This is a genomic window from Candidatus Pantoea persica (assembly GCF_013753875.1).
Lineage (GTDB): Bacteria > Pseudomonadota > Gammaproteobacteria > Enterobacterales > Enterobacteriaceae > Pantoea > Pantoea persica.
This window is the reverse complement of sequence record NZ_SMDS01000021.1, coordinates 115344-173014: the sequence shown is the minus strand read 5'-3', so window position 1 is coordinate 173014 and position 57671 is coordinate 115344. Positions and strand designations below refer to the sequence as shown.

General features: G+C 59.7%; 43 protein-coding genes and 21 pseudogenes (2 of these 64 cut by a window edge). 20 read left to right on the top strand and 44 right to left on the bottom strand.

Annotated elements, in window-relative coordinates:
* The 4 genes and pseudogenes from EIO60_RS14485 to ppiA all read right to left on the bottom strand — a co-directional run.
* Nucleotides 1-98, bottom strand: partial view of an aminodeoxychorismate synthase component II gene (locus EIO60_RS14485; protein WP_258577201.1) — the start only. Its footprint begins 478 nt before the window's first position; the window shows 98 of its 576 coding nt (coding positions 1-98); its start codon is at nt 96-98; its stop codon lies beyond the left edge, outside the window.
* 39 nt (nt 99-137) lie between these two features.
* Nucleotides 138-311, bottom strand: a pseudogene (locus EIO60_RS14480) (putative adenosine monophosphate-protein transferase Fic); the annotation flags it as partial.
* Nucleotides 312-386: 75 nt separating this feature from the next.
* The gene (locus EIO60_RS14475; protein ID WP_258577200.1) at nt 387-560 is read right to left on the bottom strand and encodes a YhfG family protein; all 174 of its coding nucleotides are present in this window, start codon (nt 558-560) and stop codon (nt 387-389) included.
* A gap of 111 nt (nt 561-671) precedes the next feature.
* Entirely contained in the window at nt 672-1244 is a 573-nt protein-coding gene (gene ppiA / locus EIO60_RS14470; protein ID WP_258577199.1) for a peptidylprolyl isomerase A, read from the bottom strand.
* Between the two features lie 263 nt (nt 1245-1507).
* Here ppiA and tsgA point away from each other — a divergent pair, with 263 nt between their 5' ends.
* The 4 genes and pseudogenes from tsgA (at nt 1508) to cysG (ending at nt 6908) form a co-directional block, all read left to right on the top strand.
* Nucleotides 1508-2686, top strand: a complete 1179-nt coding sequence (gene tsgA, locus EIO60_RS14465) for an MFS transporter TsgA (protein ID WP_258577198.1) — start codon at nt 1508-1510, stop codon at nt 2684-2686.
* A 316-nt stretch (nt 2687-3002) separates the two neighbouring features.
* A pseudogene (locus EIO60_RS14460) lies at nt 3003-5204 on the top strand (FAD-dependent oxidoreductase).
* Entirely contained in the window at nt 5201-5524 is a 324-nt protein-coding gene (nirD, locus tag EIO60_RS14455; protein WP_258577197.1) for a nitrite reductase small subunit NirD, read from the top strand. The pseudogene EIO60_RS14460 and the gene nirD overlap by 4 nt, the downstream one beginning before the upstream one ends.
* An 86-nt stretch (nt 5525-5610) precedes the next feature.
* Nucleotides 5611-6908, top strand: a pseudogene (gene cysG / locus EIO60_RS14450) (siroheme synthase CysG).
* A 75-nt stretch (nt 6909-6983) separates the two neighbouring features.
* Here the strand turns inward: cysG and trpS are convergent.
* The 12 genes and pseudogenes from trpS to EIO60_RS14390 form a co-directional block, all read right to left on the bottom strand.
* Nucleotides 6984-7985 carry a tryptophan--tRNA ligase gene (trpS, locus tag EIO60_RS14445; RefSeq protein WP_258577196.1) on the bottom strand — a complete coding sequence of 334 codons (1002 nt, stop codon included), beginning with the start codon at nt 7983-7985 and terminating at the stop codon, nt 6984-6986.
* A gap of 13 nt (nt 7986-7998) precedes the next feature.
* Nucleotides 7999-8622 carry a phosphoglycolate phosphatase gene (gph, locus tag EIO60_RS14440; protein ID WP_258577195.1) on the bottom strand — a complete coding sequence of 208 codons (624 nt, stop codon included), beginning with the start codon at nt 8620-8622 and terminating at the stop codon, nt 7999-8001.
* Nucleotides 8606-9289 carry a ribulose-phosphate 3-epimerase gene (gene rpe, locus EIO60_RS14435; protein ID WP_258577194.1) on the bottom strand — a complete coding sequence of 228 codons (684 nt, stop codon included), beginning with the start codon at nt 9287-9289 and terminating at the stop codon, nt 8606-8608. The genes gph and rpe overlap by 17 nt, the downstream gene beginning before the upstream one ends.
* Before the next feature lie 66 nt (nt 9290-9355).
* Nucleotides 9356-10168 carry an adenine-specific DNA-methyltransferase gene (gene dam / locus EIO60_RS14430; protein WP_258577193.1) on the bottom strand — a complete coding sequence of 271 codons (813 nt, stop codon included), beginning with the start codon at nt 10166-10168 and terminating at the stop codon, nt 9356-9358.
* A gap of 94 nt (nt 10169-10262) precedes the next feature.
* Entirely contained in the window at nt 10263-11270 is a 1008-nt protein-coding gene (locus EIO60_RS14425; RefSeq protein WP_258577192.1) for an SPOR domain-containing protein, read from the bottom strand.
* 72 nt (nt 11271-11342) lie between these two features.
* Complete coding sequence (gene aroB / locus EIO60_RS14420) at nt 11343-12431, bottom strand: 3-dehydroquinate synthase (protein WP_258577191.1); 1089 nt, start codon at nt 12429-12431, stop codon at nt 11343-11345.
* Nucleotides 12432-12469: 38 nt separating this feature from the next.
* The gene (aroK, locus tag EIO60_RS14415) at nt 12470-12991 is read right to left on the bottom strand and encodes a shikimate kinase AroK (RefSeq protein ID WP_258577190.1); all 522 of its coding nucleotides are present in this window, start codon (nt 12989-12991) and stop codon (nt 12470-12472) included.
* A 344-nt stretch (nt 12992-13335) separates the two neighbouring features.
* Nucleotides 13336-14281 (bottom strand): annotated as a pseudogene (locus tag EIO60_RS14410) (secretin GspD/PilQ domain-containing protein).
* Nucleotides 14282-14638: 357 nt separating this feature from the next.
* Entirely contained in the window at nt 14639-14830 is a 192-nt protein-coding gene (locus EIO60_RS14405) for a PilN domain-containing protein (protein ID WP_258577189.1), read from the bottom strand.
* A gap of 82 nt (nt 14831-14912) precedes the next feature.
* On the bottom strand, nt 14913-15101 hold the full coding sequence (locus tag EIO60_RS14400; protein ID WP_258577225.1) for a hypothetical protein: 189 nt from the start codon (nt 15099-15101) through the stop codon (nt 14913-14915).
* 45 nt (nt 15102-15146) lie between these two features.
* Nucleotides 15147-15311, bottom strand: a complete 165-nt coding sequence (locus EIO60_RS14395; protein WP_258577224.1) for a hypothetical protein — start codon at nt 15309-15311, stop codon at nt 15147-15149.
* Nucleotides 15308-15667, bottom strand: a complete 360-nt coding sequence (locus tag EIO60_RS14390) for a type IV pilus biogenesis protein PilM (protein WP_374058204.1) — start codon at nt 15665-15667, stop codon at nt 15308-15310. Before EIO60_RS14390 ends, EIO60_RS14395 begins: the two co-directional genes overlap by 4 nt.
* A 117-nt stretch (nt 15668-15784) precedes the next feature.
* On the opposite strand from EIO60_RS14390, the gene mrcA reads away from it, so the two are divergent.
* The gene (gene mrcA / locus EIO60_RS14385; RefSeq protein ID WP_258577188.1) at nt 15785-18337 is read left to right on the top strand and encodes a peptidoglycan glycosyltransferase/peptidoglycan DD-transpeptidase MrcA; all 2553 of its coding nucleotides are present in this window, start codon (nt 15785-15787) and stop codon (nt 18335-18337) included.
* A 96-nt stretch (nt 18338-18433) separates the two neighbouring features.
* Here mrcA and nudE read toward each other — a convergent pair whose 3' ends face one another.
* Nucleotides 18434-19000 carry an ADP compounds hydrolase NudE gene (nudE, locus tag EIO60_RS14380; RefSeq protein WP_258577187.1) on the bottom strand — a complete coding sequence of 189 codons (567 nt, stop codon included), beginning with the start codon at nt 18998-19000 and terminating at the stop codon, nt 18434-18436.
* A gap of 389 nt (nt 19001-19389) precedes the next feature.
* Here nudE and EIO60_RS14375 point away from each other — a divergent pair.
* The 5 genes and pseudogenes from EIO60_RS14375 (at nt 19390) to EIO60_RS14355 (ending at nt 25017) form a co-directional block, all read left to right on the top strand.
* A pseudogene (locus EIO60_RS14375) lies at nt 19390-21139 on the top strand (IgaA/UmoB family intracellular growth attenuator).
* Nucleotides 21140-21295: 156 nt separating this feature from the next.
* The gene (gene yrfG / locus EIO60_RS14370) at nt 21296-21991 is read left to right on the top strand and encodes a GMP/IMP nucleotidase (RefSeq protein ID WP_258577186.1); all 696 of its coding nucleotides are present in this window, start codon (nt 21296-21298) and stop codon (nt 21989-21991) included.
* Between the two features lie 12 nt (nt 21992-22003).
* On the top strand, nt 22004-22405 hold the full coding sequence (gene hslR / locus EIO60_RS14365; RefSeq protein WP_258577185.1) for a ribosome-associated heat shock protein Hsp15: 402 nt from the start codon (nt 22004-22006) through the stop codon (nt 22403-22405).
* Nucleotides 22406-22430: 25 nt separating this feature from the next.
* On the top strand, nt 22431-23378 hold the full coding sequence (gene hslO, locus EIO60_RS14360; RefSeq protein ID WP_258577184.1) for an Hsp33 family molecular chaperone HslO: 948 nt from the start codon (nt 22431-22433) through the stop codon (nt 23376-23378).
* Between the two features lie 213 nt (nt 23379-23591).
* A pseudogene (locus tag EIO60_RS14355) lies at nt 23592-25017 on the top strand (phosphoenolpyruvate carboxykinase (ATP)).
* Here EIO60_RS14355 and envZ read toward each other — a convergent pair.
* Both envZ and ompR read right to left on the bottom strand, forming a co-directional pair.
* Nucleotides 24997-26355 (bottom strand): two-component system sensor histidine kinase EnvZ, encoded by a 1359-nt coding sequence (gene envZ / locus EIO60_RS14350; protein WP_258577183.1) that lies wholly within the window; start codon nt 26353-26355, stop codon nt 24997-24999. The pseudogene EIO60_RS14355 and the gene envZ sit on opposite strands and share 21 nt — an antisense overlap.
* Nucleotides 26352-27071 carry an osmolarity response regulator transcription factor OmpR gene (ompR, locus tag EIO60_RS14345; protein WP_141417449.1) on the bottom strand — a complete coding sequence of 240 codons (720 nt, stop codon included), beginning with the start codon at nt 27069-27071 and terminating at the stop codon, nt 26352-26354. Before ompR ends, envZ begins: the two co-directional genes overlap by 4 nt.
* A gap of 532 nt (nt 27072-27603) precedes the next feature.
* Between ompR and yjbE the strand changes: the two genes are divergently transcribed.
* The 5 genes and pseudogenes from yjbE to EIO60_RS14325 all read left to right on the top strand — a co-directional run bounded on the left by yjbE (nt 27604) and on the right by EIO60_RS14325 (nt 32375).
* Complete coding sequence (gene yjbE / locus EIO60_RS14340) at nt 27604-27837, top strand: exopolysaccharide production protein YjbE (RefSeq protein ID WP_258577182.1); 234 nt, start codon at nt 27604-27606, stop codon at nt 27835-27837.
* Nucleotides 27838-27988: 151 nt separating this feature from the next.
* Complete coding sequence (gene greB, locus EIO60_RS14335) at nt 27989-28468, top strand: transcription elongation factor GreB (protein WP_258577181.1); 480 nt, start codon at nt 27989-27991, stop codon at nt 28466-28468.
* 235 nt (nt 28469-28703) lie between these two features.
* Entirely contained in the window at nt 28704-29375 is a 672-nt protein-coding gene (locus EIO60_RS16970; RefSeq protein WP_374058203.1) for a Tex-like N-terminal domain-containing protein, read from the top strand.
* A pseudogene (locus tag EIO60_RS16965) lies at nt 29375-30400 on the top strand (helix-hairpin-helix domain-containing protein); the annotation flags it as partial. The gene EIO60_RS16970 and the pseudogene EIO60_RS16965, both read left to right, overlap by 1 nt.
* A gap of 291 nt (nt 30401-30691) precedes the next feature.
* Nucleotides 30692-32375 (top strand): annotated as a pseudogene (locus EIO60_RS14325) (sugar phosphorylase).
* Here the strand turns inward: EIO60_RS14325 and EIO60_RS14320 are convergent.
* Both EIO60_RS14320 and bioH read right to left on the bottom strand, forming a co-directional pair.
* Nucleotides 32376-32609, bottom strand: coding sequence for a YdgH/BhsA/McbA family protein (locus tag EIO60_RS14320; RefSeq protein ID WP_258577180.1), 234 nt, complete (start codon nt 32607-32609; stop codon nt 32376-32378).
* A 197-nt stretch (nt 32610-32806) separates the two neighbouring features.
* Nucleotides 32807-33583 (bottom strand): pimeloyl-ACP methyl ester esterase BioH, encoded by a 777-nt coding sequence (gene bioH / locus EIO60_RS14315; protein WP_258577179.1) that lies wholly within the window; start codon nt 33581-33583, stop codon nt 32807-32809.
* A gap of 35 nt (nt 33584-33618) precedes the next feature.
* Here bioH and EIO60_RS14310 point away from each other — a divergent pair.
* Nucleotides 33619-34026 (top strand): annotated as a pseudogene (locus EIO60_RS14310) (hypothetical protein).
* Between the two features lie 58 nt (nt 34027-34084).
* The gene (nfuA, locus tag EIO60_RS14305; protein WP_258577178.1) at nt 34085-34660 is read left to right on the top strand and encodes a Fe-S biogenesis protein NfuA; all 576 of its coding nucleotides are present in this window, start codon (nt 34085-34087) and stop codon (nt 34658-34660) included.
* A gap of 43 nt (nt 34661-34703) precedes the next feature.
* Here the strand turns inward: nfuA and malQ are convergent.
* The 4 genes and pseudogenes from malQ to glpE form a co-directional block, all read right to left on the bottom strand.
* A pseudogene (gene malQ / locus EIO60_RS14300) lies at nt 34704-36630 on the bottom strand (4-alpha-glucanotransferase).
* A gap of 307 nt (nt 36631-36937) precedes the next feature.
* Nucleotides 36938-37696, bottom strand: coding sequence for a DeoR/GlpR family transcriptional regulator (locus EIO60_RS14295; protein ID WP_258577177.1), 759 nt, complete (start codon nt 37694-37696; stop codon nt 36938-36940).
* A gap of 32 nt (nt 37697-37728) precedes the next feature.
* Nucleotides 37729-38574 (bottom strand): annotated as a pseudogene (gene glpG, locus EIO60_RS14290) (rhomboid family intramembrane serine protease GlpG).
* A 29-nt stretch (nt 38575-38603) separates the two neighbouring features.
* The gene (glpE, locus tag EIO60_RS14285; RefSeq protein ID WP_258577175.1) at nt 38604-38930 is read right to left on the bottom strand and encodes a thiosulfate sulfurtransferase GlpE; all 327 of its coding nucleotides are present in this window, start codon (nt 38928-38930) and stop codon (nt 38604-38606) included.
* A 232-nt stretch (nt 38931-39162) separates the two neighbouring features.
* Between glpE and glpD the strand changes: the two genes are divergently transcribed.
* The gene (gene glpD, locus EIO60_RS14280; RefSeq protein WP_258577174.1) at nt 39163-40671 is read left to right on the top strand and encodes a glycerol-3-phosphate dehydrogenase; all 1509 of its coding nucleotides are present in this window, start codon (nt 39163-39165) and stop codon (nt 40669-40671) included.
* A gap of 822 nt (nt 40672-41493) precedes the next feature.
* Here the strand turns inward: glpD and EIO60_RS14275 are convergent.
* The 12 genes and pseudogenes from EIO60_RS14275 to EIO60_RS14215 form a co-directional block, all read right to left on the bottom strand.
* Nucleotides 41494-41646 carry a glycogen/starch/alpha-glucan phosphorylase gene (locus tag EIO60_RS14275; RefSeq protein WP_258577173.1) on the bottom strand — a complete coding sequence of 51 codons (153 nt, stop codon included), beginning with the start codon at nt 41644-41646 and terminating at the stop codon, nt 41494-41496.
* Nucleotides 41647-41760: 114 nt separating this feature from the next.
* Nucleotides 41761-43134, bottom strand: a pseudogene (glgP, locus tag EIO60_RS17325) (glycogen/starch/alpha-glucan family phosphorylase).
* A 228-nt stretch (nt 43135-43362) separates the two neighbouring features.
* Nucleotides 43363-43434, bottom strand: coding sequence for a glycogen/starch/alpha-glucan phosphorylase (locus tag EIO60_RS16275; RefSeq protein WP_309484719.1), 72 nt, complete (start codon nt 43432-43434; stop codon nt 43363-43365).
* Between the two features lie 28 nt (nt 43435-43462).
* Nucleotides 43463-43858: a glycogen/starch/alpha-glucan phosphorylase gene (locus EIO60_RS14255; RefSeq protein WP_258577171.1), complete on the bottom strand. Its 396-nt coding sequence runs from the start codon at nt 43856-43858 to the stop codon at nt 43463-43465.
* A 5-nt stretch (nt 43859-43863) separates the two neighbouring features.
* Nucleotides 43864-44256 (bottom strand): hypothetical protein, encoded by a 393-nt coding sequence (locus EIO60_RS14250; protein WP_258577170.1) that lies wholly within the window; start codon nt 44254-44256, stop codon nt 43864-43866.
* Between the two features lie 248 nt (nt 44257-44504).
* Nucleotides 44505-44918 (bottom strand): annotated as a pseudogene (locus EIO60_RS14245) (glycogen/starch synthase).
* A gap of 45 nt (nt 44919-44963) precedes the next feature.
* Nucleotides 44964-45098: a hypothetical protein gene (locus tag EIO60_RS14240; protein WP_258577223.1), complete on the bottom strand. Its 135-nt coding sequence runs from the start codon at nt 45096-45098 to the stop codon at nt 44964-44966.
* A gap of 235 nt (nt 45099-45333) precedes the next feature.
* Nucleotides 45334-46656: pseudogene (glgC, locus tag EIO60_RS14235) on the bottom strand (glucose-1-phosphate adenylyltransferase).
* A gap of 10 nt (nt 46657-46666) precedes the next feature.
* Nucleotides 46667-48539: pseudogene (glgX, locus tag EIO60_RS14230) on the bottom strand (glycogen debranching protein GlgX).
* Nucleotides 48540-48570: 31 nt separating this feature from the next.
* Nucleotides 48571-49971: a 1,4-alpha-glucan branching enzyme gene (gene glgB / locus EIO60_RS14225; protein ID WP_258577169.1), complete on the bottom strand. Its 1401-nt coding sequence runs from the start codon at nt 49969-49971 to the stop codon at nt 48571-48573.
* Nucleotides 49972-50239: 268 nt separating this feature from the next.
* A complete protein-coding gene (gene asd / locus EIO60_RS14220; protein WP_258577168.1) occupies nt 50240-51349 on the bottom strand; it encodes an aspartate-semialdehyde dehydrogenase in 1110 nt (369 codons plus the stop codon).
* Nucleotides 51350-51361: 12 nt separating this feature from the next.
* A complete protein-coding gene (locus tag EIO60_RS14215) occupies nt 51362-51595 on the bottom strand; it encodes a hypothetical protein (RefSeq protein WP_258577167.1) in 234 nt (77 codons plus the stop codon).
* Between EIO60_RS14215 and EIO60_RS14210 the strand changes: the two genes are divergently transcribed.
* Nucleotides 51570-52163 carry a YhgN family NAAT transporter gene (locus EIO60_RS14210; protein ID WP_258577166.1) on the top strand — a complete coding sequence of 198 codons (594 nt, stop codon included), beginning with the start codon at nt 51570-51572 and terminating at the stop codon, nt 52161-52163. The two genes, EIO60_RS14215 and EIO60_RS14210, sit on opposite strands and share 26 nt — an antisense overlap.
* A 111-nt stretch (nt 52164-52274) precedes the next feature.
* Nucleotides 52275-52452: pseudogene (locus EIO60_RS14205) on the top strand (carbonic anhydrase); the annotation flags it as partial.
* A 38-nt stretch (nt 52453-52490) separates the two neighbouring features.
* On the opposite strand, the gene EIO60_RS14200 reads toward EIO60_RS14205, so the two are convergent.
* From EIO60_RS14200 to EIO60_RS14165, 7 genes and pseudogenes are all read right to left on the bottom strand, one after another.
* Complete coding sequence (locus EIO60_RS14200; protein ID WP_258577219.1) at nt 52491-53741, bottom strand: GntT/GntP/DsdX family permease; 1251 nt, start codon at nt 53739-53741, stop codon at nt 52491-52493.
* 67 nt (nt 53742-53808) lie between these two features.
* A complete protein-coding gene (gene gntK, locus EIO60_RS14195) occupies nt 53809-54345 on the bottom strand; it encodes a gluconokinase (protein WP_258577165.1) in 537 nt (178 codons plus the stop codon).
* 132 nt (nt 54346-54477) lie between these two features.
* Nucleotides 54478-55053 (bottom strand): annotated as a pseudogene (locus tag EIO60_RS14190) (substrate-binding domain-containing protein); the annotation flags it as partial.
* Nucleotides 55054-55698 (bottom strand): annotated as a pseudogene (locus EIO60_RS16960) (pirin family protein).
* Nucleotides 55699-56355: 657 nt separating this feature from the next.
* Nucleotides 56356-57030 (bottom strand): annotated as a pseudogene (gene ugpQ, locus EIO60_RS14175) (glycerophosphodiester phosphodiesterase); the annotation flags it as partial.
* Nucleotides 57027-57627, bottom strand: a pseudogene (locus EIO60_RS14170) (TOBE domain-containing protein); the annotation flags it as partial. The pseudogenes EIO60_RS14170 and ugpQ, both read right to left, overlap by 4 nt.
* Nucleotides 57609-57671 (bottom strand): annotated as a pseudogene (locus EIO60_RS14165) (ABC transporter permease subunit); its annotated part runs 362 nt beyond the window's last position; the annotation flags it as partial. The pseudogenes EIO60_RS14165 and EIO60_RS14170, both read right to left, overlap by 19 nt.

Genomic DNA, 57671 nt, shown 5'->3' with positions numbered 1-57671 from the left:
GCGTCATTGCGCACGACGCGCACCTGTGTGCCCAGCTCGCAAAAGTATTGGTAAAGGTTCCAGGTAAAGGAGTCGTAATTGTCGATCAGCAGCAGCATGCTCAGTCCAGCCAGAGAAAACCTCCACTATTCTACCGGTTACAGGCTGGCGCGACTCACTACGCGGGCGAAAATCGCCTCCAGCGGCTGGAGATTGCCATTGGCACCCGCCTGACAGGCGGCGCGCCACGGCTCCGCTTCGACGTTCTGCCACTCAAGGAAATAGCCGGTGTGCAGCGTAAGCTGCTCGAAGAAGACGCGCTGAGCGCGTCCGCAGCGTCATGGATCGCCAGCCGGTTTTCCAGCACGTCATCATTTTACCACAGATAGGGATCGCGCGCCACACTGCTATTCGGCACCATACTGCCTCCTCAGCGATTCTAGTCGCGCCTCGGCCTGCTCGTAGGTGCTGGCGGGCTTCGCCAGCGTTAAGCCTTCCTGCCGACAGCTGGCCTGATAGCTGGCGACGTGTCGCTGCTGCCAGAGCGTATTTTTTTGTTTCTCGGTGAGTTTGCTGGCCATGCCGCCTCCTGCTCAGAGTTGTCCGCATACGTGAAGCTGAGTATAGGAGCAATTTGTGCCTTTGCCGGAGCGGGACAAACTAATGCCGACGGAAAACGGCGGCGTCACAGATTAAGGCAGGACTTTCGCAGAAATGATAACTACCGGTTTTACCGGCACATTTTGATACGGGCCCACATCTTTGGTCGGCACCTGAGAAATTTTGTCCGCCACATCCATGCCCTTCACGATTTTACCGAAAACCGCGTAGCCGAAGTCGCGCTGGCCGTGGTCGAGGAAGGCGTTGTCAGCCACGTTGAGGAAGAACTGGCTGGTAGCGCTGTCTTTTTCAGCGGTACGCGCCATGGAAATAGTGCCGCGCAGGTTACGCAGGCCGTTGTCCGCTTCATTTTTGATCGGTGCGTTGGTCTGTTTCTGCTGCATGTCGGTGGTGAAGCCGCCGCCCTGCACCATAAAGCCCGGGATCACGCGATGAAAAATGGTGTTGTTATAGAAGCCGTTGTTAACGTAATCAACAAAGTTCTTCACCGAAACCGGCGCTTTCGGGTTGCTCAGTTCAAGTTCGATATTGCCGGCTGAAGTGGTGAGCAGAACGTGCGTATCGCCTTTGGCAGCCAGTGCGGAGGCGGAAACGGAGGAGAGAGCAAACAGGGCGACCGCCGCTGTAAGCGTACGTTTAAGCATGAATGATTCCTTACCTTAGAGAGCAGCTTTTAAACGAGATAGATTGTAAAGAGCATGAAATGCAAGAGCCAGCCTTTTACCATTATTTACGCACCAAGCGGGAAACGGCAAAACGCGACGACACAAACGTCTTCGTGATATAAATCACATTATAAATGAAAGATGAATCCGGATTTTCAGTCTTTATTTATTAAGATCACAGTTCCGTTTACACTTTTTGACAGTTTTACGCCGCCCTTCTCTGGTTTCCACAGGTTCAAAACATGACAAATCGTAATCGCATCGGGCTTACCTGGATAAGCTTTTTTTCGTATGCGCTCACCGGCGCTCTGGTGATCGTCACCGGTATGGTAATGGGCGATATTGCCAAAGATTTTCAGTTGCCCATTGAAAGCATGGGAAATACCTTTACCTGTCTGAACACCAGCATTCTGGTGTCAGTGTTCCTCAACGCTTGGCTGATGGTAATTGTGCCGCTGAAGCGCCAGCTGATTTTTGGCTTTATTCTGATGTTGCTGGCGGTGCTGGGCTTGATGACCAGCCGCGCTCTCTCGGTTTTCTCGCTCTGCATGTTCGTGCTGGGCGTGGTCAGCGGCATCACCATGTCGATCGGTACCTTCCTAATCACTCATCTCTATGAAGGCCGTCAGCGCGGCTCGCGTCTGCTGTTCACCGACTCCTTCTTCAGCATGGCCGGCGCGCTGTTTCCTGTGCTGGCGGGCATCCTGCTGGCGCGCGCGCTGCCCTGGTACTGGGTCTACGTCTGCATCGGGATTATCTACGTCGCCATTTTCGTTCTGACGCTGTGCGTCGAGTTCCCGGTGCTGCGCAAGCCGGAAAACAGCCCGACGGTGGAGAAAGAGAAATGGGGCGTCGGCGTCCTTTTCCTCTCTGTCGCCGCGCTCTGCTACATCCTCGGGCAACTCGGCTTTATCTCCTGGGTGCCGGAATACGCCACCAAATCCATGGGCATGGATATCGCAAGCGCTGGCCTGCTGGTCGGCAACTTCTGGACCGCCTATATGATCGGCATGTGGGTGTTCAGCTTCCTGCTGCGCTTCTTCGACCTGCAGCGCATTCTGATGGTGCTGGCGGGCCTGGCGACCGTACTGATGTACTGGTTCGTCAGCGCCACGGATGCCAGCATGCTGTGCTGGATTATTATGATCCTCGGATTCAGCTCCAGCACCATCTACACCACCATCATTACGCTGGGCTCGCTGCAGACCAAAGTCTCCTCGCCGAAGCTGGTTAACTTTATCCTGACCTGCGGCACCATCGGCACCATGCTGACCTTTGTCGTGACCAGCCCGATCGTGAAGCAAGGCGGCGTGCATGCTGCACTGGTGACGGCGAACGGCCTCTATGCCGTGGTGTTCGTGATGTGCGTGCTGCTGGGCTTTGTGACCCGTCATCGCCAGCATGGTCATGTGATGCACTGATCCCAGCCGGCATCACGGCCCGCAAGAGCGTCTGGCGTCATTCGCGAGACGCGCTAGCAGCAGGGCGGCTCTCGCCGCGTTGCGACCCGCGCGGGCCACGCACCCTTCGAAAATAGCGGCGCAGGCTGCCTTTTTTATGCCCCGCTACAACCGCCTCTGACGCTTTTTTTGACAGAACGAATAAATTACGAAAAATTAAGTTAAAAAACAGCAACCCACCTCGAAAGGAGTATACAGAAAGGCGCTTGATGTATATCAATATGCGCTAAAAACGGCGCGCTATCGTAGCCTCAATTCCCGCAATTTTAAGGCAAGCATGAGCAAGCACAATGTCATCGTTATCGGTAACGGCATGTTGGGGCATCACTTTATTGAGGAACTGATCGACAAAGCCGAACCAGGCCAGTTCACGTTAACCGTCTTCTGTGACGAACCCCGCGTCGCCTATGACCGCGTCCACCTTTCCGCCTGGTTTTCCCACCACACCGCCGAAGAGCTCTGGCTGGTGCGCGATGGCTACTATGAAAAGCATCAGGTCGCGCTGCTGATGGGCGAACGCGCCATCACCATCAACCGCGAAGAGAAGCTGATCCACTCGAATACCGGCCGCTCCGTTCACTACGACACGCTGATTTTCGCCACTGGCTCCACGTCCTAGATCCCGCCGATCAAGGGTGCGGAAGGGCTGGACTGCTTTGTTTACCGCACCATAGACGATCTGGAAGCCATCGGCGCCTGCGCGCGCCGCAGCAGGCGCGCTGAAAAACCTCGGCATCGAAACCCACGTGATTGAGTTCGCTCCAGTGATGATGGCGGAGCAGCTCGACGTGCAGGGCGGAGAAACCCTGGAGTTCGCCGACGGCGGCGCGCTGAATGTCGATTTCATTGTTTTCTCCACCGGCATTCGCCCGCAGGACATGCTGGCGAAGCAGTGCTGGCTGGCGCTCAGCCAGCGCGGCGGCATCGCCATCGACGACCGCTGCCGCACCAGCGATGCGGCGATTTACGCCATCGGCGAGTGCGCCGCCTGGCAGGGCCGCATCTTCGGCCTGGTGGCGCTATAAAATGGCGCAGGTGGCGAGCGACGCGCTGGTCGGCCGCGACAGCCTTTTCCAGGGTGCCGACATGAGCGCCAAGCTTAAGCTGCTCGGCGTCGACGTCGGCGGCATTGGCGACGCCCATGGCCGGACGCCGGGCGCGCGCAGCTATGTCTGGCTGGATTAGGGCCGCTCGATCTACAAGCGCCTGATCGTCAGCGAAGATGGCAACGTCCTGCTCGGCGCGGTGCTGGTGGGCGACACCAGCGACTACGGCAACTTGCTGCAGCTGGTGCTCAACGCCATCCCGCTGCCGGCCAATCCAGAGGCGCTAATCCTGCCCGCCGGCAGCGGCGACAAGCCGGTGATGGGCATCGATTCGCTGCCGGACAGCGCGCAGATCTGCTCCTGCTTCGACGTCAGCAAGGGCGACATCATCAAGGCGGAGAAAGGCGGCTGCCACACCTTCGCGGCGCTGAAAAGCGAAACATGGCACCGGCTACGGCTGTTAAGTCTGCAAACCCACGTAGCGTCGCTGCTGGCGTCGTGCTGGAACGAGTACGTGCTCGCGCCGCAGCATACGTCGCTGCAGGACAGCAACGATCTTTTCCTCGGCAATATCCAGAAGGACGGCACCTATTCCGTTATCCCGCGCTCGCCCGGCGGCGAAATCACGCCTCAGGGGCTTGAAGGCGATTCAAACGCTACCGTCTCTACACCAAAATTACCGGTTCGCAGTGCATCGGCCTGTTCGACGCGCAGAAAGACGATCTGCCCGCTATCTGGTCGCAGCTGATCGACGCCGGCTTTGAGACCCCGGACAAGCCTACGCCAAAGCGCTGCGCATGGCGAAAACCTGCGTCGGCAGCGCCTGGTGCCGCTACGGCGTCGGCGACAGCCTCGGCTTCCGCATCGCGCTGGAGAACCGCTACAAAGGCATCCGCACCCGCACAAAATGAAGTTCGGCGTGTCGCGCTGCACCTGCGAACGCGCCGAGGCACAGGGTAAAGACGTCGGCATTATTGCCACCGAAAAAGGGTGGAATCTCTACGTCTGCGGCAACGGCGGCATGAAGCCGCGCCACGCCGATCTGCTGGCGACCGACCTCGACAGCGACGCTCTGATCGCCTGCCTCTATCGCTTATGATGTTCTATATCCGCACCGGCGATCGGCTGCAGCGCACCTCGCTGTGGCTGGAGAGCATGGAGGGCGGCATCGACTACCTGCGCAGCGTCATCATCGACGACAAGCTTGGGCATCAACAGCAAGCTGGAGGCGGAGATGGCGACGCTGCGCGCACGTCAGCTGCGAATGGAAAGAGGCGGTGAACGACCCGACGCAGCGCGCGCGCTTCGCCCACTTTATCAATTCGCCGCAGCGCGATCCCAACGTGCAATGGGTCGCCGAGCGCGGCCAGCACCGCCCGGCGTGGCCGGAAGAGCGTATCACCATCACGCTGATTGCGGAGAGCGAAGCATGAGCCAGTGGATCCCTGTCTGTGATTTACAGCAAATCCTGCCCGCCACCGGCGTCTGCGCGCTGGTGAACAACCAGCAGATCGCCATTTTTCGCCCACGCGAGGATAGCGAGCTGTACGCCATCAGCAATATCGATCCTTTTGCCCAGGCCAGCGTGCTGTCGCGCGGCATCATTGCCGAGCATGACAATGCGCTCTGGGTTGCCAGCTCGCTGAAAAAGCAACGTTTTCGTCTCAGCGACGGCCTCTGCATGGAGGACGCGTCGAGCTCTGTCGCCGCCTGGCCCGTTAGAGTCACGGGCCAGGTCGAGGTTTGCGTCTGAAGCGGGCCTATCTCTGATACTATGCTACGCCGACGGTGCCCCGTACGACGGCAGTCTGCCCTCTCTTGTCGCTTTCAGGATGCGCTATGGACAACTTTCCTCTTTATTTGCCGCCTGCAGGGCAAACGCTGCCTGCTGGTAGGCGGCGGCGAGGTTGCGGAGTGCAAGGCGCGCCTGCTGCTGGCCGCAGGCGCTGATCTGCACATTGGCGCGCTGCGCTTTTCTGCGGCGTTTCGCCAGTGGGCCGAGCGCGGCGAACTGACGCTGATTTCCAGCACCTTCGACGAGGCGTGGCTGGACGCCTGCTGGCTGGTGGTGGCCGCCACCGATGACGACGCGGTAAATCAGCAGGTAGCGGACGCCGCCGAGGCGAGCCGCATCTTCTGCAATCTGGTGGATGCGCCGGAGTAGGCCAGCGCCATTATGCCGTCGATAGTCGGCCGCGCGACGGTGCTGGCGTGCCTGCTGCGCGAAAAGCTGGAGGCGATGCTGCCGCAGCATCTGGGTCAACTGGCGTCGCGCGCGCGTGAAAAGGCGCTTCGCCTCAATGGCGCAGCGCCGCTATTTCTGGGAGCGCTTTTTTACCAGCGATCGGCTGGCGCAGTCGCTGGCCAACGGCGACGGCGCACGGGCGGAACAGATGGTCGACGCGCTGCCCGCGCAGGGAGAAGTGACGCTGGTGGGCGCAGGACCCAGCGACGCCGGGCTGCTGAGGCTGAGGGGATTACAGCAGATCCAGCAGGCTAAGGTGATCGTTTACGACCGGTTGGTTTCTGAGGCGATCCTGAATCTGGTGCGGCGCGACGCGGAGCGCATTTTCGTCGGCAAGAGCACCGGGCATCAGTGCGAGCCACAGGAGCAGACCAACCAGCTGCTGCTGGAGCAGGCGCGCCGTAGCAAGCGCGTGGTGCGGCTGAAAGGCGGCGATCCCTTTATTTTCGGCCGCGGCGGCGAGGAGCTGGAGATGCTGGCGGAACACCACATTCCCTTTAGCATGGTGCCGGGCTTGACAGCGGCGTCCGGCTGCGCCGCCTACAGCGGCATTCTGCTGACCCACCGCGACCATGCGCAGAGCCTGCGGTTGGTGACCGGCCATCTGCGCGAAAAAAACGCGCTGGAGTAGGAGAAGCTAGCCGCCGAGCAGCAGACGCTAGCGTTCTATATGGGGCTGACGCAGACGGCGCACATTCAGCAGCAGCTGATGCGTCACGGCATGCGCGCGGATATGCCAGTGGCACTGGTGGAGAACGGCACCAGCACACAGCAGCGCGTGGTCACCGGCACGCTGGAGCGGCTTGGCGAACTGGCGCAGCAGGTGGAAAGTCCGGCGCTGATCATCATCGGCAGCGTGGTATCGCTGCGCGAGCAGCTGCGCTGGTTTTAGGCCGGCTGCGGAAACCAGCAATAAAAAAAGGCGGATTCACATCCGCCGTTCATGTCAGTCAACTCAGCTCCCGCTTCAGGGCGCGGCAACAAAACCAATGGCTTCGTATACCTTCTTCAGCGTCTCCTGCGCGCGCGCGCGCGCTTTCTGCGCGCCGTCACGCATGATTTGCTCCAGGGCTTCGTCGTTGCGATAGCGGTTATAGCGCTCCTGCAGCTCGGTGAGCATGCCGGATACTACATCCGCCACGGCGCCTTTCAGGTGGCCATACATCTTGCCTTCGAACTCCGCTTCCAGCTCGGTGATGGTTTTGCCGGTCACGACCGACAGGATATCCAGCAGGTTAGAGACGCCCGCCTTCTCCTTCACGTCGTAGCGCACCACCGGCGGCTCTTCGGAGTCGGTTACCGCGCGTTTGATCTTCTTTACCACCGACTTCGGATCTTCCAACAGACCGATCACGTTGTTGCGGTTGTCATCCGACTTCGACATCTTGCGCGTCGGCTCCAGCAGCGACATCACGCGCGCGCCCGATTTCGGAATAAAAGGCTCCGGCACGCAGAAGATGTCGCCATAGAGCGCGTTGAAACGCTGGGCGATATCGCGGCTCAGCTCCAGATGCTGCTTCTGGTCTTCGCCCACCGGCACCTGATTGGTCTGGTAGAGCAGAATGTCTGCCGCCATCAGCACCGGATAGTCAAACAGGCCCGCGTTGATGTTCTCTTCGTAGCGCGCCGACTTGTCCTTGAACTGAGTCATGCGGCTCAGCTCGCCTAAGTAGGCGTAGCAGTTGAGCACCCAGCTCAGCTGCGCATGCTCCGGCACGTGCGACTGGACGAAAATGGTGCTTTTTTCGGGATCGATGCCGCAGGCAAGGTAGAGCGCTAGCGTATCCAGCGTGGCCTTGCGCAGCGCCGCGGGATCCCGGCGAACGGTGATGGCGTGCAGATCGACGATGCAGTAAATGCAGTGGAAATCATCCTGCATCTGCACCCACTGAAGCAGCGCCCCCATATAGTTGCCAATGGTAAGTTCGCCGGACGGCTGTGCGCCGCTGAAAACAATGGGTTTGCTCATGCTTGTGTCCTGATTAGTGTAGCCCGGGCGTGGGCAAAAGTTCATCAAAAGAGTCGAGTGTTAAATCGGGATGGCTGCTGGCGATCGGCTCGCCGTAGTTGTAGCCACAGGTCATGGCGACGTTCGGCACGCCGGCCGCCCGCGCCGCCTGAATGTCGTTGCGCGAATCGCCGACGAACAGCAGCTGACTGGGCAGCACGCCGAAGCAGCCCAGCACCAGAAAAATGGCTGCCGGATGCGGCTTCTTCACGATCACGTCATCGCCGCCGATAATCAGCGAAAACGCCTCGGCGATGCCCAGCGACTGCAGCAGCGGCGCGACGAACGGTGTCGGCTTGTTGGTGACGATCGCTATTGGCATGCCCTGCGCGTGCAGCGCCAGCGGCGTCTCTTTCGCCTGCGGAAACAGCGTGCTGCCCGCCTCTACCGTGTCGGCGTAGTGCTTGTCGAACAGCGCGCGCGATATCATGATGTCCGCGCCGTTGCCGATCCAGGTAGAGACACGCACAACGCCCGCAGGCGGCAGCTGTAAATCGGCCAGCGCCAGGTCAATCGCTTGCGCCAGGCCCGGCGCGCTGTGCACTAAGATGCCGTCAAGATCGAACGCCAGCGCGCGGATATCAGTGAAATGAGCCATTGACCTTCTCCAGTTCATGACGCATTTCATCAATCACTTTTTTGTAGTCGGGATGGCCGAAAATAGCGGAGCCGGCCACGAACATATCCGCGCCGGCGGCGGCGACCTGCGCGATATTGTCGATTTTCACGCCGCCGTCCACTTCCAGACGGATGTTGTAGCCGCCGTGATCGATACGCCTGCGCGCCTCGCGCAGCTTATCCAGCGTGCCGGGAATAAACGACTGGCCGCCAAAGCCCGGGTTGACCGACATAATCAGGATCACGTCGAGCTTGTCCATCACGTACTCAAGGTAGCTCAGCGGCATCGCCGGATTGAAGACCAGGCCCGCCTTGCAGCCGTGCTCTTTGATCAGCTGCAGCGTGCGGTCGATATGTTCGCTCGCTTCAGGATGAAAGGTGATATAGCTGGCGCCCGCTTTCGCGAACGCCGGGATCAGCGCCTCTGCCGGCTTGACCATCAGATGCACGTCGATCGGTGCGGTAATGCCGTAGTCGCGCAGCGCTTTCAGCACCATCGGCCCCATGGTGAGATTGGGCACATAGTGGTTATCCATCACGTCGAAATGCACTATGTCGCCACCGGCGGCCAACGCTTTTGCGGTATCTTCACCGAGGCGGGCAAAATCCGCCGCGAGGATTGAAGGGGCCAGCAAATATTGTTTCATCCGATTCTCCCAATGTTGTTCGTCAGCCTGACGGCTGACGTAATGCCTGGTCGCGGACGAAACAGACTAGCAATAAAGTGCCAGTAGTTCGTCGACCTGAGTGCGACCCGTTATGCTTCGGCTGATTGAACGCCGCGCTTTGACCACATGTAATATTGCATCCTGATACCAGAGCCGCGTCAGCTCGGTGTCATGGTTAGAGATCAGCACCGGAATGCGGCTCTCCATCGCCAGCCGCAAGGCCAGCTCCGCCAGATGCTGCTGCTCGCGCAAGCTAAAGCTGTTGGTGTGATAGGCGGTAAAGTTGGCCGTCGCCGACAGCGGCGCATAGGGCGGATCGCAATAGACCACCGAGCCTTGCTGCGCGTTGGTCAAGGTAACATCGTACGATTCGCAGACAAAGGTCGCCTTTTGCGCGCGCTCGGCAAACCACAGCAGCTCGGCTTCTGGAAAGTAGGGCTTGCGATAGCGGCCGAAGGGCACGTTGAACTCGCCGCACAGATTGTAGCGGCACAGGCCGTTATAGCCGTGGCGGTTCAGATAGAGAAACAGCAGCGCGCGGTCGTAGGCGTCGCCGCTGGCGTTGAAGGCGATGCGATGCGCATAGTAACACTCGGCGGTGTTGTCTTCCGCAGAGAACAGGCGACGTGCGTCTTCGATAAAGGTGGCGCTGCGGTACTTGACGATATTGTAGAGATTGATCAGATCGCTGTTGATATCCGCCAGATGATAGCACGCATAGTCGGTGTTCAAAAACACCGAGCCCGCGCCGACAAAGGGTTCAATCAGGCAGTCGCCTTGCGGCAGATGGCGACGAATATCGTCCATCAGAGGATATTTGCCCCCTGCCCATTTAAGGAAAGCGCGATTTTTCTTCATACTGTCGTGGTTATACATCTTATTGTGGAGCTGTGGCGGACCGACAGCAGAACTGCGCTTATCAACGGGGCCGACGTAACCGGCCTCACATGGTTTACTGGCTGGCTTCTTTCTTCACCTGGCTGACCGGCTTCACCCACGGGTTCTGCGCGCGAACATCAGCAGGCAGCGAGGCGACGACGCGCTTCGCCTCCGCCGAGGTGGTGTAGGAGCCGCTCACCAGCACGTACCAGGGCTGGCCGTTGCGGGTGGTCTTGTAGACGTGGTAGCCGCTGAGGTTTTGCTTTTTCGCCCAGGCGTTCAGGCTTTCCGCGCGCGATGCGCCGCTCAACTGCAGCGTGTAGTTACCGGTTGGCTGCCTGCCGGAGGCGGCGCTGCTGCCCGACGCGGTGCCGCTGGTCGCGGGACGCGCCGGCGTGGTATGGGTACGGCTCTCGTTGGCTGCGGTTCGGGCAGCCGTCGCGCTCTTGTGCGAAGGCTCGCGCGTCGCATGCGGCGGCGCGGCGGGCGCACTTATCGGGCTGCCGCTGTTGGCGCTGACGGTAGCTGGCGCGGTCGGCAGCGAACTGCCGCTCTGGCCGCTCTGGCCGCTCTGGCCGCTCTGGCCGCTCTGGCCGCTCTGCGCAGCATTGTCCACCTGCTGCTGCTGATTGCTCAGCGCACTGCTCAGATCGCCAGGCAGCGTGACGCGCTGCTGACTTGCAGGCGTGTCAACGGGCGCCGCCTGGGTTGGCGTCGAGGAGACCGGCGGCATTGAGACGTCGCGAGGCTCGCTGCTGTCAGTTGCAGCACGGCCTGCGGCGCTGTCGGCAGGCACGGACTGGCCGCCGCTCATGGCAGTCGAGCCGGAAAGAACGATGCTCTTCTCGCCGCTGCCGGAGGACGGCGCGCTACCGCTGCTGCCCGCAGCTGGCTTGCTCTCGTCCGAGCCGTTCAGCGCCGAGCCGATGCCGAGCACCAGCAGCACCAGAATGCCGATGCCCATCATCATATGCTGGCGCGAAACCGGCACTTTCGGTGCAGAATACGTCTTACGCGGGTGCGAGGGACGGCGGTCGCTGGCGTCAGGTTTTAACTCGTCTTCCGGTTTAAACTCATCCATTTTGCCTCCTCCGTAAAGCGGCATTCGGCCATGCGCAACCCGCGCGCCGCGTCACCACTTAACTGCTTATATTCAGGGTTTCTGACAGTCGTTAATCGCAGCCAACACGATATCATGCGGCACGCCGCCGCGCACTTCAGAGCGGCCCAGCGCCAGCGGCAGCACCAGCCGCAGCTCGCCCGCCAGCACCTTTTTGTCGCGTAGCATATGGGGCAGATAGGCTTCCGCCGGCATGCTTTCCGGGCCGTGCACCGGCAGGCCGGCGCGCTGCAACAGCACGATAATACGTTGGGTTTCGCTAGCCGTGAACTGGCCGAGACGCTCAGCCGCGCGCGCCGCCATCACTATGCCCGCCGCAACGGCCTCGCCGTGCAGCCAGTTGCCGTAGCTCATATAGGCTTCGATGGCATGGCCGAAAGTGTGGCCCAGATTCAGCAGCGCGCGTTGGCCATGTTCATGCTCATCCGCTGCCACCACCTCTGCTTTCAGCTCGCAACAGCGGCGGATGCACCAGGCGATCGCCTGCTTATCCAGCGCCAGCAGCGCGTCGAGATTCTGCTCCAGCCAGCTGAAGAAGTCGCCGTCGAGAATAATGCCGTACTTGATCACTTCCGCCAGCCCGGAGGCCAGCTCGCGCGGCGGCAGCGTGCGCAGGCAGTCGGTATCGATCACCACCGAAGCGGGCTGATAGAAGGCGCCGATCATATTCTTGCCGAGCGGATGATTGGCGGCCGTTTTGCCGCCGACCGAGGAGTCCACCTGCGACAGCAGCGTCGTTGGCACCTGAATAAAGCGTACCCCACGCTGGTAGCTGGCGGCGGCAAAGCCGGTAAGATCGCCGATCACGCCGCCGCCCAGCGCAATTAGCGTGGTGTCGCGGCCGTGCGGCTTTTGCAGTAAGGCGGTAAAGACCTTATCCATCACCGCGAGCGTTTTATACTGCTCGCCGTCGGGTAAAATCACCTGGTCCACTTTGATGCCCGCTGCCGTCAGCAGCGCCGAGAGCCGATCCAGATAGAGCGGCGCCAGCGTCTGGTTGGTCACCAGCATCGCATTGTCGCCCGCTTTCAGCGGCCAAAAAGAAGCCGGATCCTCGAACAGTCCGGCGGCAATGGTAATGGGATAGCTACGCGCTCCCAGTGAGACGGTGATCTTCTCCATGATGCTCGATACCTGTTACTGAGCCTTTCGGCGTGGAATCAGTTTTTTTCCAACATGTGGATAATCTGGTTGGCCACCACTTTCGCGCTTTGATCGTCGGTGCGAATGGTGACATCCGCGATCTCTTCATAAAGCGGATTACGTTCACCAGCCAGCGCCTCCAGCACCTCGCGCGGCGGCGAATCAACCTGCAGCAGTGGACGCTTTTTATCGCGCTGCGTGCGTGCCAGCTGTTTCTCGATGGTGGTTTCAAGATACACCACCACGCCGCGGGCGGAGAGACGATTGCGTGTTTCTCGGGATTTGACGGAACCGCCGCCGGTTGCGAGGACAATGCCCTGCTTTTCAGTCAGCTCGTTAATGATTTTTTCTTCGCGGTCACGAAATCCAGCTTCGCCCTCGACGTCAAATACCCAGCCCAGATCCGCTCCGGTACGTCGCTCAAGATCCTGATCGGAATCGAAAAATTCCATATTGAGTTGCTGAGCTAACTGACGACCAATAGTGCTTTTGCCAGCACCCATCGGCCCAACCAGAAAGATATTGCGTTTCTCTGCCATTTTGTCGGTATTACTAAGAATTCGTTAATGATACCCCGCGTTCAGCACTTTCGCTGGCGGGACAGGAACTGAAACCTCATGAGCGTTGGCAAGAGTCAGACGAAAAATTATCTCAACACTCAAGGCCGTTTGGCAACCGAATAAATCGCCCTGCGGCACTCCCTTGCAGGGCCGGTGTGCGGTACTCGAAACGAGACGAGTCAGCGCTGCCTTCAGAGGAAGCTTCTGACTCTGACGAATATACGCCATCGGGACGGTTACAGCGTTCTAAAAATCGCTAAACCTTGTATGCTAATTCCTGTCCTGCGTCAACGCAGTTGGCACTGGAGAGCGCATTTTCCGGTTTATCCGGCGGTAAGCGCTGCTTCCCTGACCAATCGCGGCGCAATAAAGATTACCAGCTCGTGCTTTTTATTTTCCGCCGTCTGATGACGGAACAGCGCGCCCAGCAAAGAAATCTCTCCCAGCAGCGGCACGCGGCTCTCCCCCAGGCTGCGCTGCTGCTGAAAATCCCGCCCAGCGCCAGCGTTTTGCCATCTTTTAGCGTGACCTGCGTTTCAATCTCCTGCTTGTCGATAGAGAGCACGCTGCTGTCGCCGTTCTGGATGGCGAGGCCGGGCACGTTCTGACTGAGGCGAATTTTTAACTGGATGCGCCCATTGCCGACCACCTCAGGTGTTACCTCCATGCCCAGCACCGCCTCTTTAAACTCGATAGTGGTGGCGCCGCTGTTGCCCGCCGAAACCTCATAGGGAATTTCGCTGCCCTGCTTGATCGTCGCTTTCTGCTGGTGCGAGGTGAAGATCCGCGGGCTGGCGATATATCCACCTAACTCTCCTGCTCTAGTACGCCGTATCCTCAAGCGCCGGGCCGGTGTCACACAGCAGCAGCGCGTTGGCGCGCGCGTCCATCGTGACGCTGCCGCGCGCGGTCATCAGCGACTGGCGCGCGGCCTGCAAGCTACGAAACACCTCCGCCGCCCTAGCGTAGCGTCACGGTGCGCAGCGCCAGCGGCAGCTGTTCGACGCTCGCGGCCTGCTGCTCCTGCTGCTGGTACTGACGCCAGCTTTCGGGGCAGACCAGCCAGACATTCTCCTCCTCTAACACGGTCAGCTGCGCCAGCCGCGTCACCAGTCGTAGCGCCTTCCGCCAGGGCACGTCGTCGAGCCTTAGCGAGAGTTGGCCCTCGACGCCAGGGGCGAGCAACAGGTTGAGCTGCTGAAGGCGCGGCGCCGCTTCCGGCTGCCCTATCATCAGCTGGCTGCCGCGCGCCGCCAGTACCACCTCCAGCGACGCGGCAGGCAGCCACGCGCGGCGCTGGTGCGCCAGCGTCTCCAGCTGTGATCGCAGCGCTGCTTCGGCAGGCTCTGCCGCAAGCTGCGACGCCCGGGTGCGCTGCGCCTGCGCCAGCGCGGCCAGCTCGGTGCGCAGCGTCTGTCTGCGTCTGGCGCGGCGGGCACAACAGAAGCAGTCACAGCGCCAACAACAATAGGCACGCCGTCAGGCTGGCGAGCTGCCCGCGCAGCGGCAGATGCAGCCAGCGCGCTATTCACGATCCGCCTCAGCGGGCTGGACGCGCAGCGCAAAACGGTACAGGCCATCCGGCTGACGCTGCACCTCGCCCTGCGCCACGGCGGCGAACAGTGGCTAACCCGCAAGGCGCTGCCGGAAGTCGCGTATCGCCTTCATATCCTGCGCCTGGCCTTCCAGACGCAGCCGCGCTGGCTGTTTTTCCACGCGCTGCAGCCAGAGGCGGTCAGGCAGCAGCATTGGTAACGCCAGCCAGAAGCGGTGCCAGCGCCTTCTCCAGCTGCTGCTGCAGGGCGCGCCGCGGCTCAAGCTGCTGCTCGATAAGCGCCAGCGCCTCACGCGCCTCATGCAGCGCGGCCTGCAGCTGCTGGCTGACGCGCGCGTCGCGCCATCACTGCCAGGCCGTGCCCGGCAGCCAAAACGCCACCTCCTGCTGCGGCAACGGCGGCGGCTGCCAGTGAAACAGCCTGCACGGTGAAAAGCGTAAAAAAGCCGCGGGCAAGGCGATGCGGGAAGTGGCGCAGCCGTACAGGATGCTGGCCTGCGGAAAGCAGCGCTGCTCCGTCTCCTCTGCCGTCATCTCCAGGCTGGCGCTGCCGGCAGGCCGATTGCTGGCGCGGCTGTACTAGAGCCACTGCGTATGGCGATGCAGCAGCAGTCCGGCCTCGTGCGACAACCCCGCCGCCTGCGCCAGCGCGCAGGTAGTCGGTTCGAACACTGCGGGCCGCAGGCCGCTTTCCTGCAGCGGCGCCAGCCACTGGTCGCTCCGCCTCGCAGGCGCGGTAGTCAAGCGCCAACGCCTCCGGCTCGACGGGAAAACAGGCGCTGCGCCGCCGCCGTGACGTAGCGTGCCAGCTCCGGCTCCTGCAGCCGCTGCGTGGGCAGAGGCAGAGGACGCTGCAGCAACAGCCGATCGGGCAGCGCGACGCGCAGCGAACTGCGCCGCGGCAGCTGCTGTTTCAGCTTGCGCAACGCCGCCAGCAATGCAGGCGAAGATTGCAGCACGCCGTTTCTTAACGTATCTTGCGACAGCTCTTGCTGCCACCAGCGGCGCAGTTGCCAGCCGCCGCATCTACGCTGTATAGCGAGAGCACAGAGCTGCGTATTCTGAATATCCAGTCCGACTTGCCATGTCTGAAAAGCCATGCGCGCGATCTCCTTATCTACAGGGGTAAAAGGACGTATCAAAGCGTCTGGCTTACCCTTATACTACCGCGCGGTTGTTTATAAACTGCCCAAACGACAACAGATGGGAAATTCCAAGTGAAGTTCGTAAAGTATTTATTAATCCTTGCAGTGTGTTGCATCTTGCTGGGAGCTGGCTCGATTTATGGTCTGTACAAATACATAGAGCCGCAGTTGCCCGATGTGAACACGCTGAAAGATGTACGCCTGCAGACGCCGATGCAGGTCTACAGCGCAGATGGCGAGCTGATCGCCCAGTACGGAGAAAAACGCCGCATCCCGCTGACGCTGCAGCAGATGCCGCCTGAGCTGATCAAAGTCTTTATCGCCACGGAAGACAGTCGCTTCTATGAGCATCACGGCGTCGATCCCATCGGCATCTTCCGCGCTGCCAGCATCGCGCTAATGTCAGGCCACGCATCGCAGGGCGCGAGCACCATCACGCAGCAGCTAGCGCGTAACTTCTTTCTCAGCCCCGAACGCACCCTGATGCGTAAGATCAAGGAGGCGTTTCTCGCCATCCGCATTGAACAGCTGCTGAACAAAGATGAGATCCTTGAGCTTTACCTGAACAAAATCTATCTCGGCTACCGCGCCTATGGCGTCGGCGCCGCCGCGCAGGTCTATTTCGGTAAGCCGGTCGACCAGCTGTCGCTGAGCGAGATGGCCATGATCGCGGGCCTGCCGAAAGCGCCCTCCACCTTTAACCCACTCTACTCGCAAAGCCGCGCGCTGGCGCGCCGCAACGTAGTGCTCTCGCGGATGCTGGACCAGCACTACATCAGCCAGCAGCAATATGACGAGGAGCGCGCCACGCCGCTGGTCGCCAGATATCACGGCCCGGAAATCGCCTTCTCTTCGCCCTACCTGAGCGAAATGGTGCGTCAGGAGATGGTGAAGTGCTATGGGGATGGCGCCTATAACGACGGCTATAAGGTCTATACCACCGTCATGCGCCGCCTGCAGCAGGCGGCCCAGGAGGCGGTGCGCAACAATGTACTGGCCTACGATATGCGTCACGGCTACCGCGGCCCGACCAGCGTGCTGTGGAAAGTGGGTGAACCGGCCTGGAGCCAGGATCAAATTCTCAAGGCGCTGAAGACGCTGCCGGTTTACGGGCCGCTGTTGCCAGCGGTTGTTACTCAGGCCAGCAGCAACGAAGCGACCGCGATGCTGAAAGATGGCAGCAGCGTCTCGCTGGGCCTCGCCGGGGTGCACTGGGCGCGCCCGTTCAAGTCCGATACCGTGCAGGGCCCGACGCCGAAGAGCGTGACGCAGGCGGTGCAGGCGGGTCAGCAGATCTGGGTGCGCAAAGTCGATAACGACTGGTGGCTGGCGCAGGTGCCGGACGTCAACTCCGCGCTGGTGTCGCTCGATCCGGAAACAGGCGCGGTGCGCGCGCTGGTGGGCGGCTTCGACTTTAACCAGAGCATGTTCAACCGCGCCACCCAGGCGCTGCGCCAAGTCGGCTCGAACATTAAGCCGTTCCTCTACACCGCAGCCATGGATCGCGGCCTGACGCTCGCCTCTATCCTCAACGACGTGCCGATCTCGCGCTGGGATGCGGGCGCAGGCGCCGACTGGCGGCCGAAGAACTCGCCGCCGACCTATGACGGTCCGATTCGTCTGCGTCAGGGGCTGGGTCAGTCGAAAAACGTAGTGATGGTGCGTGCGATGCGCGCCATGGGCATCGACTACGCTGCAGAATATTTGCAGCGTTTCGGCTTCCCGGCGCAGAACATCAACCATACAGAATCGCTGGCGCTAGGCGCCGCCTCTTTCACCCCGCTGCAGGTGGCGCGCGGCTACTCGGTGATGGCTAACGGCGGCTTCCTGATCGACCCTTACTTCATCAGCAAGATCGAGAACGAACAGGGCGGCACGATTTTTGAAGCGAAACCGCGCATCGCCTGCCCGCAGTGCAATCTGCCGGTGATCTACGGCGAAACCCGTAAAGCGCTGGCGCTGAATGAAGAGAGCGTCGAAAACGTCGCGACGTCCGATCAGAATCAGAACCAGCCGGCGCCGCAGCCCTCGCTGGAGCAGGTTCCCGCCCAGCCGCGGCCGGGCGGCGAGCAGCTCTATGCGCCGCACGTGATCAACACGCCGCTGTCGTTCTTGATCAAAAGCGCGCTGAACTCCAATATCTTCGGCGAACCGGGCTGGATGGGCACCGGCTGGCGCGCGTCGCGCGATCTGAAGCGCAACGATATTGGCGGCAAAACCGGTACCACCAACAGCTCAAAAGACGCCTGGTTCTCCGGCTATGGTCCGGGCGTGGTGACCTCGGTGTGGATCGGCTTTGACGATGCGCGCCGCGACCTGGGCCGCAGCACCCTGTCAGGAGCGATCCCCAACCAGATCTCCGGCTATGAAGGCGGCGCCAAAAGCGCTCAGCCAGCCTGGGACGACTACATGAAGAGCGCGCTCGACGGCGTGCCGGAGCAACCACTGACGCCGCCGGAGGGCATCGTGACGGTGACCATCGATCGCAGCACAGGCAAGCTGGCCAACGGCGGCGGCAACACGCGTCAGGAATATTTCATCAACGGCACGCAGCCGACGGAATACTCTGTGCATGAGGTGGGCACCACCATTATGGATAACGGCGAGAGCCACGAGCTGTTCTGACGCGCGATCGGGTTTTCCCACGCGCGCAGCCGCCTCGCCAGTAACAAAAAGGCCGACAGCAATGTCGGCCTTTTTGTTTACCCGGTGCAGTAAAGATCAGTAGCTCACTCGCCCCTGCTGCACCAGCCACTCGCGCACCAAGAACAGCGCACTGACGTTGCGCGCCTCGCGAAAATCGGGCTCCTGCAGCAGCGACAGCAGGTTGTCAAGCGGCCAGCGGTGCTCGATCAGCGGTTCCGGCTCGTCGCCCTCCAGCCGCTCCGGATAGAGCCCCTCCGCCACCACGATATTCATCTTGCTGGAAAAATAGGAGGGCGCCATGGTAAGCTTGCTGAGGAAGGTGAATTTTTCTGCGCCGAAGCCGACTTCCTCTTTCAGTTCGCGATTGGCCGCCTCGTAGAGATCTTCTCCCGCGTCGATCAATCCTTTAGGGAAGCCCAGTTCATAGGCTTCCAGCCCTACCGCATACTCCTGAATCAGCACCACCTGGTTGTCGATAATCGGGACGATCATCACCGCTTCGCGCTCAGACGGCTTCATGCGCTCATAGACGCGCCGCGCACCGTTGCTGAAGGCGAGGTCAACCGCTTGTACGGTAAACAGACGCGAGCGCGCGACCGTTTCCACGTTAAGGATGTCAGGTTTTTTTAACGGGTTTTTCATATCAGCCTCAAACTTTGTGCCGCGTGATGCCGGAAACCATTCCGCTTACCTGACCACAGGCGATTGTGCGACAGCCAGTAAGCGGCCATCTTTACACAGCCGCACGCCGCAGGATAACAACGCATTGTTATAGCTGTTAACAGTTTCGCCATAAGTTAATGTTACTGTTTAAAATTCATAAAAGACCGATGTTTAATTCAGAATTAGCCAGTTAACATACTGGCAAGGCATGATGCATTAACTTCTAATTTAATGATTTTGCGCGTGATTTCCTCAGGCATTTAACTTGTCAGAGTTGTTTATTCTCGCCAAAATTGTCTTTAATAACAGTTCTATCTGGGAGCATAAGTCTAACGTGAAGGCAGGATTTTGGCTGAATTGAGCAAAGCATGAGCACAATCCTCATCGTATTGGTAATAGTGCTGGTCTGCTCAGGTTTGGAAGGTATCGGCTTTTGGTACACTATGCAGCGTCGTCCGCCGTTGGCGAAACCGCTGCCATTTATCAGCCCGCCCTGCCGCAAGCTCACCGACGACGAACGCCACGCGGTCGAAAAATATGTCGCCTCGCTGGGCAGGCGCTCGCGCTTTGCTGCGCCCTGCGAAAAGCGCTCCCTGTCCGACAACCTGACGCTGACGGCGCAGAGCAGCAACGTCTATCCGGTGACGCGCGCCATTACTCGCTATGGCCTCTCAACGGACGATCCCTACAAGTGGCGCTACTATCTAGATGAGGTAGAGGTACATCTGCCGCCGCACTGGGAGCAGTACATCACCGATGAGAACTACGTTGAACTGATCCGCACCCAGACCATTCCGCTAGTGATTTCGCTTAATGGCCACTCGCTAATCAACTAAGGCAGCAATCAGACGGCGATGCCGGCGCTGGTACAGCCGGGTTCAACCAACGCCTTGATCCGTAAAGAAGAGAGCGAAAATGTTGAGCTGCTGCAGGTACGCAAAGAGACGCTGGAAGAGTATCAGCTGACGCGGCCGGACGGCACGCGTGAGGCGGTCACCATCACCTTCGCCTTTTTGCTCTTTTTCATCAGCCTGCTAGTGCCTGCCAGCCTGATGGGCTGGCTGGTGCTGCTGGCCTGCGGATCGCTGCTGGTGATGACGCTGCTGATCAGCTGGAGCCCGCTCAGCATGCCGATCAAGCTCATCACTGGCGTGTATAAAAGCACCGAAAGCCTGCAGGTCGGCAACGTTGATACGCTGGCGGCGCAGGCGCTGCACGTCAGGGATACCTTAAAGGTCAACGGCACCGGCATGTGCTCGGTGCCTGACAACTATCAGAGCAAAGGCAGCTACGCCTATATGCCGTTCGACTGTTCGGCGGTTTACTGGAATAACGCCGCAGCCGCAGTCTGACATTATCGATAAGGCGTCGGCGCTGCTGGAGACCACTACCCGGCAGCTGCATCCGGAAATCAACAGCGATCCCAAGTTCAATCCGCAGCTCGCTTCCGAGATTCAGAAGTCGGGCATGATCCTGCTGGACGATTTTGCCGATCTGGTGCTGAAAACGCACGACCTCTACAGCCAGCAGCAGGAGTATGTGCGAATGAAAAACGCGCTGGTCAATCTGGGCAACGCCAAAGACTGGGATAAGCTGGTGCGCCGCGCCGACTCCGGCCAGCTGAACGGCATGAATGTGCTGCTGAGGCTAGTCAGCGCCGAAGCGCTGGAAAACCTGGTGAATACCGCCACCTCCAGCTTCTTCTTCCGCGAAACGCGCCGCGCCGCCGAAAATCTCAACAGCCCGTCGCCGGGCGGATTCCTCATCGTCAGCGACGAGGGACGCCAGCTGGTGAATCAGCCGCAGCCGACCGTGTCGCTGTTCGATCTCAACGCGCCCTCACAGTGGCGCGAGCTGCAGCGCCTCTTCGGCATGCTGCTGCATATGCCATTCAACGCCAGCGGCATCATCACCAGCCTCTGGGTCGACGCCAACGGCACGCGACATATCGCGCTGCACAACGAGCTAGACGCGATGGCGATGTGGCGCTATCTGGGCACCACGCTGCTGCTGGCGGTGCTGCTGGCCTGCACGCTGGTCAACGCCCTGCTGGCGCTGCGCCGTATCCACCGCAACCGTCAGCGGATGGCGGATATCCAGCTCTATTACGATAAGTGATTCAACCACAATCTCAGCACCATGCAGAGCGTGCGATCGATGTTTTAACGCGCCGAGCCGCACGCCGGCAGGAGACGCGCCTCCCGACTTGCCCTACCCTTTTTCTTTCGCATTTATGCTACCCTGTCGCCCTGTTTTCGCAGGGGATACTGCCTGATGACGCTGAACTGGACGCAAATCGACACCGTGCTGCTGGATATGGACGGCACGCTGCTGGATCTCGCTTTTGACCGCTATTTCTGGCTGGAACATGTCCCGCTAACGCTGAGCGAGGCGCGCGGCATTACGCTGTCGGAGGCGGAAGCGCTTATCGCCGGGAAGTATCAGGCCGTGGCGCATACGCAAAACTGGTATTGTCTGGACTACTGGGCAGCGGAGCTCGGGCTAGATATCCGCGCCATGACGTTCGCGAAGCGAGGCCTCGCGGCGATACGCGAGGATACGGTGCCATTTTTGCACGCGCTGCGTCGGGCTGGAAAACGCACCATTTTGTTGACCAACGCCCATCCGTACAACCTGGACGTCAAGCTGGCGCAAACCGGTCTTGCGCTGCACCTTGATTTATTGCTTTCCACCCATACGTTTGGGTATCCGAAAGAGGACCCGCGCTATACGTTTGGGTATCCGAAAGAGGACCCGCGCTTGTGGCAGGCGGTAGAGCAGCACACCGGACTTCAATGTTCGCGAACGCTGTTTATTGATGACAACGAGGCCATCCTCGACGCCGCGCGAAGCTGGGGCATCGGCTGGTGCTTAGGCGTCAGCAACCCCGATTCCGGACGTCCCGATCAGGTCTTCCAGCGTCACGCGGCGGTCCGCGATTATCGCACCCTGTGCAGCGCGCGGGCGTAAACAGGAGCAGCAATGAAAGAGAAAAATAGCGAAGGCGTGCGCCTCGACAAATGGCTGTGGGCGGCGCGCTTCTATAAAACGCGCTCGCTGGCGCGCGACATGATTGAAGGCGGCAAAGTGCACTACAACGGCCAGCGCAGCAAGCCGAGCAAGCTGGTGGAGCTAGAGGCGGAGCTGACGCTGCGCCAGGGCAACGATGAGCGCACGGTGATCGTGACCGCCCTGAGCGACAAGCGCGGTCCGGCGCAGGTCGCCCAGAAGCTCTACAGCGAAACCGCCGCCAGCATCGAAAAACGGGAAAAGGTAGCGCTGGCGCGTAAAATGAACGCGCTCACCATGCCGCATCCCGATCGCCGCCCTGACAAAAAGGAGCGTCGCGATCTGCTGAAATTTAAAATATCGGGCGACGAATAAGCTTCGCCCCAACGAGAGAAACGCTATGTCTGTACAAGATCAACTGCATCGTTACCTGTTTGAGAATGTAGCCGTGCGCGGCGAGCTGGTGAATGTCAGCCACACCTTGCAGGAAATCCTGAAAAACCACGACTATCCGGCACCGGTGCAGAAGCTGCTGGGCGAACTGCTGGTGGCGACCAGCCTGCTGACCGACACCCTGAAGTTCGACGGCGACACTACCGTACAGCTGCAGGAAGATGGTCCGCTGTCGCTGGCGGTCATCAACGGCAACAACCGCCAAGAGCTGCGCGGTGTGGCGCGCGTGAAAGGCAAAATTCCGGCGGACAGCACGCTGCAGAGCATGGTCGGCAACGGCTATCTGGCGATCACCATCTCGCCGGAAAAAGGCGAGCGCTATCTGGGTGTGGTCGGACTGGAAGGGGATACGCTGGCCGCCTGCCTGGAAGATTACTTTATGCGTTCCGAACAGCTGCCGACCCGCCTCTTTATTCGCACCAGAAAAAAAGGCGCGGCGGGCATCCTGCTGCAGGTGCTGCCAGTGCAGGATACCGAGACGGAAGATTTCAACCATTTGGCGACGCTGACCGAAACCGTCACCGCCGACAAGATGATCGATCTGCCGGCCACCAACGTGCTGTGGCGTCTCTACCATCAGGAAGAGGCGACGGTATTCGATCCGCAGCCGGTGAGCTTTAAATGCACCTGCTCGCGCGAACGCTGCGGCGAAGTGTTGAAAACCCTGCCTCAGCACGAAGTGGACGAGATCATCGAAGAGGATGGTCAGATCGATATGCACTGCGACTACTGCAGCACGCACTACGTTTATGACGCGGTCGATATTGCCACTATCCGCAAAGGCGGCGCCGACGGCGAAAGCAGCGACAGCATCCACTCATTTTCCCCTCAGGGCGGCGCTGCCGCCCTTTCATCATCCTTCTGCAATATTCCATTAATTTTCAACATAAAATAACTCAAAACTGGTAACTTTAGTTTCAAAAGCGGTCGTTTTTGCAACTTAACGCGCCTTGGTTCGCATTTCTGACCTTCCACGCTTTCGCCTCAGGCTGAGAGGAGTACACTGCGCGCGATCGTGCAACCGCCCGGCAAAGCGCGGCGATTTTTGTGCGACATCTCTATAACTATTCGCCTGTGCAGTACCAAAACAGACTTAAGGAGCAGTCACATGCTCGTTACCGACCTGACCTCGCAAGATCTTGCCGCTTTGGGCATCGAGGGAACCACCGAGGTGGTATATAACCCCGATTTCGATACGCTGTTTGTCGAAGAACTTCGCCCCGAGCTGGAAGGTTATGCGCGCGGCACTTTGACGCAAAGCAGCGCCGTGGCGGTTGATACCTGTATCTTTACCGGCAGCTCGCCCAAGGATAAATATATCGTCCGCGACGATACCACCCGCGACACGCTGTGGCGGAACGATCGGGGGACAGGCAAAAACGACAACCAACCGCTGTCGCCGGAGGTCTGGCAGCAGCTGAAAGCCTGCGTCACTCAGCAACTCTCCGGCAAACGCCTGTTTGTGATTGACGTCTTTTGCGGCACCAACGCCGACTCGCGCCTCAACGTGCGCTTCGTGACCGAAGTCGCCTGGCAGGCGCATTTCGTGAAGAACATGTTTATTCAGCCGAGCGAAAGCGAGCTGGCGACCTTCAAACCCGATTTCGTGGTGCTGAACGGGGCAAAATGCACCAATCCTGACTGGCAGGCGCAGGGGCTGCACTCCGAGAACTTCGTGGCCTTTAACCTGACGTAAGGGATGCAGCTGATCGGCGGCACCTGGTAAGGCGGTGAGATGAAGAAAGGGCTGTTCGCGGTAATGAACTACCTGCTGCCGCTGCTCGGCTAACTTCGGCAAAGCGGGCGACGTCGCGGTATTCTTCGGCCTCTCTGTCACCGGGAAAACCACCCTTTCCACCGATCCGGAACGTCAGCTGATTGACGACGACAGCAAAACCTAAAACCCCCGCGTCTCCTACCCGATCGACCATATCGACAATATCGTGCGTCCGGTTTCCAAAGCGGGCCATGCGAAGAAGGTGATCTTCCTCACCGCCGACGCCTTCGACGTGCTGCCGCCAGTGTCGCGCCTGACGCCTGAGCAGACGCAGTACCACTTCCTTTCAGGCTTTACCACCAAGCTGGCGGGCACCGAGCGCGGCGTCACCGCGTCGACGCCGACTTTCTCTGCCTGCTTCGGCGCGGCGTTCCTGACGCTGCATCGGACTCAGTATGCGGAAGTGCTGGTGAAGCGCACGCAGGCAGCGAGCGCACAGGCTTACCTGGTGAATACCGGCTGGAACGGCAGTGGCAAACGCATCTCTCTCAAGGATACGCGCGCGATTATCAATGCGATTCTGGCGGGTGAGCTGGACGAAGCGGAAACCGGGACGCTGCCGGTCTTCAACCTGCAGGTGCCGAAAGCGCTGGGGCAGCTTGACACCGCTACGCTTGATCCACGCAGCAGCCGGGAAAGTGAAGAGCAGTGGCAGGCGGCGGTGTGCGATCTGACGCAGCGCTTTATCACTAAATTCGAAAAATATACCGATAACGCGGCAGGCGCCGCGCTGGTATCAGCGGGTCCGGTTCTGTAAGCCTCTGGGCGCGGCGTTTTCCTTCAGCGGTAGCCAGGCGCAAATGCGCAGTCCGCCGCGCTCGCTCTCGCCAATCTCCAGCGCTCCCTGATGCGCGTCGATGATGCGCTGCACGATGGCCAGCCCCAGGCCGGTGCCGCTGGTGCTACGCGCGCTGTCGCCGCGCACAAAGGGCTGGAACAGATGCGCCAGCTGATCCGGCTTGATGCCCGGACCGTCATCCTCGACCTGGAACCAGGCGCGATGCAGCTCCCGGCCGCTGCTCACCTTGATCCAGCCGTTGCCGTAGCGCGCCGCGTTGACCACCAGATTCGCCACCGCGCGCTTGATCGACAGCGGGTTGATATCGAGCATCAGCTCTTCCGGCATCACCGCGTTTTCAATCTCGCGCTCATAGCCGCTCTCCGCCGCTACCACTTCGCCCAGCACACTGTTCAGGTCGGCGCGTTCAGTCTGGATCTCCTGGCCGGTGCGCAGATAGTCGATAAACTGCTCGATAATGGCGTTGCACTCTTCGATATCTTTGTTGATCGATTCCGCAAGGTAACCATCCTGCTCGCCCATCATTTCAGTAGCGAGGCGAATGCGCGTCAGCGGCGTGCGCAGATCGTGGCTGACGCCCGCCATCAGCAGCGTGCGGTCGTCAGCGAGCTGCTTCACGCCCGACGCCATCTGGTTAAAGGCGCGCGTCACCGAGCGTACCTCCGAGGCGCCATACTCACGCAGCGGCGGCGGAATAATGCCTTTGCCGACCTGCAGCGCCGCGTGCTCAAGATCGACCAGCGGCCGGTTCTGAATACGGATAAACAGCCACGCGCCGCCAATCGCCAGCAGCATGATCGCCAGCGTGTAGCGGAACAGCGGCGAGAAATCGCCCTGATGGATCTCCGTCAGCGGCACGCGCACCCAGATATCGGTCGACATCCAAGTCTTCAGCCACACCACCGGCGAGTTTTTATTCACCTCGACGCGCACGTCGGTCGGCCCGCCAAGCTGCTGCCCCATCTGCTCGCTGAGGAATTCGTAGTGCTGCGCCCAGCGCAACCCGCTCTCTTCCGCCGCCGCGTTGGTATAGAGCGAAATGCCCAGCTCGCGATAGATCTCGCGGCGAAAGGCAGGCGGCACCTCCAGCTGCATGCCGTCTTCCAGCTGCAGCCGGTCGGTCATCAACATGCGCACTTCATAGGCCAGCACCTTGTTGAACTGCTGCAGGCTGGGAAGAATTGCGAAGTTGAGCACCACCAGATAGGTCGTTACCAAGCTGACGAACAGCAGGGTAACGATTAATAACAGGGTGCGGGCGAACGAACTGCGGGGCGAGAAGCGCAGCCGCCTCATGCTTTAGAACCGTCCGGAACGAACACGTAGCCTAAGCCCCAGACCGTCTGGATATAGCGCGGATGCGCCGGATCTTCTTCCACCATGCGGCGCAGGCGGGAGATCTGCACGTCGATAGAGCGCTCCATCGCGCTGTACTCGCGACCGCGCGCCAGGTTCATCAGCTTGTCGCGCGATAGCGGCTCGCGCGGATGGCTGACCAGCGCTTTCAGCACCGCGAACTCGCCGCTAGTAAGCGGCATCGGCTCATCTTCGCGGAACATTTCGCGCGTGCCGAGGTTGAGCTTGAATTTGCCAAAGGCGATCACCGCCTCTTCCTGCGACGGCGCGCCCGGCAGCTTGTTCGCCTGGCGGCGCAATACCGCGCGGATACGCGCCAGCAGTTCGCGCGGGTTAAAGGGTTTTGGAATATAGTCATCGGCGCCGATTTCCAGCCCGACGATGCGATCCACCTCTTCCCCCTTCGCCGTGACCATAATGATCGGCATCGGGTTGCTCTGGCTGCGCAGGCGGCGGCAAATCGACAGGCCATCTTCGCCCGGCAGCATCAGATCCAGCACCATCAGGTGAAAGGATTCGCGGGTCAGCAGACGATCCATCTGCTCGGCATTGGCGACGCTGCGTACCTGAAAGCCCTGTTCTGTAAGATAGCGTTCCAGCAGGGCGCGCAGACGCATATCGTCATCAACGACTAGAATTTTGTAGTTCTCTTGCATTTTCTACTCCCAAAGGCGCTATTGCCTGAGCCGATATTGTTAAAAAAAGATGCCTGCCTGTGACAGTCATTAATGGTTTATATTTTAGCCGAAACTGTTACAAAGCATATTAAACAGCAGGTTATCTTTAATTTCTGCGCGGTGATGAGCGGAAAATCACAGCCTTAGCCTCAAAAGAAACATGGTACGGCAAATCTGAAAGTCAGCCGCTTTTTCTCGCCATCAGCGGTCGCAAAAAAAGGCTGCCCATTAATCATCCAATTAAATCAACTGGTTAGCGCATAATTTGGCTTTAGCGCTGTCGGTTATTTTTGTAGAGGACGACAAAATCAGACGGGCATGTGCCGCCGCAGCATAAAAAACCAGCCTTTTCCTGCCGCGAAGCAGGCTTATCTTGGATAAGCGCCAGAGGGCCGCCAGCCGGAGCCAACGATAAATAAAGTACGTTAGATCAATTAGTAAAGCTACCTTTCGGCCTCAGGCGAATTGCACCACACTGCTTCCACACGTTTCACCACAGGGATTGCAGCCAATGAAAAAAACGTTGTTCGTGCTGAGCGCGCTGGCCGCCCTTAGTCTGAATCAGGCCATGGCGGCCACCGGCGACGCCGCAGGCGCGCAGGCATCCACCACCGCGCAGGGGAATTCCAACGCTATCGGCGTCGGCGCGGTTGCCGCGCTGCTGGGCGTGGCGCTTGCTACCGCAGGCGTCGGCGACAAAGGCACCTCCTCTTCTACCTCTACCGCCACCGTAGCGGGAAAATAAGTTCACGCGATAGCCTGTTTTGTCCTTGCCCATTTCGCCACCAGGGAACGACACCAAGGGTTTTCACTGTTGAAAACCTGTTCCTCGACTCTTTTTTGCCGCGCCCGCTTTGTTTTACACTGCCTGCTTTTCCGCTTCTGAGCCGATACGTATGAAAACCCGACTGATCACCCGTGAGGGCTTTAACAAGCTCAAAAAGCTCAAAGCCGAGCTCGACTATCTCTGGCACGAAGAGCGTCTCGAAGTGACGAAAAAGGTGACCTGGGCCTCCAGCCTCGGCGATCGCAGCGAAAACGCCGACTACCAGTACAACAAAAAGCGTCTGCGCGAGATCGACCGCCGCGTGTGCTACCTGACCAAAAGTCTCGAAGAGCTGCGCATCTTCGACTATTCGCCGCAGCAGGATGGCAAAGTCTTTTTCGGCGCCTGGGTGGAGGTGGAGAATGACGCGGGCGAGATCAAGCGCTTCCGCATCGTCGGCTATGACGAGATTTTTGGCCGCAAAGATTACATCTCCATCGACGTGCCGATGGCGCGCGCGCTGCTGAAAAAAGAGGTCGGCGACGTCGCCACCGAGCAGACGCCATCGGGTCCGGCAATCTGGTATGTGAACGAGATTTCCTACCCGTAAACCTGATTCAGAATATCGCTGAAAGCCGCCCGCATCGCTGGCAATTTCACTTTTCAGTCCGTATAACTGTCCCATGTTTTTTAACCCTGGAAGCAAGACAGATTCGATGATGAAATATCTCATCCAAATTATTGCCAGTGAGCTGCAGGGGCGCGTGCGGAGCAAGTAGAAGCTGCCGTACGCCTGCTGGACGAAGGGAACACCGTGCCTGTTTATCGCACGCTATCGCAAAGAGGTGACCGGCGGTCTGGACGATACTCAGCTGCGCCAGCTGGAAATACGCCTCAGCTATCTGCGCGAGCTGGAAGATCGCCGTCAGTTGATTCTGAAGTCCATTGACGATCAGGGTAAACTCACCGACAAACTAGCCAGCGCCATTAACGCTACGCTGAACAAAACCAAACTCGAAGACCTCTACCTGCCCTATAAACTCAAGTGCCGCACCCGCGGCCAGATCGCTATTGAAGCCGGCCTGCAGCCGCTGGCCGAGACGCTGTTGCAGGATCCTGAACAGCTGGCCGCGCAGTATGTCGATGCCGATAAAGGCGTCGCCAATGCACGCGCCGCGCTGCTGGCGAAGGTGCGCGACTACCTGTGGAAAAACGCGCATCTGGTGTCGCGCATGGTGGAAGGCAAAGAGCAGGAAGGGGCTAAATTCCGCGACAACCTCGACCATCACGAGGCGCTGAACGGCGTGCCGTCGCACCGCGCGCTGGCGATGCTGAGCGGTCGCAACGAAGGCGTATTGCAGCTCACTCAACGCCGATCCGCAGTTCGACGAGCCGCCGCGCGAAAGCTACGGCGAAACGCTGATTGCCGAACAACTCGGCCTGCGCCTCAACGGCGCGCGAGCGCGCCGAAGATGAGGCGATCAACGTATTCGCCCGCAACCTGTACGATCTGCTGATGGCGGCGCCGGCGGGCATGCGCGCCATCATGGTCCTCGATCCCGGTCTGCGCACCGGCGTCAAGGTCGCGGTGGTGGACGCCACCGGCAAGCTGGTCCAACCGATACCATCTATCCGCCTACCGGCCAGGCGACGAAAGCGGCCACCGCGGTGGCTGCGCTGTGTGCGAAGTATCAGGTCGAGCTGGTGGCCATCGGCACCGGCACCGGCACCGGCACCGGCACCGCTTCGCGCGAGACAGAGCGCTTCTTCCTTGAGGTACAGAAACAGTATCCGCATATCACCGCGCAAAAGGTGATCGTCAGCGAGGTGGGCGCCTCTGTCTATTCCGCTTCCGAACTGGCAGCGCTGGAGTTCCCGAACCTCGACGTCTCGCTGCGCGGCGCGGTCTCTATCGCGCGACGCCTGCAGGATCCGCTGGTGGAGCTGGTGAAGATCGACCCGAAATCGATCGGCGTCGGCCAGTATCAGCACGACGTCAGCCAGACCCAGCTGGCGAAGAAGCTGGACGCGGTGGTCGAAGACTGCATGAACGCGGTGGGCGTCGATCTCAATACTGCCTCGGTGCCGCTGCTGACCCGGGTCGCTGGCCTGACGCACATGATGGCGCAGAATATCGTTAGCTGGCGCGACGACAACGGCCGCTTCCAGAACCGCCAGCAGCTGATGAAGGTCAGCCGCCTCGGGCCGAAAGCCTTTGAGCAGTACGCGGGCTTCCTGCGCATCAACCACGGCGACAACCCGCTTGACGCCTCGACGGTGCACCCGGAAGCCTACCCGGTGGTGGAGCGCATCCTGGCGGCGACCGAGCAGGCGCTAAGCGATCTGATTCACCGACGAGCGCTTCGGCCTGCCGACCATCACCGACATTATTAAAGAGCTGGAGAAACCGGGCCGCGACCCGCGCCCCGAGTTTAAAACCGCGCAATTCGCCGAAGGCGTGGAAAACCTTAACGATCTGCTGCCCGGCATGGTGCTGGAAGGCGCGGTGACCAACGTCACCAACTTTGGCGCCTTTGTTGATATCGGCGTGCATCAGGACGGACTGGTGCATATCTCCTCGCTGTCCTACAAGTTCGAGCGCCATGGGCGACGCGCTGGCCGAGGCCTTTGGCAAAAAACGCTAACCTTTGTGCGCGCCCGCGCTTTTCAACCCTGGACGCGCGTGGATAAAGGCTTAAATCTGCGCCCGCCCACTCTCTTCGCCCTCAGGCGCGCGGAGATATCCTGCCGTAAATTTGAAAATCCCTCTCCGAGCGCTACGCTGAAAACACGCCTGCATAAAAACACCCCGGGATGTGGCACCCAATTCGTGATGGAAACGATCACAGCGCTGCTTGATAAAATCTATGCCGACACCTTTCCTCAGGCGGCACGCCAGCGCTTGCTCAGCCACATCGCCGTCGCGCACGGCGCCATCAAGCTGCCGCGTAAAGCGCACTGGGATAAGCAGGATGTGGTGCTGATCACCTACGCCGATCAGTTTCACGAGTCGGGCATGCCGACGCTGCAGAGTTTTTCCCGCTTCTTTCAGCAGCATCTGCACGCCGCCTTTTCGCTGGTGCATCTGCTGCCCTTTTCCCCCTACTCCTCCGACGACGGCTTTTCCGTCATCGATTATCACCAGGTCGATCCGCTGTGCGGCACGTGGCCCGATGTCGCCACGCTGCATCAGGAGACGCGCCTGATGTTCGATTTCGTCTGCAACCATATGTCATCTTAAAGCGACTGGTTCAAACGCTACCTGGCGCGCGATCCCGACTGGGACGATTTCTTTATCAGCATGCCGCCCGCGACCGATCTCAGCACGGTGACGCGTCCGCGCACCTCGCTGCTGCTGACGCCGTTCGAGATGGCAGATGGCGAGGTGCGCTTTATCTGGACCACCTTCAGCGCCGACCAGATCGATCTTAACTTCGGCAATCCCGAGGTGTTGCTGCGCATGGTCGACGTGCTGCTCGACTATCTGCAGAAAGGCGCCGACTATGTGCGCCTCGATGCGGTCGGCTATATGTGGAAAACGCCCGGCACCCGCTGCATCCATCTGGAGAAACCCCATCTGCTGGTGAAGCTGTTTAGCGCCATCGCCAACGAGGTGGCACCCGGCACGGTGATCATTACCGAAAACAACATGCCGCATAAGGATAGCGTCAGCTATTTTGGCGACGGCCATGACGAAGCGCAGATGGTGTATCAGTTTTCCCTACCACCGCTGGTGCTGCACGCCATCCATTTGGGATCGGGCCGCGCGCTGAGTCAGTGGGCCGGCGCGCTGGAGCACGGCAACGGCGGCACCACCTTTTTCAACTTTCTCGCCTCCCATAACGGCATCGGGCTGAACCCGACGCGCGGCATCCTCTCTGAAGTGGAGATCGTAGCGCTGGTGCGCGAGCTGGCGCTGGAGGGCGCGCTGATGTCCGATAAAAACAACCCGGACGGCACCACCAGCCCCCATGAAATCAACGTCACCTATTTCGACGCGCTCAACCGGCGGCAGGACGACGACGACGCGACGCGCCTGCGCCGCTTTCTGCTGGCGTACGCCATTTTGCTGGCGTTTCTCGGCGTGCCCGCCATCTATATTCGGAGCATGCTGGGGTCGCGTAACGACTATGACGGCATGAAGGCCGCTGACCACAACCGCGCCATCAACCGGCAAAAGTTCGATCTAAAGATGATCGAAACAGCGCTGGCGGGCGGCGATGCGCTGCGCCATGCGGTCTATACCCAGCTCAGCCGTTTGATTCAGCTGCGCAGCCCTTTCATCCCGACAATCTGATGTCGCTTTACGACAGCGACAACGCGCTGCTAATGATGAAACGCTACGCGCCGCAGCATGAAGAGCATGCGCTTCTGTGTGTGTTCAATCTGAGTGGGACACGCGTAAAGACGATGCTGCCGGAGGCGCGGCTTTTTCAGTATGTGGTGAAGAGGAGAAGATTGATGGCACCCAGCCGCTGTCGCTGAATGCCTGGCAGTTTGTCTGGCTACGCGGCTGATTATTTATAAACGTCCGCGGTGGCGCTGAATTTGCCGTGTTCACGGCCAGCGCTCACCAGGAAATATTTGCCTCCTTTCTCATCAGCCATTTTCGACAGTTTGGCGTCCATCGGCGAGGTGGTTTCTGCCATGGTGTTCACCGTGCCGATTTTCTCAAGATTCATTTTCTGCACTTCTTCTTTGGTCACTTCCTTGGCCGCAAAAGCCGAGAACGACACCGCGCCCATTACCATTGAAGCTACTGCCTATTTCATCACCTTCATACCGTACCCCTCATTCATTTCCGTTATGTGAGATGTAAGCAGACGCGGAATGCGTTAGGCGAGATGGAACAGCATTACCCTTCCTCTGGATAATTCACATCCTTAAGCGGCCTTACCTACGCAAAAAGTATTGCCGCTGCTGGGAAAATTGCCAGCCCTTTATGGTTTCAGCCAGAAATTTTCTTTCTGAAATCAAGAATATGCTGGCAGAAAAGGTCCGGATGGGAAATAAAGGGCGCGTGCGCGACTTTTTCCATTACCAGGCTGGTCGACGCGGGCAACGCCTCATCGAGCAGCGCTGCAATCCGACGCGGCACCAGGCCGTCCAGCGCGCCATACAGACGCAAAAACGGCGCGCTGATCTGCGGCAGCCGATCGCGCAGATCAACCTCGCGCAGGATCGCCAGTCCGCCATCCAGCACCTCGACCGGCGGCATCGGCTGCGCCAGCACCACCTCTTTCAACCGCCGCGCGTCCTGCCGCACGCTGTCAGTGCCCAGCGTTTGCAGCGCCAGAAAGCGTCCGACGGTGCGCTGAAAATCGCTGTTAAGCTGCGTGCGGAAGGTTTCCAAGGTCTCCGGCTTGATACCCGGCCAGCCGTCGCGCGCGGTAAAGCAGGGCGAAGAGGCGACGCTGATCAATCCCGCCACCTGTTGCGGCGCGCAGAGCGCCAGCTCGCTCGCCACCAGTCCGCCCAGCGACCAGCCCAGCAGCAGCACGCGCGGCGGCAGGTGCGGCAGCAGCTGCTGCGCCATCTGCGTCAGCGACAGCGCGTCAGAGCGCGCGCTGCGGCCATAGCCCGGCAGGTCGACCAGGTGCAGGCGAAAATGCGGGCTGAGTCGCGGCACGATGCTTTGCCATACTTCCGCGTTCAGACCCCATCCGTGCAGCAGCACAAGATCGTGCGCGCCTTCGCCGCAGGTATGCCAGTAAAGCGAGTTCATCAGTTACTATCCCGTAAAACGAAAAGGAGGCCGCTATACTACCAATGCTCGCCCTCTGTTGGCTATGCCGTCTACCGCTGCGCGTGGCGGTGCACGCTGCCGCCGCTGCCGATCCTATGTCCGCGCTCGCCGCTGACCTGGCAGGCGCTGGTGTGCGTCGGCGACCATCAGCCGCCGCTGCGCCGCTGGGTACATCAGCTGAAGTTTTCCCGCGTCACCGCACTCAGGGTGATGCTGGCGCGTCTGCTTTTGCTAAGCTGGCTGAACGCTCACCACACGCGCGGCGTGGTGCGTTCCGCCTTGAAATCGCCGTGCGCGGACGCCATATCGCCCTGATTGACGATGTGGTGACCACGGGCCATACCGCCGGAGAAATCAGCCGCATTTTGCTGGCGCAAGGTGCGGCCAGCGTACAAATCTGGTGCCTGTGCCGTGCCTTGTAGAGCGTCGGTGATGGGCGTATTATAACCAACTAAATCAGTCAACTATTGAGCAATTGCCATGATCCGAATTACTGATTCCGCCCAAGAGCACTTCGAAAAACTGCTGTCAAAACAGGAAGATGGCACCCAAATTCGCGTTTTCGTTATCAACCCGGGCACGCCGACCGCCGAGTGCGGCGTCTCTTACTGCCCCCCGGAAGCGGTCGAAGCCACCGATACCGAGCTGAAGTTTAAAAAACTCTCCGCCTACGTTGACGAGCTGAGCGCGCCCTATCTGGAAGATGCCGAAATCGACTTCGTTACCGACAACCTCGGTTCGCAGCTGACGCTGAAGGCACCGAACGCCAAAATGCGTAAGGTCTCTGACGACGCGCCGATGGTGGAGCGTGTGGAGTATCTGCTGCAGGCGCAGATCAACCCGCAGCTGGCGGGCCACGGCGGCTGTGTGTCGCTGATGGAAATTACGGACGATGGCTATGCGATTCTGCAGTTTGGCGGCGGCTGCAACGGCTGCTCGATGATCGACGTGACGCTGAAAGACGGCATAGAGAAAGAGCTGCTGGCAGCCTTCCCGGAGCTGAAAGGCGTGCGCGATCTCACCGAGCATCAGCGCGGCAAGCACTCCTACTACTGATTGCCACGCGCGGCAGCCGGCCCTGGCTACCGCGCGCCGCGCGTTATTTTCTCTGCCTCGTCTGGCTTACCGCCTTCAGCAGCTTCCCGACCTCTTTATCCGCGAAGATCGACTCCAGCGGCTGCGTCAGCTTGCGACGCCAGTTAGGATATTGATCCACCGTGCCCGGCACGTTGACCGGCATCGTCATGCCGATCCAGTCTTCAGGCTGCAGTCCCAGCAGCGCCTGTTTCTGCTTCGCCCGCTGTTCATGCAGCGACCGCACTACCTCTTTGTCGGGATAGAGCTTTAGCTTCTCTCCCAGCGCAAAGTCGCCGACGTTCAAGAAGCCGCTTAGCGTCGGCAGGTCGTGCGTGATGGCGCTGGACTGACGCGGATAGCTGGCGGGCAGACTATAGCTGCCGTCGTACCGCTGTTCGAACCACATTACCTTCCAAGATAAGACCCTGCTGGCGCGCAGCAGGCCGACGATCTCTTTCGGCACCGTGCGAGATCCTCGCCAATCACCATGCAGCGGTGGCGCTGGCTTTCCAGCGCCAGCACCCCCAGCAGATCATGCACCAGATAGCTGACATAGGCGCCCTTATCGGCGGTTTCACCCTTCGGCACCCACCACAGCCGCAGCAGCGCCATCACGTGATCGATATGCGGCGCGCCGCAGTCGCGCATATTGGCGCAGCATATAGATAAAGGGCTGGTAGCCGCGCGCGTGCATCACGTGGGGATCCATCGGCGGCAGCCCCCAGTTTTGCCCCAGCGGACCAAGGCGATCCGGCGGCGCGCCGACCGCCGCCTCCAGCCGATAAAGCTCAGGATTGTGCCAGGTTTCCGCGCGGCTTTCCGCCACGCCGACCGCCAGATCGCGGTACAGCCCCACCGGCATCTTCAGCGCCTAGCTGCGCGCCCAGCATAGGGCGAACTGCGTCTGCGCCAGCCACTGCAGCCACTGCCAGAAGGCGATTTCCGCTTCGTGCGTCCGCACCAGCGCTGCACCTCGGCATCGCGGCTGTTGCGCCACCCTTCCGGCCAGGCGGGCCAGCCCCAGGCCTGCGCGTCTTCGGCGCGGTACTCGGCCTAAATGCCGTCGTAGGCCGCCTGATAGCGCAGGCTGTCACCGCCTTCGCGCACGAATTCCGCCAACGCCTGACGCTGCGCGTCGCTCTCTTCGCGCTGGCAGAAGTGCGCCCAAGTGTGGCGCAGCGCGGCTAGCTTTAGCGCCATCACCGCCGCGTAATCGACAAATTCGCTTTCCCGCCCCTGCGCCAGTGCGCACTGGGTTTTCGCCGTTTGTCACCACTTCTGCGCCGCCGCGCTCTGCTGGAAATCCTCCAGCTGCGCCACGTCGATATAGATAATGTTGAGCCAGCGCCGCGATGAGGGGCTGGCGAAGTCCGGCATCGCGGGATAGAGCGCGTGCAGCGGGTTTAGTCCGACGAAATCGCCGCCCTGGCGCGCCACCAATTCCAGCAGCTGCGCCAGGTAACCAAAGTCGCCGATGCCCCAGTTGCTGGCGGAGCGCACGGTATAGAGCTGCACTAGCACGCCCCAGTGCTTGCCGCCGTTGCGCAGCGGCTCCGGCAGCCAGCAGCGGCGCGGTGTCAGGATAATGAGCGTCTGCCACTGCCGCTTGCCTTTGCTCAGCGTCAGCTGATGGTAGCCGTGGCCGAGCGGCGACGGCAGAGTAAAGGCTTCGCCCGCCTCCAGCTCGCCGCTGAATTCGCGCCCTTTTTCGCTGCGTAGCCGCCACTGATAGCGTCCCTTGCCGGCGGGATGAAGCCGTCGCGCCACCGCTGAATACCTACCTGTACCGGCGCTAGCGGCGCGCCCTTCTCCTAGCTGGCTTCGCCCATAATCGCCAGCAGAGCGGATTTGGTGTCGTCGCTGATGGCTTCCGGCTCGCCTTTCGCGTTGTTGTAAGTCAGGGATATGCCAGCGGCCAACGCCGCGCGATCCAGCGCGCTCTCTTTCATGGCGGCCCCCTTAACGTCTCGACTGACAAGTCTGCTTACAGAGCCGCCTGGCACGGCACTGAACGGCAATAGCGAAGATCTTTGCTGTAGCACACCCCTTCCTTTCACATAAGAAACGCACGGGCGAACAGAGCATTAATTAAAGACGGCAGTGCGGAAAGATGCGGCAGGATTCAATGAAAAACGCTCGCAGCAACGGCGGGGTCAGCGAGAAGAACGGGAGGATAGCCTCTGCCGTTCGCGGAGAAGATAGCGCGTGGGGCGACGGTGCGAGCGAGCTCTGCCGCTCGCAAGCGCCGCTGCGGGATTAGCAGAGTTCGAGCTGCACCTCATGCTGCTCGATCACTTTCATAATGCTGGCAGGCGGCTGTTTGTCGGTATAGAGCTGGTCAATCAGCCCCATGTTGCCAAGATTGACCATCGCGTTGCGGCCGAATTTGGAGTGGTCGACCACCAGCATAACGCAGCGCGAGTTTTCAATAATGGCGCGCTTAGTGCGCACTTCGTGATAGTCGAACTCCAGCAGCGAGCCATCCATATCGATGCCGCTAATGCCGAGAATGCCGTAGTCCAGGCGGAACTGAGAGATAAAGTCGAGGGTCGCCTCGCCCATAATGCCCCCGTCGCGCGTGCGCACCTCGCCGCCGGCGATAATCAGCCGAAAGTCGGGCTTGGTCATCAGCAGCGTCGCCACATTAATGTTGTTGGTCACCACGCGCAGGTATTTATGGTTGAGCAGCGCGTGCGCCACCGCTTCCGGCGTGGTGCCGATATCGATAAACAGCGTGGCGCCGTCAGGGATTTCGCTGGCGACGCGTTCGGCGATACGCACTTTTTCCACCGACCACATCATTTTACGCTCCTGCCAGGCAGTGTTTTCCGAGCTAGAGGGCAGCGCCGCGCCGCCGTGATGGCGCTGGAGCTTGTTCTGATCGGCGAGGTCATTGAGATCGCGACGGATGGTTTGCGGACTGACCTCAAAATGCTCTACCAGCTCTTCGGTACTGACATATCCCTGACGCCGAACCAGCTCGATAATGGCATCATGACGTTGCGTCTGCTTCACATTACTCTCCTGTTTTCTCTTCTTACGCGGCGCTAGCGGCGCCGTACTGCTCGGGTATCGACAAAAGCCATCGCCAGCCCGGTAAGCAGTCCTGCCACATGGGCGCCGTTGGCGATGGCGATGGCGATGGCGATGGCGATGGCGAGGCCGAAGGCGCCATACCAGCCGATAACCAGCCAGACAATCGTAAAGCCAATCAGGCCGCGCTCCAGATAGACGCCGCTTTCGGGATCGCGCTCGCCGCGCAGCCAGCAGTAGCCCATCAGCGCATAGACCACCCCCGACAAGCCGCCGAACCAGATGCCGCTGAATTTTGCCTGCACAAAGCCGCTGAGCAGTGCGGAGATCAGCATAATCACGAACAGCTTGCCGCTGCCGAGACGCTTCTCTACCGCGCCGCCGAGATACCACCACATCAGATGGAACAGAATATGCGGCAGCGAGAAGTGCAGCAGCGCATGGCTGAACCAGCGCCATACCTGAAAATATTGCCCCGGCCCGTCCGGCCAGCTGAGCCACAGCCGCACCGTCTGGTCGCCGACAATCTGCATCAGGATAAAGACCGCGATACAGATAAAAAGCAGCGTCATGGTCAGCAGGCCGGCGCGCTCGCGGATATTCGCCCAGAAGTGGCCGCGCTCATAGCGCAAGCCGCTTTTGGTGTTGCCGGTGTGCCAGCTGACGGCCTGATAGCGCGGATGCTCCGGCTGGCGCACAAACTGCTGAAGTTCGTTTTCGACCATTGAGAGCTGACTTTCATCATCCAGTACGATCAGGTAATGGCCGTCATGCTCGATGCGCAGCGTGACGCCGCGCGTCGCCATATAGTCGACGAAGGCCTACGCCATGCGCGGGTTATTGAACTGCGTAATACGCACCATCGGTCACTCTACTTGTTGCGCACGGGTCAGACCTCGCCGTTGACAATCTGCGCCGGAAACGCGGCGCGCCAGGCGTCGAAGCCGCCTTCGATGCTGTAGGCTTTGCTGAAGCCCTGGCTTAGCAGGTAATGCGCGGCCCCTTTGCTGCTGCTGCCGTGATAGCACATCACCAGTACCGGCGCTTCGCGGCTGGCGATCGCCAGGAACTCATTCAGGTTGCTGTTGCTGAGATGCAGCGCGCTGTGCGCATGGCCGAGCGCGAAGCTTTGCGGATCGCGGATATCCACCAGCAGCGCGCCTTGCGCGAGACGTTCGCTGGCCTGCTGGACGTTAATGCATTCGAAGGTTTCCATAGTTCTCTCATTACGGCGGCACAATTGGCGCCTACCTAGTGTAACGTGTTAAGAAGCGCCGATAACCTGACAAAAAGTCCGGCTTTGTATTTTTTTTATCAACAAGAATGTTAGCTATATCAAGCAAAAATGTTTTTACCACGTTAAACACTGGCATCAATGTTGGTTTGCGATTATAATTATGATTAAAAACGAACTATAATAAAACATTCCGAACATCGGAGGAAATAACGTGGAAACCAAAGACCTGATCGTGATCGGCGGCGGCATCAACGGTGCTGGCATTGCAGCAGACGCCGCAGGACGTGGCCTGTCAGTGCTAATGCTGGAGGCGCGGGACCTGGCTTGCGCGACCTCTTCTGCCAGTTCAAAACTGATTCACGGCGGCTTGCGCTACCTCGAATATTACGAATTCCGGCTGGTCAGCGAGGCGCTGGCGGAACGCGAGGTGCTACTGAAGATGGCGCCACACATCGCCTTTCCGATGCGTTTCCGCCTGCCGCATCGTCCGCATCTGCGTCCGGCATGGATGATTCGCGCCGGTCTGTTTTTATACGATCACTTAGGCAAGCACACCAGCCTGCCGGGCAGCAAGAGCTTGCGTTTTGGCACGGATTCCGACCTTAAGCCGGAAATCATGAGCGGATTCGAATATTCCGACTGCTGGGTGGACGACGCCCGTCTGGTGGTGCTGAATGCGCAGGAAGTGGTGAAGCGCGGCGGCGAAGTGCGTACCCGCATTCGCGTGGCGCGCGCCTGGCGTGAAAACAACCTGTGGACGGTAGAAGCGGAAGATGTCGACAGCGGCAAAACCTACACCTGGCGCGCCAAAGCGCTGGTGAATGCGGCTGGCCCGTGGGTAAAACAGCTATTTGACGACGGCCTGAAGCTAAAATCCCTGTACGGCATCCGCCTGATTAAAGGCAGCCACATTGTGGTGCCGCGCGTGCACAACGAGAAGCAGTCTTACATTCTGCAGAACGAAGACAACCGTATCGTGTTCGTTATTCCGTGGATGGATGACTTTTCGATTATCGGCACCACCGACGTCGAGTACAAAGGCGATCCGAAGAACGTCAAAATCGACGACAGCGAGATCGACTACCTTCTCAAGATTTACAACAGCCATTTTAAAAAGCAGCTGGAGCGCAACAATGTAGTCTGGAGCTACTCCGGCGTGCGTCCGCTGTGCGACGACGAATCTGACTCGCCGCAGGCAATTACGCGCGACTACACGTTGGACGTGCGCGACGACAACGGCCAGGCGCCGCTGCTGTCGGTGTTCGGCGGTAAGCTGACCACCTACCGCAAGCTGGCGGAGCACGCGCTGGAAAAACTGGTGAAATACTTCCCCAATGCCGGTCCCGCATGGACGAAGAACTGCGTGCTACCGGGCGGCGATATCGCCGGCACGCGCGAAGATTACGCCACCAGCCTGCGTCATCGCTATCCGTTTATCAGCGAAATCATGGCGCGCCACTACGCCCGCACCTACGGCAGCAATACCGAGACGCTGCTGGAAGGCGCAACGCGTCTGGAAGATCTGGGTGAGAATTTCGGCCACGACTTCTATGAGGCGGAGCTGCGCTATCTGGTGCAAAACGAGTGGGTGCGCGAGCTGGACGACGCGATCTGGCGTCGCACCAAGCAGGGCATGTGGCTAAATGAGGCGCAGCAGGCGCGCGTGGCGCAGTGGCTGGCGATGCACAGCCAGAAGCCAAGTCTGTCGCTGGCAAGCTAAAGGCTAAAGGAAAGTAAGCGGGGCTTCGGCCACGTTTTTTTTGCCTGCTGCGTAGGCGGGCTGGGGTTCGAGGCGCGGGTTGGCTCTGAGCGGGTTCCGCCCGCCAGGCGGCAGGGAGCTTCAGCAGCCGCGCTACGCGCGGTCCCTTCGTTGCTTAAGTCGGCCTCACGGACCAGTCGGGACAGGCCGTCCTGGCCTACCCCTCCCTGTCGGCTCGTCCTGGCCACCGTGCGCGCCTCAGCGTGTCGGATGCCTCGGCACTCCCCCGCCTGTGATTTTCCTGATTTGATTGACGGCTGCGCGCTCTGCGCGCGTGATTGTCGCTTTCAGCGATGAAAATAGCCAAGAAACATACAGAGCTTGCAGCAAAAGTTGTGTAGGCCATCGCAGTCGCTGCGCGTAGCAGAGATTCCAGGTCAGGCAGCAGGGATATCACGAAAAGGCAGGCATTAGCCTGAACGCTCCTCATGTTTTCAGCGATGACGGTAGCCATGAAACATACAGAACCTGCAGCGGGGGTTTTGGGGGGGGCATCGCAGCCGCTAAGCGGAGGAAGGATTTCAGGACGAGCGACAGGGATGCCGCGAAGAGGCTGGCATGAGCCAGGGATGGCGAATCCAGCCGGTCCGTCAGGATTTCTGACGGAGCGAAGGGAGTAGCGGGCGGGGGCGCGGGGCAGGGCCGGCGCCTACCGGCCCTGCTCGGTCGCCCGTACCGGGAAAAATGAAACTGCCCCACTACCCGGCAAACGAAATCCGCTCACCAGCCCGCCTGCGCAGCAGGCAAAAAAGCGACCCGGCGGGCCGCCTGCCCGTCTCCTTCCTATAACCGCACCGGCTTAATATGCCAAATTTCCTCCACATACTCCTGAATCGTCCGGTCGGACGAGAAATACCCCATATTGGCTATATTCATCGCCGCGCGGCGCTGCCACTCTTCCGGCTTGCGATAAAGCTCATACCTGGGTATCCACATAGCTGCGGTAATCCACCAGCAGCTGATAGTGGTCGACAAAATTCACCAGCGAGTCGAACAGGTTACGGTAGCGGCTTGGCTCCTACGGGCTGAAAACGCCAGAAGCGATCTGCGTCAGCACCTGATGCAGCTCGGCATCCTCTTCGTAATATTTGCGCGGGTTATAGCCGCCGCTGCGCAGCGCCTCAACCTGCGGCGTGATGTTCCGAAGATAAAGATATTCTCCTCGCCGACGTCCTCCAGCATTTCGAAATTCGCGCCGTCCAGCGTATCGATGGTCAGCGCGCCGTTCAGCGCGAACTTCATATTGCTGGTACCGGACGCTTCGGTGCCCACAGTAGAAATCTGCTCGGAAAGATCCGCCGCCGGGATAATGATCTGCGCCAGGCTGACGCTGTAGTTGGGAATAAACACCACCTCCAGCTTGTTCTTCACCGGCGGATCGTTATTGATCAGTGAATAATGTGCTTGGCAGTGTAATAGGCCCTAGGCCGCCTTGCCGGCGAAGATGTTGACGCGCGGCACCCAGTTGGCGCTGGGATCGGCTTTGATACGGTTATAGCGCGTAATGACGTGCAGCACGTTGAGCAGCTGACGTTTGTATTCATGGATGCTCTTGATCTGCACGTCGAACAGCGCATTGGGATCGAGCACCGCGTCGAGATTTTTCGCCACCCAGTCCGCCAGGCGGCGCTTGTTGGCGAACTTGGCGTCCGCCACCTTTTCAATAAAGGCCGGATAGTCAATCTGCTGATTCAGCTAACTCCGACAGCGCCGGGTTGGCCAGCGCCAGCCAGCGGCGCGTCGTCACACCATTGGTTTTTTTGCAGAAGCGCCCTGGTAACAGCCGGGCGAAATCAGCGAACAGCGACTGCAGCATCAGTTAGAGTGCAGCTCGGAAACGCCGTTGACCTTGTGGCTCACCACCACTGCCAGCCACGCCATCCGAATGCGGTGGCCGTTGTTCTCATCAATGATCGAGATGCGCGACAGCAGATCCCAGTCGTCCGGGTAGTACTCCTGAATCGTCTTCAGGAAGTAGTCGTTAATTTCAAAAATAATGCCGAGGTGGCGCGGCAGGATCTTGCCGATCATCTCCACCGGCCAGGTTTCCAGCGCCTCGCTCATTAGCGTGTGGTTGGTGTAGGAGAAGACTTGACAGGTTACTTCAAAGGCGTCGTCCCAGCTGAATTTGTGCTCGTCGATCAGCAACCGCATCAGCTCCGGAATCGCCAGCACCGGATGGGTATCGTTAAGGTGGATGGCGATCTTATCCGCCAAGTTGGCCCAGGTCTTATGCATCTGCCAGTGCCGGTTAAGGATATCCTGCACCGTGGCGGAAACCAAGAAGGACTCCTGACGCAGGCGCAGCTCGCGCCCCGAGTAGGTCGAGTCGTCGGGATAGAGCACACGCGAGACGTTTTCCGAGTGGTTCTTGTCCTCAACGGGCGCAAAGTAGTCGCCCTGGTTGAATTTACCGAAGTTGATTTCGTTGCTTGCCTGCGCGCCCTACAGGCGCAGCTTATTGGTGGCGTCAGTGTCGAAGCCGGGGATAATCTGATTGTAGGCCATCGCCACGATCTCTTCGGTCTCCAGCTAGCGCACCTTGGTGCCCTCGTGCTGGATGCGGCTGCCAAAGCACACCTTGTAGCGCATGTTGTAGCGCTGGAACTCCCACGGGTTGCCGTACTCCAGCCAGTAATCGGGAGACTCTTTCTACTCGCCGTCGATAATGTTCTGTTTGAACATGCCGTAGTCGTAGCGAATGCCGTAACCGCGCCCCGGCAGCCCCAGCGTGGCGAGCGAGTCGAGGAAGCTAGGCGGCGAGTCGCCCTAGGCCGCCGTTGCCGAGGCCAGGGTCGTTCTCCTCCTCCATTAAATCGGCGAGGTTCAGCCCCATCTCGTCCAGCGCCTGATCGAGATCGTCATAAATGCCCATCGCCAGCAGCACGTTGCCTAACGTCCGGCCCAGCAGAAACTCCATCGACAGGTAGTACACCTGGCGCACATCCTGCGACAGCTGCGCGCGGCTGGATCGCAGCCAGCGCTCGACCATGCGGTCGCGCACCGCCAGCAGCGAGGCGTTAAGCCAGTCGTGCTGGTTGGCGACCGAAGGAGCCTTGCCAATCGTAAACATCAGCTTATAGGCAATCGAGTGTTTCAGCGCTTCGATCGTCAGTGTCGGCGATATGTAGGTGAAAGGAGCATTCATATCAGTTATCCCAATCTCTCATTACAGCAAACGTTGATAAAGATTACGGTAGGCCTGCGCAGCCACTTGTCAACTGAAATCCATCCCCATCGCCTGCCGCTGTACGTAGCGCCAGAGCGAAGGCCATGACCATAAAACAAACGCGCGTCGGATCGCGCGCAGCAGCGACCAGGCGTTGCGTCTTCGAAGCTAAACCCGCTAGCGATACCGTCGGCGAGGTTTTCCAGCGAGCTGTCGTTCACCGTATCCGCCAGGCCGCCCGTGCGGCGCACCAGCGTGCCATATTTCAGCCCGTAGAGCTGTATCAGGCCGCAAGGCTTGAAGCGGCTCGGCACAATAATCACATCCGCGCCGCCGACGATGTGGTGCGAAAAGGCTTCGTGATAGCCGATCTGCACGCCAACGCTGCCAGAAAGCCCTGCTGCAGCTCGGCGTCGCCCTGCCTCAACAGCACCAGCTGGCCGCCCTGCGCCAGCAGGGATCCAGCCCTTTTTGCCGCGTCAGACGACTGATCACCGCGAACACCGGCACGCTGTCGTCAACCTTCAGCCCCATGGCTGATCTGCAGCTGCCGTTTGTTCTCCGCCTTCGCTTCCAGCGTGTCGCGGTTATAGCGCGCATTGAGCAGTAGATCGTGGGCGGGGTCTCAGATGCCGGGATTGACACCGTTCAGGATGCCGCTCAGGCACCCTTCGCGCAGCCGCTGCTCTAGCATCGCCTCCATGCCGTAGCCGAACTCCGGGCACGTAATCTCATGCGCATAGGTCGGGCTGACCGCCGTCACGTGGTCAGCATAGAACAGGCCCGCCTTCAGGTAGGAGATCTGACCGTAGAACTCCAGCCCGGGCATATTTAGGAAAGATTGCGGCGGCTCGATTTCATCCAGATGACGGGCGTTAAATAATCCCTGATAGGCACAGGTTGTGCACGGTAAACACCGACTTAGCCGGCCGGCCGCGCGCTTCCAGACAGGCGCAGGTCAGACCGCGTTCCAATCGTGCGCGTGGACGATATCGTGCCGCCAGTAGGCATCCAGCCCGCTGGCGATTTCGCACCTCATCCAGCCCAGCAGGGCGAAGCGCATATAGTTATCCACATAGGCGAACTACGACATATCGTGATACGGGCTACCGGGGCGGTCATACAGCTCCGGCACGTCGATCAAATAGATGCCGACGCCATTGAAGTGGCCAAACAGCAGCCGCACTGGACCGGCAAAGCTCTGCAGCTCAGCCACCACCTCCGTTTCGGGATCCCTTTGCGCAGATCGGGAAAGGCGGGCAACAGCACCCGCGTATCCGTTCCGTCAGCAATCTTCGCCTGCGGCAATGCCCCAACAACATCAGCCAACCCAGCCGGTTTTCAGCAGCAGAAAAAGTTCTGAACAGACATGTAAAACCTGCATCCTCGGCCTCTTAATAAGTGATCGGGCGCGATCCTCGCGTCGATTATCTGGTGCTTTTTATCGTTAACGGCTACGCGCCGGCCAGCCTAGCAAGCATGGTGCGTGTGACCAGAACGATACCCTCTTCTGAACGGTAAAACCGGCGACTGTCCTCGCCAGGATTCTCTCCTATCACCATGCCTTCCGGCAGCACGCAGGCTCGGTCGGTCACGCAGCGGCGCAGGCGGCGGGAGCGTCCCACCACCACATCGGGCAGCAGCACGGCGGAATCAATATTGCAATATGCAATACAATAGGAGTTCGCGCGCACGTGCGGGAACAGTACGGAGTTAACCACCACGGGATCCTGAGATGATGGTGCCGCTGGAGATCAGCGAGTTCATCGTCATAACGTGGCTGCCCGAGCGGTCCTGCACAAACTTAGCGGGCGTCAACGGCTCCATATGCGTGCGGATCGGCCAGGTATGGTCATACATATCCAGCTCCGGCGTCACCGACGCGAGATCGAGATTGGCGCGCCAATAAGCCTCCAGCGTGCCCACATCGCGCCAGCCAGTAAGGCGGCGATGTCTCATCCTGCTGCACGCAGGAGAGCGTAAACGAGTGCGCGTACCCTTCGCCGCTCACCACCACTTTCGGCAGGATATCCTTGCCGAAGTCGTGGTTGGACGCCGGCTCCTGCAGATCCTCTTCCAGCAGCTGGTAGAGGTAGTCGGCGTTAAAGACGTAGATCCCCATGCTGGCAAGCGCCTAGGTATCGTCGCCCGGCATCGCAGGCGGCTGCGGTGTCTTCTCGACAAAATCGATCACTTTATTCTGCTCATCCACCGCCATGACGCCAAAAGCGGTCGCCTCATGAATCGGCACCGGCAGGCAGGCGATGGTGCACTTCGCGTTGGCGTCGACGTGCGCGAATAGTCCATTTTATAAATATGATCCCCGGCCAGAATCACGATGTACTGCGCCTGATAGCGGCGAATAATATCGAGATTCTACGTCACCGTCACCGTCACCGTCACCGTCACCGTCACCGTCACCGCCTCGGCGGTGCCACGATACCAGTGCTCGATCGACGTCCGCTGCTACGCCGGTAGCAAATCGACGAATTCATTCATCTCTTCATTAAAGACCAGCCGCGCTGAACGTGCTGCGTCAGCGTATGCGGCTGATACTGGATAATCACGCCGATGCGGCGTATACCCAAGTTAATGCAGTTGGAGAGGGCGAAATCGATAATGCGAAACTTGCCGCCAAAGTGCACCGCTGGCTTGGCGCGTTTCGCGGTCAGGTCTTTCAGGCGCGTCCCTCTTCCCCCGGCGAAGATCAGCGCGACCGTCTGTGTAGGAAGCTGGCGGGCCAGCATCAGGTGATCAGTTCTGTCTAACTTAACCATGCCTGATTCCTTATGATTTCTTTTGGAACACGCACACGCCGTGTGCGGGACCATGCCAGACAGTCGACAAAATGGGGTTGTCATCCCCGGCGAAAGGAGGAACGGCACACCATTCTCCGTCTGGTAAGGCGATGTCACCTACCCCATCCGTGCCGTTTATTGTTATTAACCAGCGGGCGGAGAGCAGAATCTGCATTCTGTTCGCCTTCTGTTCCCACTCCTCTCGCTACATTGGCCTGCCGCTAGCATTCAGCCACTGCACATTGCCGTCGCCCTCTTGCCACCAGCGATCGGCGGTTAACGCCGGGATCTGCTGACGCAAACGGATCAGGGCTGCGGTAAAATCCGCCAGACTGCTCTCTTCTTCCTGCCAGTCGAGCCAGGTTAGCTCATTGTTCTGACAGTAGGCGTTGTTGTTGCCGTGCTGGCTGTGGCCGCGCTCGTCGCCGGCGAGCAGCATCGCTGTGCCCTGCGCCAGCAGCAGCGTGGTCAGCAGCGCGTGCGCGCTAAGACGGCGGCGCTCGATAACCTCGAAGCTGGCGCGCAGCCCTTCGACGCTGTGGTTGTTGCTACGGTTGCTACTGCTGCCGTCGCGATTGTCCTCGCCGTTTACCTGGTTGTGCTTGTGGTTGAAGCTCAGCTGGTCGCACAGCGTAAAGCCGTCATGGGCGTTAATCAGGTTAACCGCGGCGTGAGGCAAACGGCCCTCGCGCTGAAAAACGTCGCTGGAGGCGGCAAAGCGTCGCGCGAACGCGCCGTTGCTGATCTCGCGATGCAGCCAGAAGCGCCGCACGTCGTCGCGAAAATGATCGTTCCATTCGGCGAACAGCGGCGGAAAGTTGCCGACCTGATAGCCGCCAGGGCCGATATCCCACGGCTCGGCGATCAGCTTCACCTGCGAGAGCAGCGGACAGGCTTTAATCGCCTCGAACAGCGGCGCGTGCGCGGAAAAATCGGGCGGGCGCCCCAGCACCGTCGCCAGATCGAAGCGAAAGCCATTGACGTGGAAGACGCGCCCCCAGTAGCGCAGCGCCTCCAGCGCCCACTGCATCACCTGGGGATCGCTGAGGTTCAGCGTATTGCCGCAGCCGGTCCAGTTCTCATACTCGCCCTGCGACGTGAGCCAGTAGTAGCTGGCGTTGTCGACGCCGCGCAGTGACAGCGTCGGGCCTATCTCTTCCAGCTCGGCGGTATGGTTGAACACCACGTCGAGCAGCACTTCGATGCCGGCCGCATACAGGTTTTTCACCGCCTGCTGGAACTCCTGCAAAGGCGACGCGCTCTGCTGCGAGGCGTAGCGCGGGTCCACCGCCCAGAGCGCGAAAGGGTTGGCCCCAGTAGTTGCTCAGCCCCAGCCGCTGCAGGCGCGGCTCGCTGGCGAAATGCGCCACCACCGGCAGCAGCTCCAGCGCTGTCACGCCGAGATGGCGCAGGTAATTCACCATAACAGGATGGCCAAGTGCGGTGTAAGTGCCGCGCAGCGATTCCGGAATTTCCGGATGCCGCTGGGTCAGGCCACGCACGTGCGCCTCATAGATAACAGTGTTGCCCCAGGACGTGCGCGGCCCGACATCGCCGTCCCAGTCGAAATCTTCCGCCACCACCAGCGATTTAGGTGCGACGGCGGCATTGTCTTGCGCATCAGACTGCGCGATGCCGCCGTAAAGACGCGCGTCGTCCGGCACATCGCCCTCGACCGCGCGGGCACAAGGATCGACCAGCAGTTTCGCCGGGTTAAAACGGTAGCCGCGCTCCGGCGCCCAGGGGCCGTGTACACGTAAGCCGTTGCGCTGGCCCGGTTTCAGCGCGGCCAGATAGCCGTGCCAGATATCACCGGTGCGCCCGGGAAGCGCGAAGCGACACTTGTTGCCCTCGTTGAACAGGCAGAGTTCGACGCGCGTCCCGGTAGCAGCGTCATTCCGCCTCCTTCACCAGCCAGATCGTCGCCAGCGGCGGCAGCGTCAGAGCGAGCGACTGCGCCCGGTTGTGGCTGGGTATTTCGTTGGTGTGCACCACGGGATTGCGCGTATTGCTGCCGTGGGAGCTGTGCTGATCGGTGTTAATCACCTCACGCCAGCGGCCCGCCTGGTTGACGCCAAAACGATAGTGATGGCGCGGCACCGACGTAAAGTTGCTGGCGACAATAAGCTCGTTGCCGTCGCGGTCGCGGTCGTGGTCGCGGCGCACAAAGACGAAGACCGAATTTTCGCGGTCGTCCACCACCAGCCACTCAAAGCCGGCAGGATCGAAATCGAGCTGGTGCAGCGGCGCATAGTGACGATAGGTGTGGTTCAGGTCGCGTACCAGGCGCTGCACCCCGTGGTGCCAGTTGTCGGCGCCCTCCAGCAGGTGCCAGTCTAGGCTGGAATCGTGATACCATTCGCGCCCCTGCGCGAACTCGTCGCCCATAAACAGCAGCTTTTTGCCGGGGAACGCCCACATCCAGCCGTAATAGGCGCGCAGGTTGGCGAACTTCTGCCAGGCATCGCCCGGCATACGATCGAGAATCGACTTTTTGCCGTGCACCACCTCGTCGTGGGAGAGCGGCAACATAAAGTTTTCGCTGTAGTTGTACATCATGCCGAAGCTCATCAGGTCGTGATGATGGCTGCGGTAGACCGAATCGAGCTTCATGTAGTCGAGCGTGTCGTGCATCCAGCCCAGGTTCCACTTGTACCAGAAGCCGAGGCCGCCCGATTCCGGCGGACGCGAGACGCCGTTAAAGTCGGTGGAATCTTCGGTGCCGGTGCCGGGCGCGGCGCGCCCCAGCGTGCGGTTGGTGTAGCGTAAAAAGGTGATGGCCTCGAGGTTTTCCCGGCCGCCTAAGTGGTTTGGCACCCATTCGCCCTCGGCGCGGCTGTAGCCGCGGTAGATCATCGAAGCCACAGCGTCGACGCGCAGGCCGTCAATTCCGTAGCGCTCCAGCCAATAGAGGGCGTTGCCCGCCAGATAGTTGCTGACTTCGCAGCAGCCTAAGTTGTAGATCAGGGTGTTCCAGTCCTGATGGTAGCCTTCGCGTGGGTCGCTGTGCTCGTAAAGTGAGGTGCCGTCGAACTGCGCTAGGCCGAAATGTCGCTGGGGAAGTGGCCCGGTACCCAGTCGAGCAGCATGTTGAGGCCCGCCTCGTGCGCAGCGTTGATGAAGTAGCGGAACTCGTCGCGCGTGCCAAAACGGCGCGTAGAGGCCGAGCGGCTGATAGCCCCAGCTGCCATCGAAGCAGCTGCTCCGCCAGCTCCTTGTAGCTGAGCCAGAAGTTATTGTCGGTATGGCGACGCCATAAGCCGAGATGCACCTCGTAGACGGAGATAGGCGCATCGAAGTTGTTGCGCGTCTTGCGCTCCTCTGTCATCTCCACCTTGGGCGGTAGGCCGCAGATCATCAACGCCGTTTGCGGCCGCATCTGCGCCTCGAAGGCGTAAGGGTCAACTTTGATGCGTAGGCGTCCGGCGTTATCCACAATTTCGAATTTTAGAGCTGGCCATTGAACGCGCTGGGCACGAACAATGAGGTAAGCAGTTTGGCTTATTTCAGAATATTCAGGCAAAAGGCCAGGAAAATCCCGGCCTCGCTTAGTTTTTTTCGCTTAGTCGACCAGCAGTCGCAGCATGCAGCGCAGCGGCTCCGCCGCGCCCCACAGCAGCTGGTCGCCAACGGTGAAGGCTGAGAGGTAGTCCGGCCCCATGTTCAGCTTGCGCAGGCGACCGACTGGCGTGGTCAGGGTGCCGGTAACCGCCGCCGGCGTCAGCTCGCGCATGGTCAGCTCGCGGTCGTTAGGCACCACTTTCACCCACTCGTTATGGGAAGCCAGCAGCTGTTCGATCTCAGCCAGCGGCACATCTTTTTTCAGCTTCAGTGTAAACGCCTGGCTGTGGCAGCGCAGCGCGCCGACGCGCACGCAGAGGCCATCCACCGGAATGGTGCGCGAGGTACCGAGGATCTTGTTGATTTCCGCCTGGCCTTTCCACTCTTCGCGGCTCTGGCCGTTGTCGAGCTGCTTGTCGATCCACGGAATCAGGCTGCCCGCCAGCGGCACGCCGAAGTTGCCGGTAGGCAGGGTGCCGGAACGGGTCAGGTCGGTCACGCTGCGCTCGATGTCGAGAATAGCGGAGGCCGGGTCCTGTAGCGCGGGCGAGACGTGGTTGTGCAACATGCCCATCTGGGTCAGCAGCTCGTGCATATGGCGCGCGCCGCCGCCTGACGCGGCCTGATAGGTGGCGACAGAGGCCCACTCCACCAGATCCTGCGCGAACAGACCGCCCAGCGACATCAGCGTCAGGCTGACGGTGCAGTTGCCGCCGACAAAGGTTTTGATGCCGCTGTCGAGGCCCTGACGGATCAACTGATGGTTGACCGGATCGAGAATAATGATGGCGTCATATTTCATGCGCAGTGTCGAGGCCGCGTCAATCCAGTAGCCCTGCCAGCCGCTTGCGCGCAGCTTCGGATAGACTTCACTGGTGTAGTCGCCGCCCTGACAGGTGATGATGATATCCAGCGCCTTCAGCGCGTCGATATCAAAGGCATCCTGCAGCGCGCCGGTCGACCTGCCGCCAAACATCGGCGCGGCCTGTCCAAGCTGCGAGGTAGAGAAGAAGACAGGATTGATGACATCGAAATCACGCTCTTCGCTCATGCGCGACATCAGCACGGAGCCGACCATACCACGCCAACCAATAAAACCTACATTCTTCATTTTCTATCCGTCTCAGTCAGCGATAATCGCTGACCTGCTTACTGAAGGGAAGAACGGAATGCCATTTTCACTCCGCTCTGCGTCATAAATGGATTTACCTATGACCAACAACTCTACAAAATGCTGCACTTCTGGCAAGTGAATTAATTCGATTGCCGCAACTTTTTCAGCAGCGCGGCTAATAACCCCGCGCTGGGATGTAAGGGATACCGTAAAACAGATGACCGAGATGATTTCCGCCACCATTTTACTGCTGCTTATTATGGATCCGCTGGGCAACCTGCCGATTTTTATGTCGGTGCTGAAGCATCTGGAGCCAAAGCGGCGGCGCGCGGTGCTGATCCGCGAACTGCTGATCGCGCTGGTCTTGATGCTGCTGTTTCTCTTCGCCGGCGAGCACATCCTGACGTTTCTTAACCTGCGCACCGAAACAGTGTCGATTTCCGGCGGCGTCATCCTGTTCCTGATCGCCATCCACATGATTTTTCCCTCTGGTGAAAGCAGCACCAGCGGGCTGCCCGCAGGCGAAGAGCCCTTCCTAGTGCCGCTGGCGATCCCGCTGGTGGCTGGCCCGTCGCTGCTGGCGACACTGATGCTGCTGTCACATCAGTATCCTAACCAGATGGGGCATCTGGTAGGCGCGCTGCTAATCGCCTGGGGCGTTACCGTCACCATTCTGCTGCTGTCGGGGCTATTTCTGCGCCTGCTGGGCGACAAAGGCGTCAACGCCCTGGAGCGCCTGATGGGATTGATTTTGATTATGCTGTCAACGCAGATGTTTTTGGACGGCATTCGGGTCTATCTGAAGCTGTAGCGGGTTGCCCGCTACCCGCTTTTTTAGTGCGTTTTTGCGTTAATGAATGTTGCGCTGCGTCTTATCGCACTACTTAATCCTTGATTTCAAACCTATTATCGCCGCGCGTGGAGCGGCAGCAACGACGATTTCGTCGATGCGGTGGCGCGCAAAAACGTCGAGCTGACCATCACCAGCATCCGTCGCAACAGCCCGGTGCTGCAGCAGCTGGAAGCGCAGAAAAAAAATCAACATCGTCGGCAGCATGTACCATCTGTCCGGCGGCAGGGTGGAGTTTTTCGAGGCGTAACAGACAAGCCGCCGCGCGGGCGCGCGACAGCTTAATACTTACGACAGCAGCTGAAAGGCGATCATGCTGACCACCGCGCCGACGGTGCCGAGAATGGTCTCCATCAGCGTCCAGGTCTTGAGCGTTTCCCCTTCGGTGGCGCCGGCAAAGCGGCCGAACAGCCAGAAGCCCGCATCGTTGACGTGGCTGATAATAATCGAGCCGCCGCCGATGCAGATCGAGAGCGCCGCCAGCTGCGCGCCGCGGTAGTGCAGCGGTTCGATCACTGGCATCACCAGACCCACCGTCGTCAGACAGGCCACCGTCGCCGATCCCTGAATCACGCGCACCGCGCCGGAGAGGATAAAGCAGGCCAGCGCGATCGGCAGACCCGCGCCGGTCAGCACATGATCCAGCACTGGGCCGACGCCGGAGTCTACCAGCACCTGCTTGAACATGCCGCCCACGCCGATCACCAGCAGAATAATACCCGCCGGCTGCAGCGCACTGCCGCACACCTGCATCACCTTCTCTTTATCCATGCCCTGGCGGTAGGCCAGCCGTAGATCGCCACCAATGTAGGCAAGCAGAATGGCGGTAAAGGGATGGCCGATAAACTCCAGCCATTCATACAGGGAAGAGCCCTGTTCGGTGAAGCGCGCGCCGATGGTTTTCAGCCCTACCAGCAGCAGCGGGAACAGGATCAGCGCCAGGCTGAAGCTGAACGAGGGCAGCTTCGCCGCATCGACGTCCGGCTGGTGATCTTCCGGCGGCGCGCAATCAGCGAGCCAAACAGCGGCCCGGCGATCAGCATGCCGGGAATGGCGGCGCACAGGCTCAGCAGAATCATCCAGCCGAAATCGGCGTGCATCTGCGGCCAGCAGCATTGGCGCCGGGCCCGGCAGCAGAAAGGCCGCGGAGGCCGCCACGCCGGCGAACAGCGGGATTACCAGCTTCACCAGGTTGTCGTGGGTGCGGCGCGCCACCGCGAAGGCGATGCTGATCAGCACCACCACCTCGAAAAAGAGCTGCAGCGCACAGATCAGGCCGGCGATGCCCATCGCATAGTGGGCACGGCTTTCGCCAAAGGTTTTCAGCATGCGGATAGCAATCTGATCCACCGCGCCCGTTTCATGCAGGATTTTGCCGAACATGGCGCCGAGCGCGACGACGAGCGCCAGGAAGCCGAGCGTATCGCCCATGCCCTTCTGCATAGTCTCCGCGATCTTGTCCAGCGGCATGCCGGAGCAGAGACCGGCGCCGATCGACACCAGCATCAGCGCGACAAAGGCGTGCATGCGCGCTTTCATCACCAGAAACAGCAGCAGCAGGACAGAGCCTGCTGCGGTTATAACACTAACGTTGCGGTACTCATGACTATCCTTTGTTGGTGGCTTCCTTGATAGCCGCAACCGTAGCCGCAATAACCTCATCCACAGAATGATTGATATCCACCGCCAGCACGTCCGGCTCGTCCGCGCCCGGCTCCTCCAGCGTCGCAAACTGCGTCACCAGCATCTGCGGTTTGAAGAAGTGGCCTTTACGCGCCTTCAGCTGCGACTCGATGGTGTCGAAATCACCCTTGAGATAGATAAAGCGCAGGTTCTCGTTACCCTGGCGCAAGCTATCGCGATAGCGCTTTTTCAGCGCCGAGCAGACGATAATAGAGATTGCCTGGGTACGCTGCATAGCGAAGGCGGCGTCGTTGATCGCCTGTAGCCACGGCTGGCGATCGTTGTCGTCCAGTGGGTGCCCGGCGGCCATTTTCAGGATATTGGCGCGTGGATGAAGAAAATCGCCGTCAAGAAAGGCGGTGTTCAGCTGATGAGAAACCTGGTTAGCGACAACGGACTTACCGCTGCCTGAAACGCCCATCAAAATAAAAACGAGATGGGCCGAGGATGGAATTGTCATTTTCTGCTCTGGCAGGTAAATGCTGCCAATGTTACCAATAACAATGCTGGTTGCCATTGTGTTAAGCCCGTTACGGACTCGCAACCCTGTTTACCTGGAAAAGCATGAAAGTGTGAACTGACTCATAAAATCAGAGGGCACTTTTAGCCCCTGGCGCTGACATTCGAACATCGCGCCCACCGCCAGATCATCATTGGTGCAGAACAGGCTGTCAGTTTGCGGATAGCGACGCAGAGCCTCACAAAGCAGCATGCCGCCTGTGCTAAAAGAGGAGGCCTCCTCCATCACCACGCTGTGCGGCTCCAGCCCCGCTTCGCGCATCGCGGCTTCATAGCCCTGCTGCTTTTGCAGCGTGCGCTCGTCAAGGCGCGCGCCGAGGTAGACGGTATGGCGATGGCCTTTGCCGAGAATGGCGTGGGTCATCTGGCGCGCCGCTTCAACGTTGTCGAAGCCCACCGCCATATCGAGGCCGGGCGAGACGCTATCCATCATTTCGATCTCCGGAATGCCCGCGACCTCCAGCATACGCAGCGTGGCGGGCGTATGGGTGCGCTTAGTCATGATAAACCCGTCGATGTTCCAGCCCAGCAGCGAACGCAGCTGCAGCTCCTCTTTTTGCGGGTTATAGCCGAAGTAGGCCACCAGCGTCTTGTAGCCCGCCTCGTCGGTGACGGTTTCGATATCGCGCAGCACGTCGGCGAATACTTGTTACACCGGCGGCAGATCGAACAGCAGCACTTCCGCGTCGCTGCCCGCCTCAATCGTCAGGCTCGCATTATCCCAAATAGCGAACGCGTCGCTGGTGCCGGCGGTTTTGCCATTGACGCGAACGTCGCCTTTCACCACCTGGATCCAGATGCGGCGGCCAGCGTCGACCGCAACCTGCTCTTTTTCACCCGCGCTCAGCACCCAGCGCGACAGCGTCATATCCTGATAGACCTTCAGCGAGCCTTCACGCACGTCCGGCGTCAGCACGAACTGGCGTCCTTTGACGTCCGGGAAGCGGCGCTGATCGTAACGCGGCTCGATGCCCGTGCGCTCTGGGATAATCCAGATCTGATAAAGATGCAGCGGATCGCGACTGCTGGCGTTGTACTCCGAGTGACACATGCCGGTGCCGGCGCTCATAATCTGAAACTCGCCCGCCTGGATCTGCTCTTTATTGCCCATGCTGTCCTGATGCTCGACGGTGCTGGAGAGCACGTAGTCAGGATCTCCATATCCTTATGCGGATAAGTGCCGAAGCCCTGATCCGCCGCGACCACATCTTCATTAATCATGCGCAGCGCCGAAAAGCCCATAAAATTCGCGTCGTGGTAGCTGGCGAATAGAGAAAGTGTGCCAGCTTTCCAGCCAGCCGTGGTTGGCGTGACCGCGTTCTTATGCTTTACGTAGGTAGATCATGTTCAGTTCTCCTCAATGTTTTAAGGCAGTCTGAACCTGAGTCGAATTGATTGATAGCTGAAAACTTCACGCGTCTGTTCAAAAATGGTGAACAAGCGTCAGGGGCAAGATGAGCGCGGCTGAATGAAGCGGCAAAAAAAGCCAGCACCCGAGCTGGCTAAAAAATACTGGAAGCAATGTGAGCAATGTCGTGCTTTCTGGTTTGTCTGGCGACGCCCCGAGAACACATAGCAATAATAATCATTATCATTCGAGTCTGTAAAGGGATTTATGATCTTTTCTGTTGATTATTAATAAGAATTCCTTGATTTTTGAAAGGGATTGCTGTCCAACCACAAGGAGAAGCCCGATGGGTGAGATTGTTGTTCGCCACATTACGCCTGAAGATGCTGCCGCACTGATACAGATTTATAGCCAGCCGGACACCATGGCGAATACGCTATATCTGCCGCTGCCTTCGCTGCAAAAATGGCAAGAGCGGCTGAGCCATCTCTCTCCGACGGGACATTCACTGGTCGCCTGTATTGAAGAAACCGTGGTTGGCCAGTTGGCGCTGGACGTTATAGCAACCGCGCGCCGCCGCCACTGCGCCACGCTCGGCATGGGCGCCCGCGTCGGGTCGTTTACCGTGTAGAGCAGGATATGCAGGCCCGCCTCCTTCAGCGCTGGGACGCTCTCTGCGTCGAGCAGCTTATGGTTAAGGTGGATGGAGACGCACGCCAACGGGGCGGTTTTCGCCTGCCATGCCTCACTCCACTCATCCAGTAGCAGGCCGCGCGGCAACGCTGGCTCCACCTGCATCGCCGTCTCCAGCGCCGCATACGAGAATGACGAGAGCAGCGGCGCGGTCATGCCCTGCCACAGCGTTTTTGCCGCGTGGGCGATAGCGCGGCCGGTTTCCGCCTCGCTGCCGGTGGTCGGTTTGATTTCGATATTCGCCATCATATTTATTGTGCTGCCGACAGCACGTCGCCACATCCGGCAGCAGTGCCAGCGGTTCGCCGTCGAAGGCGTTGCCGAACCAGCCCACCCGCGTCGAGCTGCGCCAGCTTCTCCCTCGGCAGATCGCCCGCCACGCCCTAGCCATTGCTGGTGCGATCCAGCGTATCGTCGTGCAGCAGGAAAATCTGCTTGTCCTGCGACAGCTTGGCGTCGAATTCGATCATGGTATGGTCATAGCGCGCGCCGACGTCAATCACCGCCAGCGTATTTTCTGGGGCCAGCTTGCCGCTGTCACGATGGGCGACGATATGAGGGATAGGGCCAGTTTTGCTTGCTCATTCCAGACGCTTTCCGCTTGTTGAATCGAAGTAGTGTAAAGCCATCCGCCGGCAGATGCAGCCGTAGCGTGCTGCCCGCCTGCGGGCGCTCGTTGTGCGGCAGGCGCGCCACCAGCGGCGTTTCGCCGATGCGGCCGTGCGCCAGATTGTCGGCGCCGAGCAGCTCCAGCGTCTCAACGCCCAGCGGCAGGCCGTCGTGCTCGCACGGGCTGACCTGAATGTGCTCCGGCCGAATGCCCAGCGTTACGCTGCGGTTGGCCCATCTCCCTTTGCTGTCGTCCAGCGGCAGCGAATGGGAGTTTTCGATCACGAAGCGCGTGCCGTCGCCGCCAATCTGGCCGCACATTAGGTTCATCGCCGGCACGCCGATAAGCGAGACGACGAACTAGCTGGCGGGCCGCTCATAAATCTCCACCGGTGTGCCGATCTGCTCGACAAAACCTTTGTTCAGCACCATCACGCTGCGCCAGCGTCATCGCCTCGACCTGATAGTGCTTGACGTAGAGGCTAGCGGCTCGTCGAACAGAAACACCGCCGGCTCGCGCACGGTGGCGCGTCCCATCGCCACGCGCTGGCGCACTGCGTCGGCGATCCGCTGGTGGAGATCATGCTTTTGATCCCCGCCACCACGGTGCTGAGCGA

What these genes read in the sequence shown, in the direction of transcription:
- EIO60_RS14390 (WP_374058204.1), bottom strand. Translation starts at nt 15,667, where the DNA reads ATGGCTTTTCAGACATGGCAAGTCGGACTGGATATTCAGAATACGCAG.
- EIO60_RS14200 (WP_258577219.1), bottom strand. Translation starts at nt 53,741, where the DNA reads ATGAAAGCGCGCATGCACGCCTTTGTCGCGCTGATGCTGGTGTCGATC.
- ppiA (WP_258577199.1), bottom strand. Translation starts at nt 1,244, where the DNA reads ATGCTTAAACGTACGCTTACAGCGGCGGTCGCCCTGTTTGCTCTCTCC.
- trpS (WP_258577196.1), bottom strand. Translation starts at nt 7,985, where the DNA reads ATGAGCAAACCCATTGTTTTCAGCGGCGCACAGCCGTCCGGCGAACTT.
- asd (WP_258577168.1), bottom strand. Translation starts at nt 51,349, where the DNA reads ATGAAGAATGTAGGTTTTATTGGTTGGCGTGGTATGGTCGGCTCCGTG.
- dam (WP_258577193.1), bottom strand. Translation starts at nt 10,168, where the DNA reads ATGAAGAAAAATCGCGCTTTCCTTAAATGGGCAGGGGGCAAATATCCT.
- EIO60_RS14320 (WP_258577180.1), bottom strand. Translation starts at nt 32,609, where the DNA reads ATGGTAATGGGCGCGGTGTCGTTCTCGGCTTTTGCGGCCAAGGAAGTG.
- EIO60_RS14475 (WP_258577200.1), bottom strand. Translation starts at nt 560, where the DNA reads ATGGCCAGCAAACTCACCGAGAAACAAAAAAATACGCTCTGGCAGCAG.
- EIO60_RS14425 (WP_258577192.1), bottom strand. Translation starts at nt 11,270, where the DNA reads ATGGATGAGTTTAAACCGGAAGACGAGTTAAAACCTGACGCCAGCGAC.
- greB (WP_258577181.1), top strand. Translation starts at nt 27,989, where the DNA reads ATGAAAACCCGACTGATCACCCGTGAGGGCTTTAACAAGCTCAAAAAG.
- EIO60_RS14215 (WP_258577167.1), bottom strand. Translation starts at nt 51,595, where the DNA reads ATGGTGGCGGAAATCATCTCGGTCATCTGTTTTACGGTATCCCTTACA.
- aroB (WP_258577191.1), bottom strand. Translation starts at nt 12,431, where the DNA reads ATGGAGAAGATCACCGTCTCACTGGGAGCGCGTAGCTATCCCATTACC.
- gph (WP_258577195.1), bottom strand. Translation starts at nt 8,622, where the DNA reads ATGGCTCATTTCACTGATATCCGCGCGCTGGCGTTCGATCTTGACGGC.
- EIO60_RS14210 (WP_258577166.1), top strand. Translation starts at nt 51,570, where the DNA reads ATGACCGAGATGATTTCCGCCACCATTTTACTGCTGCTTATTATGGAT.
- nudE (WP_258577187.1), bottom strand. Translation starts at nt 19,000, where the DNA reads ATGAAAAACCCGTTAAAAAAACCTGACATCCTTAACGTGGAAACGGTC.
- glgB (WP_258577169.1), bottom strand. Translation starts at nt 49,971, where the DNA reads ATGCGCCTATCTCCGTCTACGAGGTGCATCTCGGCTTATGGCGTCGCC.
- rpe (WP_258577194.1), bottom strand. Translation starts at nt 9,289, where the DNA reads ATGAAACAATATTTGCTGGCCCCTTCAATCCTCGCGGCGGATTTTGCC.
- EIO60_RS14400 (WP_258577225.1), bottom strand. Translation starts at nt 15,101, where the DNA reads ATGACGGCAGAGGAGACGGAGCAGCGCTGCTTTCCGCAGGCCAGCATC.
- aroK (WP_258577190.1), bottom strand. Translation starts at nt 12,991, where the DNA reads ATGGCAGAGAAACGCAATATCTTTCTGGTTGGGCCGATGGGTGCTGGC.
- nfuA (WP_258577178.1), top strand. Translation starts at nt 34,085, where the DNA reads ATGATCCGAATTACTGATTCCGCCCAAGAGCACTTCGAAAAACTGCTG.
- EIO60_RS14255 (WP_258577171.1), bottom strand. Translation starts at nt 43,858, where the DNA reads ATGAATGCTCCTTTCACCTACATATCGCCGACACTGACGATCGAAGCG.
- gntK (WP_258577165.1), bottom strand. Translation starts at nt 54,345, where the DNA reads ATGACAATTCCATCCTCGGCCCATCTCGTTTTTATTTTGATGGGCGTT.
- glpE (WP_258577175.1), bottom strand. Translation starts at nt 38,930, where the DNA reads ATGGAAACCTTCGAATGCATTAACGTCCAGCAGGCCAGCGAACGTCTC.
- nirD (WP_258577197.1), top strand. Translation starts at nt 5,201, where the DNA reads ATGAGCCAGTGGATCCCTGTCTGTGATTTACAGCAAATCCTGCCCGCC.
- hslO (WP_258577184.1), top strand. Translation starts at nt 22,431, where the DNA reads ATGTCTGTACAAGATCAACTGCATCGTTACCTGTTTGAGAATGTAGCC.
- bioH (WP_258577179.1), bottom strand. Translation starts at nt 33,583, where the DNA reads ATGAACTCGCTTTACTGGCATACCTGCGGCGAAGGCGCGCACGATCTT.
- hslR (WP_258577185.1), top strand. Translation starts at nt 22,004, where the DNA reads ATGAAAGAGAAAAATAGCGAAGGCGTGCGCCTCGACAAATGGCTGTGG.
- yrfG (WP_258577186.1), top strand. Translation starts at nt 21,296, where the DNA reads ATGACGCTGAACTGGACGCAAATCGACACCGTGCTGCTGGATATGGAC.
- EIO60_RS14275 (WP_258577173.1), bottom strand. Translation starts at nt 41,646, where the DNA reads ATGTGGATACCCAGGTATGAGCTTTATCGCAAGCCGGAAGAGTGGCAG.
- ompR (WP_141417449.1), bottom strand. Translation starts at nt 27,071, where the DNA reads ATGCAAGAGAACTACAAAATTCTAGTCGTTGATGACGATATGCGTCTG.
- yjbE (WP_258577182.1), top strand. Translation starts at nt 27,604, where the DNA reads ATGAAAAAAACGTTGTTCGTGCTGAGCGCGCTGGCCGCCCTTAGTCTG.
- envZ (WP_258577183.1), bottom strand. Translation starts at nt 26,355, where the DNA reads ATGAGGCGGCTGCGCTTCTCGCCCCGCAGTTCGTTCGCCCGCACCCTG.
- tsgA (WP_258577198.1), top strand. Translation starts at nt 1,508, where the DNA reads ATGACAAATCGTAATCGCATCGGGCTTACCTGGATAAGCTTTTTTTCG.